The sequence below is a fragment of the Rhodanobacter sp. Root627 genome (assembly GCF_001427835.1).
Lineage (GTDB): Bacteria > Pseudomonadota > Gammaproteobacteria > Xanthomonadales > Rhodanobacteraceae > Rhodanobacter > Rhodanobacter ginsenosidimutans.
Window position 1 is genome coordinate 1 of record NZ_LMGW01000002.1, and the last position, 56,472, is coordinate 56,472.

Below are 56,472 nucleotides of genomic sequence, written 5' to 3' on the forward strand. Positions count from 1 at the left end.
GTCAGTGCGGCCGTCAGCGTCGTCTTGCCGTGATCCACGTGACCAATCGTGCCGACGTTGACGTGCGGCTTGGTGCGTTCGAATTTACCCTTTGCCATGCGCGCTAAACCCCGATGGAGTCAATGGTTAAAAAGAAAACGTGCCCTGCAAGGGTCACGACCGTGAAGGTCAAACTGAATTGGTGCTCATAACAGGAATCGAACCTGTGACCTCTTCCTTACCAAGGAAGTGCTCTACCGACTGAGCTACATGAGCGTATGTATTTCAGCCATCCTCCATGATGGCGAAGAACAAGACCGGCATCCTGCCGGACTCTTCATAAAGCGTCGATCTAGGCAGCATCTGCGTTGACCAACTTCGCATCAGCAGATGCAGAACAATGGAGCGGAAGGCGGGAATCGAACCCGCGTAATCAGTTTGGAAAACTGATGTTCTACCATTGAACTACTCCCGCCCTGCGCGGAACCTTTGCCAACTGCGCCGCTTTCGCGTCGCATGATGCCGCTTGCAACTGGTGGAGGGAGGTGGATTCGAACCACCGAAGGCGTAAGCCAGCAGATTTACAGTCTGCCCCCGTTGGCCGCTTGGGTATCCCTCCAACAAAGAACGCGTATTGTGTGGATCGGACCCGGGACTGTCAACACCTTCTGGCACCGAATTCGCATGTCGGCGTGATTTTCCGGCAGGTTTTGCGGCCGCTCAATCCAGCGTCACGCCGCGCAGATCGACCAGTTGCTCCATTCCCTTGGACAGCTCCAGCAACTGCCGGGCCTGCGCCTGCAACCGGCGCTCGCTGTCGTCGCGCGGCTCCCAGCGCGGCACCGGGGTGGGCTTGCCGTCCTGCCCGTCGAGCGCCACGAAAACCATGACGCAGCTGGTGGCCAGGCGCTGCTCGTCGCGACGCAGGTCGCGAGCCAGCACGTCGACGGCCAGATGCATGCTGCTGGTGCCGGTATGAATCAGCCGCGCGCGTACCGTGACCAGGTCACCGATCAGGATCGGCGCCACGAACTGGATGCCGCTCACCGATGCGGTGACGCAATATGCCCCGCTCCAGCCCACTGCACAGGCATAGCCAGCCTGGTCGATCCACTTCATCGCCATGCCGCCATGTACCTTGCCGCCGAAATTGACGTCCGTTGGCTGGGCGAGAAAACGGAACGTCACTTCGTGCTGTTGTCCGGACATGGGGCGGCGTCTCGTCGGTGAAGTAGGAGGGCGGGATTATGCCCTGACTGACGGAGCCATCCTTGCCGGTCCGGCTTGCGGACAACCAATTATTCGTGGCTAGATGCAAGGCCAAGGAAACCGGGAATGCAGCATGGCCCTGCGCAGCATTGCATCGCGGACAGCATTGTGGGTTCTGGTCGGATCGATGGTCGTGCTTGCGGCGATCGGGGCGTTGTTGCTCAGCCTGACCCGCGCGCAGATCCTGCAGCACACCCACCACGAGGCCGCCGCCCTGGCGGCCAACGCGGGCAGCCAGATCCAGGCCCGGATCGATCGCGTTGCCGTTTCGGCACAGATGCTCGCGACGATCGTCGCCACCCGTCAGGATGACGCCGAATCCCTGCTGCGCGACACCCTGTCCACCAATCTGGACATGGATGGCCTGGCTGCAGCGTTCACGCCGTCACCCGACACCGCCGATGGGTCCATGTATTCGCCGTTCGTGCGTCGACTGGACGACGGCAGCCTGGCCAGCCGCAACCTGTCGCAAGACAGCAACCCCTACTGGAACAGCAACTGGTTCCTCGGCGGGCTCGGCTGCGCCAGCGGCTGCTGGCAGCGACCGTTCCTGTCGCTGTCGCGGCACCGCCAGGTGATCAACTACTCCGTGGCGATCGAGCGCGAAGGGCACCCGATCGGCATCATCAACGCCGACGTCACTCTCGACTGGCTGCACCAGATACTCGGCAGCCTGGACAAGCCCGCGGGCGCCTACGCCTTCGTGCTCGACAGCGACGGCAACTACTTGGCGCACGACAATCCGGCCCTGGTGGGCAAACGCGGCTCACCAGCCTTGCTCAACGCGCTGGCCAGCGACCAGGCCGGAGCCATGCGCCTGCGGGTGGCACAGAACCCGCGGGCGCGCGGGCCGGTCTGGGTCTATTCCGCACCGATCGAAGGCACACGCTGGCGGCTTGGGCTGGTGGTGCCCGAGTACCAGACCTACGCCAGCGTGCGGCACATCTTCATGCTGAGCCTCGCGCTGGGCCTGCTGGCCCTGCTCGGCGTGTCGCTGATCACCCTGCTGACGATCCGCCGCACGATGGCGCCGCTGGGTGTACTGGCCGACCGCGCCGAGCACGTTGCCCGCGGCGAGCTGGATTTCGAATTGCCGCCGGCACGCCGGCCCGACGAAGTGGGCCGTCTGACCCAGTCGTTCGACCACATGCGCCGCGAGCTGGCGTTGCATCTGGAGGACCTCGCCCGGGTGGCGCGCGAAAAACAGCGGCTGGCCAGCGAACTGGAGATCGCCCACCAGATCCAGCTCGGCCTGTTGCCGAACGCACACTACCTCGATGCCGTCTGCGCGCAGTTCGAACTGCATGCGGCGCTGCGTCCCGCGCGGGCCGTCGGCGGCGATCTCTACAGCTACTTCATGCTCGACCCGCAGCGCTTCTTCGTGATGGTCGGTGACGTCTCCGACAAGGGCATTCCGGCCGCCCTGTTCATGGCGCAGACGATCACCCTGGCCAAGGCGCTGGCGCCGCGCGCGCAGACGCCGCAGAACCTGTTGCAACTGCTCAATCTCGAACTCTGCCGCGGCAACGACAGCTGCATGTTCGTCACCCTGCTGTGCGGCCTGCTGGACACTGGCAGCGGCGACCTGGTGCTGGCCAGCGCCGGCCACGAGCCGCCGATCCTGTGCGGCCGTGGCGCACCACAACTGCTGGAATTCCCCACCGGCGCGGTGCTGGGGCTGTACGAAGACTCGACTTACCCGGAACAACGCCTGCGCCTGCGCCCGGGTGAAACGCTGCTGATGTACACCGACGGCATCACCGAAGCCAGCGACCACGAGCTGCAGATGTACGGCATCGAGCGCACCGTGGAGAGTCTCGCGCAGGTTCCGCCGACCGCCGACACCGCCGCCTACATCGAGCGGCTGCTGGGTGACGTCGACCACTTCGTGGCGGATGCCGCGCAGGCGGACGACATCACCCTGCTGGCGCTGACCTGGCACGGCGCCGGGGCGCCGCCGACCGGGATAGACATCGACAACCGGCTGCCGGACGTCTTCGTGGCGCTCGACCGCTGCGAGCAGCTGCTGCAGGAGGCAAAAGTCCCGGCATCACTGCACGGCGACGTGCGCCTGGTGCTGGAGGAGCTGATGGTCAACACGGTGGAATACGGCTATCCCGATGGCCGACCCGGCCGGATCCGCGTGTTGCTGCAGTCCCGACCCGGCGCCACCACGATCGAGCTGATCGACGACGGCATCGCCTTCGACCCGTTGCAATCCGCCGCCCCCACCCTTACCGGCGACCTGGCCGACCGCGAGCAGATCGGCGGCCTCGGCATCCACCTCGCACGCACCATGACCGACGAAATGCGCTATACACGGGACGCGCAAGGCAATCACCTGCTGCTTCGCTTCACTTACCCGACCCAGGATGGATCTTCACCATGACGCTCAGCCTGCACAGCGAATTCTCCGCCCCCGACCGCGTGGTCGTGCAGGTCGGTGGCCGCCTCGACGCGATGACCTTCGGCGAGCTCGACGAGGCCATGCTCGCCCTGTTGCCACGACTCGCCGATGGCGGCACCGTGGTGATCGACCTGGCCCATCTGGAATACGTCAGCAGCGCCGGCCTGCGCAGCTTCGCCAAGATCCGCAAGAATATGCGCACCCGCGGCGGCCACACCCTGCTGCTGAATCCGCAGCCGCAGGTGCGCAAGGTGTTCGACATCGTCAAGGCCGTGCCGGTGAACGAGGTATTCGCCAGCACCCAGGAACTCGATGCCTATCTGGACCGCATGCAGCGGCAGATCACCGAAGGCGACGACAGCGACATCTGATCACTGCGTCGCCGTACGTACGGCAGCTCAGACGTTGAACAGGAAGTGCAGCACGTCGCCATCCTTGACGATGTATTCCTTGCCTTCCTTGCGCAGCCGCCCGGCCGCACCCGCGCCCGCCTCGCCCTTGTACTGGATGAAGTCCTCGTAGCCGATCGTCTCGGCGCGGATGAAGCCCTTCTCGAAATCGCTGTGGATCACGCCCGCCGCCTGCGGCGCCGTGGAGCCGCGCCGCACCTGCCACGCGCGCACTTCCTTCACGCCGGCGGTGAAATAGGTCTGCAGGTCGAGCAACTTGTAGCCGGCGCGGATCACCCGGTTCAGGCCCGGCTCGTCCAGGCCCATGTCCTTCAGGAACTCGTCGCGGTCGGCGTCGTCCAGCTGTGCCATCTCTTCCTCGATCGCGGCGCACACCGGCACCACCTCGGCACCTTCGGTGGCGGCGCGCTCGCGCACGGCATCCAGCAACGGATTGTTCTCGAAGCCGTCGTCGGGGACGTTGGCGATGTACATCAACGGCTTCAGGGTCAGCAGGAACAGGTCGCGCACCAGCGTCTTCTCTTCCTCGTCCAGGCCCAGGCTGCGCGCGGATTTGCCTTCGTTGAGGCCAGCGGCCAGCTTCTGCAGCACCGGCTTCTTCGCCAGCGCTTCCTTGTCGTTGGCCTTGGCCGCGCGCTCGGCGCGGTTCAACGCCTTGTCCACCGACTCCAGGTCGGCCAACGCCAGCTCGGTGTCGATGGTCTCGATGTCGGCGATCGGGTCGACCTTGCCGGCCACGTGGATCACGTCACCCTCGAAGCAGCGCACCACGTGGGCGATCGCGTCGACCTCGCGGATGTGCGCCAGGAACTTGTTGCCCAGGCCCTCGCCCTTCGACGCACCGGCCACCAGCCCGGCGATGTCGACGAACTCCACCGCGGTCGGGATCACCTTTTGCGGATTGACGATCTCTGCCAACGCATTCAGCCGCGGGTCCGGCACCGGCACCACGCCCACGTTCGGCTCGATCGTGCAGAACGGAAAATTCGCCGCCGCGATGCCCGCCTTGGTCAGCGCGTTGAACAGGGTGGATTTGCCGACATTGGGCAGACCGACGATGCCGCATTTGATGCCCATTTGGGACTCCGGGATTCGTGATGTGGGATTAGGGATTCGGAAGAGCGGGCCGCCGTGCTTTGACGAATCCCTAATCCCGAATCCCCAATCCCGGCTATTTCGTATGCAACAACTGCATCGCCTTCTCGAACTGGCCTTCCACCGCCAGCGGCAGTACGTCCAGGGCGCGGGCGATGCCGTCGAGGATCGCGTCCTCGTCCGTGGCCGATGGCCGGCCCAGCACCCACGGGGTGACCTGGTCGCGGTGGCCGGGGTGGCCGATGCCCACGCGCAGGCGATGGAACTTGCCGTGGCCGAGGTGACCCATGATGTCGCGCAAGCCGTTCTGGCCGCCGTGGCCGCCGTCGAACTTCAGCCGCACGGTGCCCGCAGGAAGGTCCAGGTCGTCGTGCGCGACCAGGCACTGTTCGGGTTCGATCTTGTAATAGCGCAGCGCCGAAACCACGGCGATGCCGCTCTTGTTCATGAAGGTGGCCGGCTTCAACAGCCAGACCGGTTCGCCACCGAGGCGCACGCGGCAACTCTCGCCGTGCAGCTTGCCGTCGAAGGCGAAACGCTCGCCCCGCCCGCTGGCGAGGGCGTCAACTAGCCAGAACCCGGCGTTGTGCCGGGTTCGGAGGTATTCGGCACCGGGGTTGCCCAGCCCGACAATGAGTCGCAAACCAGCCATGCGCAGAAGCAGCAGGACGGCCCGCACTCCATCGGAGCGCGGGCCGTCGCGGCTTACTTCTTGTCAGCCGCCGGCTTGGCCGGCTTGGCAGCCGCGGCCTTGTTCGCCTCGGCTTCGGCTTCGGCGGCCGCGTCTTCCGCCGCGTCGGCAGCGCTTTCCTTGACCGCATTCACGGTGACCACCGCAGCGTCGTGCGCTTCACCCAGCGCCAGCGCGGGCAGTTCCACGTTGGCTGGCAGCTTCAGCTGCGACAGGTGGATGATGTCGCCGGCTTCGACCGCGCCCAGGTCCAGCTCGATGAACGCGGGCAGGTCCTTCGGCAGGCAGCTGACTTCCACCTCGGTGAGGTTGTGCGAGATCACCACGCCGGACATCTTGCCGGCCGGCGATGTTTCCTGGTTGAGGAAGTGCAGCGGCACGTTGGCGCGCAGCTTGGCGTTCTCGTCGATGCGCAGGAAATCCATGTGCATCATCAACTGCTTGAACGGATGCTTCTGCCAGTCACGCACCAGCACCTTCTGCACCTTGCCGTCGACGTTCAGGTCGAGCACCGAGGAGAAGAACGACTCGTTCTTCGCGGCCAGCAGGATGGTGTTGTGCTCGATCTGGATGCTCTCGGGAGCCTGATCGCCGCCGTAGACAACGGCAGGCACATAAGCGGCACGACGCAGGCGGCGGCTCGCACCTTTCCCCTCGTCCTTGCGGCCTTGCGCCTTGATTTCAAGATTCTTGGACATTGCTTTTCACTACCTTGGTGGTTGTTTGCCGCCTCGCGGCGACTGGTTGACTTCCCCGCGACCAGGTGAAGATCGTTATTTCACGCGGCATCCGTGCCGCGAAAAACTGACATCAAGACCGCCCATCCTGGGCGGACACTTCAATTTTCAGTCCACATACAACGAACTTACCGACTCGCCGTAGGCGATGCGGCGAATGGTTTCGGCCAGCAGTTCGGCGACGGACAACTGGCGGATCTTGCCGCAGGCCTGCACTTCGGCGCGCAGCGGCAAGGTGTTGGTGACGATGAGCTGGTCGAGCTGGGAGTTCTCGATGTTGCTGACTGCCGCGCCCGACAGTACCGGGTGCACGCAATAGGCAATGACCTTGCGGGCGCCACGCTCCTTCAGGGCGGCGGCGGCCGCGCACAAGGTGCCGGCGGTGTCCACGATGTCGTCAACCATCACGCAGGTCTTGCCGTCGACGTCGCCGATGATGTTCATCACCGTGGAGACGTTGGCGCGCGGACGGCGCTTGTCGATGATCGCCAGGTCCGCGTCGTCCAGGCGCTTGGCGATGGCCCGTGCGCGCACCACGCCCCCCACGTCCGGGCTCACCACGATCAGGTCGTCCGTGGCGTGGTTGCGCCAGATATCGGCCAGCAGCACCGGCGAGGCGTACACATTGTCCACCGGGATATCGAAGAAGCCCTGGATCTGGTCGGCATGCAGATCCACCGTGAGCAGGCGATCCACGCCAGCGGCGCTGACCATCTTGGCAGCCAGCTTGGCGGTGATCGGCACTCGCGCCGAGCGCGGCCGACGATCCTGCCGTGCATAGCCGAAATACGGCATTACGGCGGTAACGCTGGTGGCCGATGCCCGCTTCAGCGCATCGGTGAGCGCCAGCAGCTCGAACAGGTTTTCCGCGCTCGGCGCGCCCGTGGGCTGGATGACGAAAACCTCCTGCCGGCGGACGTTCTCCTCGATCTCGATCTGCACTTCGCCGTCGCTGAAGGTGCCCACCAGCGCCTTGCCCAAGGGCACACCCAGGCGCTGGGCGACGTTCTCGGACAGTGCGCGGTGCGCATTGCCGGAAAAAAGCAGCATCGGGGTGGACGTATCCACAGTCATTACCTCAGAACCAATGGCCATCATGAATGGCTGGGGCGGCAGGATTCGAACCTGCGCATGCGGGAATCAAAATCCCGTGCCTTAACCAGCTTGGCGACGCCCCAGAAGTTTTAGTTTTCGTTCGTGCTTTGGTTCGATCCATGCGGCTCACGGCGCGCCGCAATGGCGCGCCAGGGCCTGGTTCAGCGATGACACGTCGACACCCGCGGCCACTTGGGCCGAAAATGCCGCCGGGCAACGACGCGCAATCGCCACCGCCCGATCGAGTGATTTCGCCTCCAGGAACACGCAACCACCGCTGCCGGAAAGTCGCGCCTCGCCGAAGCCCGCCAACCAGTCCAGCGCCGCGGCCACCCGCGGGTGTCGCGCTCGCACAACGGTCGTGAAGGCGTTCTCCGACGTTTCGCCGGAAACAAAGGATGAAATTGTCGCCCGCGGCGCATTTCGTGTCAATTCGGGCGCCTGGAAAAGCGCCGCTGTCGGTACCGATTCGTGCGGGTCGAGCACCACATGGTAGCGCCGCGGCAACGCCAGCGGCGTGAGTTTCTCGCCGACGCCTTCGGCCCACGCCGATCTGCCCCGCACGAAAACCGGCACGTCGGCGCCCAATTGGCGGCCCAGCTCGGCCAGCGCATCGATGTCGAGGTGGCGCCCCCACAGGTGGTTGAGCGCCACCAGCACGGTGGCCGCGTCGGAACTGCCGCCGCCCAGGCCGCCACCCATGGGAATGCGTTTTTCCACCGTGATGTCGACGCCCATGCCGCCATCGGTTTGCAGCAGGCGCGCGGCGCGGGTCACCAGATCGTGTTCGGCTGGCACGCCGGGTGTGTCGCTCAGCCGGCGTATCTCGCCATCGCCGCGGACGCGAAGGCGTATCTCGTCGCCCCAGTCGAGCAGCCGGAATACGGTTTGCAGCTCGTGATAGCCATCGTCGCGCCGGCCCACGATGCGCAGGAACAGGTTGAGCTTGGCCGGTGCCGGCCAGGCCGACCAGTCGCCTGCGGCCAGCGGCGGCAGATGGCGGCTCATGAACTGGCGCAGGTGCTCGGGGAACCCGTTGTCACGATCGCGCTGGCGCGCCAGCGCGAAGGTCGGATCGCTCCTGTCGACCGCCACGAAACCATGCCTGGCGTAGAACGGCGCATTCCATGGCACATCGGCCAGGGTGCCCAGATCGACCCGGCGATAGCCGGCCGCGCGCGCCCAGTCGCAGGCATGCTCCAGCAGCGCCGCGCCGATGCCGCGGCGGCCGTGCGACGGCAGCACGTCGAGCTCGGCAATGCCGATCGCGCCCTCGCCCACGTCGGTATCCAGCCACACGAAACCCACCGGCTCGCCGGAAGTATCCAGCGCAGCCCACACCAGGCCGCGGCTGACCGCCAGATGCAGCAACGGGGGCGGAATGACCATCGCCGCATACGACGGCCAGGCCGGATGGCCGCGGAACAGCTGCACGGCCTTGCGCTCGATCTCGCACAGCGCGTCGACGTCGGCGGCGCCGGCACGCACGATCCGGCAGTTCATGTCGTGGCGGCTGGGTCGGGGATGGGGCGACCCGTCATCGCCGCGAACCGCACTCAGGGGAGTTGCCACGATTCGATCACCAGTTTCACCTTGTACGGGGGTTTCGCCGCGTACAGTTTTTTCGGCAGTGGCGGCTGGCGGCTGGTATCCCACTCGCGATAATCCACGCTCCAGCCGTCCTGCAGCAGCGTGGCCGGAAGCCGGTCCTCGCCGAAGGTGAGTTCCGCCGGGCCGCTGTCGGCGCGCAGCCCCAGCACCCAGGCGCGCAGGTCGCTCAGTGGCACATCCCAACCCAGCGCCCGGTGCATCAGTGATTCGGCGTCGCGGCCGCGGATCGGCCCGCCATCCAGGCCTTCCATCAGCGCACCGTGGTTGTCACCGCTGAGGCGGAAGCTTTTGCCGGTGACCGGCGCGCGCAACACGAATTCGTAATGGTCGCCGTCCTGGCTCCAGCTGAAACTTCCGCTGCCGCCGTCACTGCCGTTGGATACGCCCAGCCGCCCCTGCAACACCCAGCGATCGACCGGCGCCAGCGCCCGCTCGCGCGCGTGCTGGGCGGCCAGCAGGCTGGCGTCGCCCTTCATCCGCACGGCGGGCACGCAGGCGGTCAGCAGCAACGGCAATACCAACAGGGAATACCGCAACCAGCGCCTCACGGCTGCAGCCTCTTCAGGGTCTCGCGCAGCAAACTGCTGCGCGGGTCGAGCTTGCGTACTTCGTCAAACAATTTCTTCGCTTCCTGTTGCTGGCCCTGTTTCCACAGCACCTCGGCCAGATGCACGCCGACGTCGGCGTCCTTGCGCGACTGCCACGCGCTGCGCAGAACCTCGGCCGCCTGGTCGAGGTGACCCAGCCGGTATTGCAGCCAGCCCCAGGAGTCGGCGATCGCCGGGTCATGCGGTTTGGCGGCACGGGCGGCGCGCAGCAGTTTTTCGGCCTGTGGCAGATCGCGGTCGGCATCGGCCAGGGTGTAGCCCAGCGCATTGCTGGCATCGATGTCATCGGGCTTGATCTCAAGCAGGTGCTCGAAATCCTTCACCGCCAGATCCACCTTGCCCGCCTCGGCATAGGCCAGCCCGCGCCCGTACAGCAAGCCGGGATCGTTCGGTACCACCTGCAAGGCGCGGTTGAACGCCGCTTCGGCCAGCGTGAAGTGCTGCTCGCGCATGTAGAGCTCGGCGTCCACCTGGTAGGCCTGACGCAGTTGATCGGGCTGGTCGAGGTAACTCATCTGCAACTGGCTGAGCAGCTCGTGGGCCTCGGCGCCGTGGCCTTGCGACTGCAGGATGACCGCGGTGCGCAGGTCGGCGTCGAACGCGTGCGGGTCGTCATCAGCCACCTGGTCGTACCAGGTCAATGCCTCGGCATCGCGGCGCTGCATCTGCGCCAGTTGCCCGAGCAGGTAGGCGTTGTGCCGGCGCACGTCGGACGGCGCCTTCTGCAACTGCTGGTACAACGCCGCGATGGCCTTGTCGTCATCGGCCCGCGCGGCCAGCGACGCGCGCAGGGCATAGGTGTCGGCATCCTGCGGGCCGTGGTCGAGCACCCGCAAGGCGGCGGCGTTGTCGCCGGCCTGGCTCAACATGCCGGCATAACCCATCCGCAGCGCGGTGCTTTCCGGGTGACGCGCAACGGCTTGGCGCAGCAGCGCCTGCGCCGCCGCATGGTCACCCTGGCGGAACGTCATCTGCGCCGCCCAGGCATAGGTTTCGGGGCTTTTGAAGCGCTCCATCGCTGCCTGGGCGATCTGCATGGCGTAGGCATGGCGACCCAGCTTGTCGCCCAGTTCACTCATCGCCAACCATGCCCTGGGGTCGGCAGGCAGACGTTGTGCCGTGGCCAGTTTTTCCAGTAGACGGCCCGCCTGAGCCTGGTCGCGGGCAGACAGCAAGACACGGCCAAGCTGACGCCAGGCGTCCTTGTCGCCGCTGTCCAGCAGGCGCTGCAACTGACGCGCCGCCTCGTCGCCGTCGCCGCGGTCCAGCGCCAGTTGCGCGCGTCCCGCAGCCAGCGCGGCAGGTTCGGCGCCCAGCGACTGCCAGCGGTCCAGTGCACGCTGCGCGGCGGCGTCATCGTGCACCGCGGTGGCCAGGCCGGCGGCGCGTTCGGCCACTTCCGGCTCGTTGCTCAGCATCATCGCCTTGCCGAAGAATCCGGCCGCACCGGCGAGGTCGGTGCGGTTCAGCGCCATCTCGCCGGCCAGCAGCTGGGCCAGCAGATCGTGGTCGGCATCGGGCGTCACCACCACCAGGTGCGTCAACGGCTGCGCGGGCGCCGGTGCGGTGGTGGCTGGCCGCGATGCCATCGAGGCGCATCCGGCCAGGCCCAGCGCGAATGCCGAGACTGCCGTAAAATGCCGCAGTTGCTTGAACTTGACCGACCTGCTCCGCACACTGTTCACCGTTTGTTTGACCGTTTCGCCGTATCGCTCCGTACACGGCAGGTTGCATCAAGCTTAGCCTACGCTGCCGTCATTCCTGCCCGGATTCCTTCCGAAAATGCCGCTGATCGCCCTCGGGCTCAATCACCTCACCGCGCCGGTCAGCCTGCGCGAGCGGGTGGCGTTCGACCCGGACGCCGCTGCGGCAGCCGTGCGCGCGTTGCGTGGCGAACCGGGCGTGGAAGAGGCACTGATCCTGTCCACCTGCAACCGTACCGAGTTGTACGTGGGCGTAACGGCCGGCGCCGAGGGTATCCCGCAGCAGTGGCTGAACCGCCACCATCATCTGACGCCGGGCAAGCTGGACGAGTTCCTGTATCGGCACGATGAACAGGATGCGGTGCGGCACATGTTCCGCGTCGCCACCGGGCTGGACTCGATGGTGCTGGGCGAGCCGCAGATCCTGGGTCAGGTGAAGGATGCCTACCAGCAGGCCCGCGCCGCGCAGGCCTTGGGCGCACCGCTGGATCGCCTGTTGCAGCACACCTTTGCCGTGGCCAAGCGGGTGCGCACCGATACCCGCATCGGCGCGCACACGGTATCCGTGGCGTTCACCGCGGTACGCCTGGCCGAGCAGGTGTTTGCGGACCTGAAGCAGGCCTGCGTGCTGCTGATCGGCGCCGGCGACACCATCGAACTGGCGGCGCGGCACCTGGCCGACAAGCAGGCACGCCGGCTGATCGTGGCCAACCGCACGCTGGAAACCGCGCAGGAACTGGCCGCCCGCCATGGCGGTTATGCGGTGGCGCTGGCCGACCTGCCGCAGCACCTGGCCGAAGCCGACATCGTGATCTCCTCCACCGCCGCGCGCACGCCGATCGTCACCCGCGCCATGGTCGAGCAGGCGATGGCCACGCGGCGGCGCAAACCGATGTTCATGGTCGACATCGCCGTGCCGCGCGACATCGAGGCCAGCGTGGCCGAGCTGTCCGACGTCTATCTCTATGGCATCGACGACCTGCAGCAGGTAATCGACGAAAACCGCCGCTCGCGCCAGGCCGCCGCCCGCGAGGCGGACGCCATCATCGACCTGCAGGTGGACCGCTACATGGCCTGGCGCCGTGCGCTCACCGTGCACAATCCGGCGCTGGACATCCGCCAGCACGCGGAGACCTACCGCGACGAAGTGCTGGAAAAAGCCCGCGCCATGATCGCCCACGGCAAGCCGACGGACGAAGCACTGGCCTTTCTCGCCAACACGCTGACCAACAAGCTGCTGCATCACCCCAGCGCTCGCCTGCGCGAGGCCGCACTCAGCGGCGACATGGATCTGCTGCACGCGGCGGGCCGCCTGTACGGCCTGGACGACGACGCGAACACCCCCCATCTGTAGGAGCGACTTCAGTCGCGATGCTCTTGGCTGTATCGGCGCCAAGAAGAGCATCGCGACTGAAGTCGCTCCTGCATTATTTGCCGCCTGTTAAAGGGTAAACGTACCGGCCATGACCCCATCGATCCGCCGCAAGCTCGAAGCACTGGCCGAGCGTCACGAGGAAATCGGCCTGCTGCTGGCCCAGCCCGACGTGCACGCCGACAACGCCCGCTTCCGCGCGCTGTCGCAGGAATACGCCCAGCTCGAACCGGTCGCCGTCTCGCTGCACGAACACGACCAGGCCGAACACGAACTGGCCGATGCGCGGGCGATGCTGGACGACGCCGAACTGCGCGAGATGGCCGCCGACGATGTGCGCCGGCTGGAGCAACGGCTGCGGGAGCTGGACGACGAGCTGCAGATCCTGCTGCTGCCGAAGGACCCGCGCGACGACGCCAGCCTGTATCTCGAAGTGCGCGCCGGCACCGGCGGCGACGAGGCGGCGATTTTTGCCGGCGACCTGCTGCGCATGTACCTGCGCTTTGCCGAAAGCCGCCGCTGGCAGGTGGAAATTCTCAGCGAGCACGCCGGCGAGCACGGCGGCTACAAGGAAGTGGTGGCGCGCATCGAGGGCAAGGGCGCGTATTCGCAACTGAAATTCGAATCGGGCACGCACCGCGTGCAGCGCGTGCCGGAAACCGAATCACAGGGACGCATCCACACCTCGGCCGCCACGGTGGCGATCATGCCGGTGCCCGACGAGATCGACGAGATCGAGATCAACCCGGCCGACCTGAAAACCGACACCTTCCGCGCCTCCGGCGCCGGTGGCCAGCACGTCAACAAGACCGACTCGGCCATCCGCATCACCCACCTGCCCACCGGCACCGTGGTGGAATGCCAGGACGAGCGCAGCCAGCACAAGAACCGCGCCCGCGCACTGAGCCTGCTGAAGGCACGGCTGCTGGACGTCGAGCGCAGCAAGCAGAGCGAGGAACGCTCCGAGGCGCGGCGCCTGCAGGTGGGTTCCGGCGACCGCAGCCAGCGCATCCGCACCTACAACTACCCGCAGGGCCGCATCACCGACCACCGCATCAATCTCACCTTGTATCGGTTACCCGAAATCGTGCAAGGGGATTTGGGCGAGCTGATCGATGCGCTGAACCGCGAGTACCAAGCCGATCAGTTGCAGGCGTTGAGCGGCGGGTAAAGCATCTCGTCACCCGATCCGAAACCCCTGCAACTCCCGCTCCGGCAAGTCCTCCCGACTGACCGCCTCGACCGCCGCCATCGGTGGCCCCTGCCGCAGCCAGCGCTGCAACGCATCGAGCGCCGACGCCGACCCGCTGGCCAGCACCTCGACGCTGCCATCCGCCCGGTTTTCCGCATGCCCGGCCATGCCAAGCGCCAGCGCCTGATCGCGCGTACTGGCGCGGAAGAACACACCCTGCACCCTGCCAGTGACGACAAAACGCGCAGTCGGCATCACGATGCCCCCATCACGGCTGGCCGATCAGCGCCGCCAGCGAGGCCTCGGTCACCGGCCCCACGATGTGTTTGGCGACCTTGCCGTCGGGGCTGATCAGGTAGGTGGTGGGCAGCCCGCGCGGCTGGTCGAAATCCTTCAGCGGCTTGTCCAGCGTCACCTGCGCGATCGGGTACACCACCGGCCGCTTCGCCAGGAAGGCCTTGATGTCGGCCGGATCGCTGTCTTCATACGCCAGCCCGATCGCGCGGACATTCGGGTGCGCCGCCACGAAGCGCGAGATGTCCGGCATCTCCTTGATGCACGGCACGCACCAGGTGGCCCAGAAATTCACGATCACCCACTTGCCGCGCTGCGCGGAAAGATCGAACGTCTTGCCCTGCAGCGTGGTCACCTGGAGCGTGGGCTGGGCGGGCATGGCCGACCACGCGGGCGCGGCAAATGCCAGCATCGCGACGGATATGGCCGTCCATACGGCAGGACGGGAAAAGCGGAAAGTCATGCGTTCGGTTCCTCAATGGCAGGCGCATCGGCGTCCTGCGGATAGATCTGGTCCAGCCGCGTGCCCAGCGCGGCATGCAGGGTATCCGCCATCACGTCCAGCAATTCAAGCAACGTCCTGGGCAACTCGATGCCCAGTGCGGCCGCTTCCTCAGCCGGGCGCAACGGCAGGCGGTAATGGGTCTTGTTGTAGACGCGCAGCAGGTCCGTGCTGTCCAGGCTGCGGCAGAGCAACCAGCCGGCCTCGCCGCGGGTGATCAGGTCGGCGCGTTGCAGGTCGTCGAAATAGGCGGCGATGGCGGCGCTGCGCAGATACGGCTCGCACAATCGTACTTGCGCCGGATCCACCCGCGAACCATCGCGCTGGGCTTCGATGAAATGGCGCAACACCACCAGCAGCCCCAGGAATTCCGCGCCCTCGGGCAACGTCGTGGCCGGCGCGTGATATTCGTACGCCGACAGCGAAGCGGCGACGGACGCCGCCAGTATCACGATCACCCACGACAGGTAGATCCACAGCAGGAAGATCGGGATCGTGGCCAGCACGCCGTAGATCTGCTGGTAGGTATGCGCATTGCGCACGAACAGCGTGAAGCCCCAGCGGGCGACCTCGAACAGCACCGCGCCCAGCAGCGCGCCGATCGCCGCATCACGGCGCGACACGCGGCAATTGGGGATCACCGAATACATCAGCCACAGCGTCACGAACGTCACCACGAACGGCAACACCACCAGAAACCGCTCGGCGATGCTGGTGCCCAGGTCGTAGGCGCCGTGCAGCAACGGCATCGCCGTGACATACGAGGTGGCGGCGATGCCACCACCCACCAGGATCGGCCCCAGCGTCAACGCGGCCCAATACAGCAGCAGGCGCGATCCCCACCCACGCGGCTGGCGCACGCGCCAGATGCGATCGAGCCGATCCTCGATGCTGATCATCATCGACACCGCACTGAACAGCATCACCAGGATGCTGATGCCGGTGAGCTTGCTGGCGTTTGCCGCGAAACCCAGCATGGTGTTGCGCACCGCCTCGCCCGCCGCCGGCACGAAATTGTTGAACACGAAGGTGATCAGCGTGTCGCGTGCAGGCTGGAACACCGGAAACACCGAGAACATCGCGAACACCGCCACCATCAACGGTACCAGCGACACCAGCGTGGTGTACGACAGCGCGCCGGCCGTCTCGAAGCATTTGTCGTCGACAAAACGCTGCCAGATGAAGCGGCTGAAATTCGACGTGCGTTCGCGATTGAAGCGCAGGGCCATCATTCTTCCATCGTTGCGCCGGAGGGCGGCATCGTCGCCACAACCATCGCGGCCGGAACCTATGCGGCATGAACTCATTGCGGCATGCGCCGGTACACTAGCGTATCGCCCATGAACGACCAAAACACATGAGTCCCTGCCACCGGAACCACCGCGCATGAGCCAGGACATCCTGGTGCTTTACTACAGCCGCAGCGGCCACACCGCGCAATTGGCGCGCCTGATCGCCCGCGGCATCGAGGAAGTGCCCGGCATGCACGCGCGCCTGCGCCAGGTGCCGCCGGTGGCGCCGGTGACCGAAGTGGCGCAGCCACCCGAACCGGACGACGGCGCACCTTACGTGACCCGCGCCGATCTGGCCGACTGCGCCGGACTGGCGCTGGGCAGCCCCACCCGCTTCGGCAACATGGCCGCGCCGCTGAAGTATTTCCTCGACTCCACCGGCGCCGAATGGGCCAGCGGCGCGTTGGTCGGCAAACCCGCGGCGGTTTTCACCTCCACCAGCACCATGCACGGTGGCCAGGAATCCACCTTGCTGACGATGGCGCTGCCGCTGCTGCATCACGGCATGCTGCTGCTCGGCCTGCCATTCACCGAAGCCGCGCTCAGTGCCACCCAGAGCGGCGGCACGCCCTACGGCGCCAGCCACATCGCCGGCACCACGGGCGACAACCCCATCAGTGACCACGAACGCGAACTGGCCCGCGCCCTGGGCCGCCGCCTTGCCGACACCGCACGCAAACTGGCGGCCGGCGCATGAGCACGATGGCGCAGTTGCCACCCGAACAACGGCTGGGCCTGATCGCCTGGACGGCGCTGACGGTGTTGCAGCCGGTCTGGCACGCCTGGCTGTTTCCCGCGCAGACCGTGCCGGTCTGGCTGGTGCTGGCGATCACCACCGTGCCGCTGCTGCTGCCACTGCTGGCGATCCGCGACGTGCGCCGCGCCTTGCTGTGGGTGGGCATCCTCAGCCTGTTCTATTTCTGCCATGGCGTCTCAGAAGCGTGGAGCGCCGCCGACCAGCGCTGGCCGGCCATCATCGAGATCGTGCTGACCGTGCTGCTGATCGGCCTGCTGGGCGCCGGCGTCAAACGCAAGGCGCACTGAACTAGTCGGACTGCAGCCGGCAGATGCGCAGGTTGCCGGACGCCTCCTTGCCGTTGCGCCGTTGCTCCAGCCCGCTTTGCACCGGCGCGCAGTCGCTCATACGGACACCGGGCAGATACCGTTGCAGCAGCGGCAGATCCTCACCGGCGTCGTCGCGCAGCAGGGCGTATACCGCGCCCGTGTGCGCCGCGATCCGCTCCTGGACCAGCGTATCGAACCGGAAGCCCAGCGCGGACCGGGTGAACCAGCTCAGTCCGATATAGCGGTTGTCCTGCGCATGCGGCAGAAACGGAATCACGTAAGCATCCGGCTGCCCCACCACCAGCACCAGGCTGCCGCGCTCGACTGCCGGCGGCCGCACATCGAACGTGACATCCGCATATGGCACATGTCCCCAGCCCGGATAGCGGCTGAACCCGGCCAGCAGCAGGAAGGCGCCGGCCATCGCCCACACCAGCCAGCGCCGCGGCGCCGCGTCTGCCGGCGCGAAAAGCTGCAACGCCGCCAGCAGCAACAAGCCCGAGAGCAACTCCAGCGGCACCGCATAACGCAGGATCGAAAACAGGCACAGCCACAACACATAGGCCGTGGCCACAAACACCAGCAACAACCGTATCGACCGATCCAGCGGCTGGCGCCGCAGCAACCACGGCAACGTCAACAGCGCCAGCGTCGACAGCCCCGCCAGCGCATAACGCGCATCGGCAAAGTTCACCTCGGTGACGATGTGCTGGTTCTTTCCCAGCCAATACAGCGGATAAAACAGCCACTGGCCCAGATCGCGCGGCAGATATTGCCGGTCGGTGCCACCCACCGCCGGTACCCACGCCGAGTGGAACACCTGGTTGAACAACGGAAAGATCGGGTTGCCGGTGAGCTCATAAAGCTGCCAACCCCACCAGCCGTACGCCGCAATGAAACCGGCCAGCGCACCGACACCGAACAGCGTTGCCAGCCGCCACGCCTTGCGCCGCATCCCCAGCGCCAGCAACAGGCCCAGCGCCAGGGCCGGCGCGTAAACCACGGCGGTGGGTTTCAAGCCTGCAGCCAGGCCGCCCAGCAAACCGGCCAGCAGCGCGCGCCGCCATGGCCGGGGTGTGTCGCCGCACAACGGCAACAGCACGTATAAGCTCGACAAGATGAACAAGGCCAGCGGCAATTCGTTGAAGCTGGAACCGGTCTGCGAGACCGTCATCGTCCCGGTCACGCCGATCAGCACCGCCCACACGTCAGCCCAGCCAAACGTGCGCCCGCGCAGCCATGCAAGCCGGATCGCGACACGAAACAGCATGAAAACCAGGCCGCCGTACCACAGCCCCTGCACACCGGCGAGCAGCCGCGGCCAATACTGCAACGGGCCCGTTCCCAGCAGGAAATACGGCATGTCCAGCAACGGATTGAAAAAGCTCTGCATGCCCGCCGGCGCCAGGTCCAGCGCCAGCCGTCCGTGCAGCCCGGCCCAGGCGTTGTAGAGGTGGTAGTTCTTCAGGTCCCAGTTCGCGTCCTGGCCGCGCAGCACCGACAGCAGCGCACCGAAAGACAGGCACGCCAGCAAGGCGCGCACGCCCAGGAATTTCCGCGCATCCAGCGCCCGCATCAGCGTGGGTCACTCGCGCTCGGGAGTCCCGGCTGGTTGAGATACGCCAGATACTTCTGCTCGCGCCGCCCCAGCGTCACCGTGTCGAGCACCAGCCCGCAAACCAGGAACACGCCGCCGAGCAGGCACAGCGACGCGCTCAGGATCGCGGTGGGGAATCGCGGCACCAGGCCGGTGGCCAGATAGGTCTCGAACAGCGGCAGCGACAAGCCCACCGCCAGCAACACGCACAAGGCGCAAGCGATGGAGAAAAACGCCAGCGGCCGACCATTCTTGGCCAGCTTCACGATGGTGAGGAAAATGCGCCAGCCATCGCGCCAGGTGTTGAGCTTGCTGTGCGAACCCTCCGGTCGCGCGCTGTAGCGGCTGGGCATTTCCGCCACCGGCATGCGCAATTCCAGCGCGTGGATCGCCAGCTCGGTCTCCGTCTCGAAACCCTGCGCATGGGCCGGAAACGATTTCACGTAACGCCGCGACATCACCCGGTAGCCCGACAGCATGTCGGTAAACGTGTTGCCGAATATCCAGCCGACCAGGCCGGTCAGCAAACGGTTGCCCCATTGATGGCCGGCACGATAAGCCTGCGCGTGATCGCTGGATCGGCTGGCCACCACCAGATCCAGGCGCTCGTCGCACAGGCGCTGGATCATCGCCGGCGCATCGTTGGCGTCATAGGTGGCGTCGCCATCCACCATCACGAAGACATCCGCGTCGACATCGGCAAACATGCGGCGCACCACGTGGCCCTTGCCCTGCAGCCGCTCCTGCCGCACCTCGGCGCCAGCCTCGCGGGCAATCCGCGCGGTGTCGTCGGTCGAGTTGTTGTCGTACACCACGATCCGCGCCTGCGGCAGGCTGGCGGCAAACGCGCGCACCACGGAGGCAATCGCCACCGCCTCGTTGAAACACGGAATCAACACCGCCACGCGCGGTACTGTCACTGGGGTCATGGGGCTGGCACGCCTCGATGGAAACGCGCCTATTCTAGTCGTCTGGCGAAAGCTTCCACGCTCCTAGGGAGAACACCCATGGGATTCCTGCAAGAAGGGCCGCAACTGGCGCATCCGTGGCGCAGCGATCAATTGCTGCACGACCTGCTCGATCGTGTGCTGCCGGCCGAACGCCGCGCGGTGCTGGATGCCGACCTCGCCGCTCTGGGCGACTACGCACAGATGGCGTGGCAACGCGCCAGCGAAAGCACCCGGCGCAAGCCGATATTGACCCAATGGGACGCGTGGGGCCGCCGCGTCGACCGGATCGAGCTGACCACGGCGTGGCTGGAAGGCCCGCAGCTGACGACGCGGCACGCGGTGCTTGCCACCGGCCATGCGCCGGGCGAATACGCGCGGCTGGAGGAGTTCGCCCGCGTCTACCTGTATCACGTGGCCAGCGAGTTCTACACCTGCCCGCTGGCAATGACCGACGGCGCCGCCACCGCGATCAAGGCCTCCGGCAACGCAGCGTTGATCGAGCGAGCGCTGCCACATTTCCTCAGCCGCGATCCGGCGCAGTTCTGGCTCAGCGGCCAATGGATGACCGAGAACATCGGCGGCTCCGATGTCAGCCACAGCGAGACGGTGGCGCGCCGCGATGGCGATGGCCAGTGGCGATTGCATGGCCGCAAGTGGTTCAGCTCGGCCGTGGTCGGCGAAGCGGCACTTGCGCTGGCCAGGCCCGGAGGCGCCGATGAAGGCAACGCCGCGCTGGCACTGTTCTACGTGGAAACGATGGACGGCCAGCGGCGCAAGCCCGAGCTGATCATCGACCGGCTGAAGGACAAACTGGGCACGCAGGAGCTGCCTACCGCGGAAATCCATCTCGACGGCCTGCCCGCCTGGCCCGTCGGCGAGCTGGCCCACGGCGTGCGCCAGGTGGCGCCGATGCTCAACGTCACCCGCACCTGGAATGCCGTCTGCGCCGTGGCCAGCATGGCCCGGGCAATCAGCCTGGCGCGCGACTACGCCACGCGGCGGCAGGCGTTTGGCCGTCCATTGATCGAGCAGCCGCTGCACGCGCAGACGCTGGCCGACATGCAGGCCGAGTTCGAGGGCGCGTTCGCACTGGCGTTCGAAGTGGCGCATCTGCTGGGCCGGGTCGAGAGCGGCGCTGCGGCGGCGCACGAAGCGGCGCTGCTGCGCCTGCTCACGCCGCTGGCGAAACTGTGGACCGGCAAGCTGGCGGTGAAAATCTGCTCCGAAGCGCTGGAAGGGTTCGGCGGCGCCGGCTACATCGAGGACACCGGCCTGCCGCAGCTGCTGCGCGACGCGCAGGTGTATCCGATCTGGGAAGGCACCACCAACGTGTTGTCGCTGGACAGCTTGCGGGCGCTGGCCGGTGAGGGATTGTCAGCCTTGCGGCTGGCGGTCGACGGCTGGCTGGCCGGCAGCGATGACGCGGCCGCAGCCGCCATCACGGGAGCACTGGATGCGACCACCGCGCATCTCGATCGGCATGGCGCCGATCGTGCGTCGCTCGAAGCAGGCGCGCGCGGGTTGGCTTTCACCCTCGCCCGTTGCGCGGCGGCGGCGTTGCTGGCGCGTCAGGCGGTGTGGTCGGCGCGCAGCGGCGAGCGGCGGCCGGGGGCCGCGTTGCGCCGGTTTGTCAGCCATGGGCTCAATCGGTTGATTGCGCCGGATGCAGAGGACACTGGGTTGTTGCTGGGGTGAAGACGGTCGCGGCCAAAAAGCGTCGCGGCTGAAGCCGCTCCTACAGGGGGGCACGGCGCAGATGTGCGGGCGGGCTAAAATGCGTCATTCCCTCTATTGGCCGACCCCATGCAGCATCTGACCATCGTCACCACCGGCGGCACCATCGACAAGATCTATTTCGACGACAAGTCGGATTACAAGATCGGCGCGCCACAGATCGGCGAAATCCTCTCCCAGCTCGGCGTGGGCTTCCAATTCGACGTGATTCCCATCCTGCGCAAGGACAGCCTGCACATGGCCGCCGAGGACCGCGCCCTGGTGCGTTCCACCATCGAGGCGCAGCCGCACCGGCACGTGCTGGTGACGCACGGCACCGACACCATGGTCGACACCGCCAGGGCGCTGGCCGACATCAAGGGCAAGGTGATCGTGCTGACCGGCGCGCTCAACCCGGCGCGCTTCCAGGGCTCGGATGCAGTGTTCAACATCGGCTGCGCGGTGGCCGCGGTACAGACCCTGCCCGACGGCGTCTACATCACCATGAACGGCCGCGTGTGGGACCCGGCCAAGGTACGCAAGAATCGCGACGCCAACCGGTTTGAGGAAGCGTCGGGAGTCTGAAAAGCCCGACATGTTGCTTCCCCCGCTTGCGGGGGAAGCTGCCCGAAGGGCTGATGGGGGCGCTCTTCCATCCCGCAAAAGCCAAGATCAAGAGCACCCCCATCCGCCTTCGGCACCTTCCCCCGCAAGCGGGGGAAGGAAGGTTTAGGGTTACAACGAGCGCCTTGGCGAAATCAGCAAATCGCCGAACATCAGCCCGGCCACGATCGACACCAGCAGGGTCAGCAGCAGCATCGCGGTGTCCAGGCCCAGCGGCGTATCGCGCTCCAGCAGGAACGACATGCTGCGAAAGCCCACGCTGCCCGGCACTAGCAGCAGGATGCCCGGCTCGCGGATCACGGCGCCGGGCTGGTGCGCATAGCGCGCGTACAGGTTGGAGAACGCGCCCAGCAGCAAGCCGCCCAGGAACACGCCGAACGGCGCCGCCGGCAACGCGCCGGAAATCTCGCCGCCCCAGCGCGTGGCCAGGTAACCCACGATCACCGCGCCGATCACCGCTGGCCAGTCGCGCAGCGCGGCGCGAAACAGGATGGCGAACGCGACCGCCCCCACCAGCAGCGCCACGTAATCGGTCCATGGCGGCAACGCCGGCAAGGCGTAATCGCGCGCGTGGATGCCGGCGGCGGCGCACAGCTGCGTGGCGGCCACGGTGCCGAACACCAGTTTCAGCAGCGTCGCCATGGCGCCGCCCATGCGCGCCATGCCGGAAACCAGGTTCTGGCTGGAAATCTCGCGCACCGCATTGGTGAGCGACATCCCCGGTACCAGGATGATCAGGCCCGCCAGCACCACCGACTTGATCGCCAGCGGCACCACGAAGGCGCTCACCACGATCGCCACGGTGGTCGCCACCATCGCGCAGATCACGTCGCTGGCCACCGCCAGCCGTGGCCGCGTGCCTGCCAGTATCGCGATCCAGCCGATGAGCACGCCGATCACCCCCGCGACCACCAGGTCGACCCACGAACTGTGCAGGAACAGCGCCGCGATGGCGGCGGCGGACAAGCCGTAGCTGGCGATGGTGCCGGCCTGCTCCCACGGCGTATCGGGACGACCCAGCACCCGCAACTGGCGAAAGCCTTCGCGCAGATCCAGCTCGCCCGCGATGGCGCGATCGGCGATATCGTCGGCGCGGCACAGGCGCGCCAGGTTCACCTCGCCCGGCGCCAGCCGCATCACCTGGGTGGTCTGCGCCACGCCTTCCTCGCCCTGCGCCATGTCGGTGAACGAGATGATGATGGCGGTGGGGCTGGACCACACATCCGCCACCAGCTCCAGCCGCTGCGCTGCGCCGGAAATGGCCATCTCCAGCCGTGGCGCGGAGGTGCCGTATTGATGCAGCCGCCGCGCCAGCTCCACCAGGAAGGCAATGCGCGTGTTGAGCGCGATGGCCGCGAACGGCTGGCTGACGACCGCATTCATGCCGCTGCGCGAACCTGCAGCGTGGTGCCCTGCACCGCCACCACCTCGACTGTGCTGCCTGCGGGCAGATCCGGCCCGCTGACCAGCCACTGACCGTCGCCCACGCGCGCCTTGCCGCGGCCGTTGATGATCGGCTCGATCAACTCGTAGCGCTGGCCGATCATCTGCTCGCCACGACGGTTCAAGCGCTCATTACCCGGCTCGCTGCGCTCCAGCCGCGGCCGCAGGAGCTTCGCGTAAAGCACGCAGGCCGCGAACGCCAGCACGCCAAACACGATCGCCTGCGCCAGCATCCCCAGCGTCGGCACCACCCACAGCACCACGCCCATCGCGGCAGCGGCGATGCCTATCCACAACAGGAAATACCCCGGCAACAACAACTCCCCCGCGATCAACAGCAAGGCGAGTATCCACCACAGGTAATGCGTTGAAATGGCCTCGAACATGATGGTTTCCGTGAGAGTTTTGCGCCCCTCTCCCATTCATGGGAGAGGGGCGGGGGGAGAGGGCACCAGCGCCGGGAAAGCCCGTTCTTCGACAACCTGCCGAATACGCTCCAACACACTCTCCGTACGATTCAATACATCGTGATTCCAGAAGCGCAGCACGATGAAACCTTGCGATGCCAACCATCGGTCACGTCGCTGGTCATAAGCAACATCATCGCCATGTTGTCCGCCATCGACTTCGATCACCACGCCGCGCTCCAGACAGATGAAATCCACGATGTAGGGGCCGAGGGGTTTCTGTCGCTTGAACTTCAACCCCATGAAGCGGTTCGCGCGCAGGTGATACCAGAGGTGCTGCTCCGCGGGTGTTTGCGCTGAGCGCATGGATTTGGCGTTAGTGAGGTTGTCCATGGTGTTCTTCGGCTCCTTGCTCTCCCCCCCGGCCCCTCTCCCATGAATGGGAGAGGGGAGTTTGGCTCCTTGCCCTCTCCCCCGGCCCCTCTCCCGCTAGCGGGAGAGGGGAGCAAATCAGCGTAGTGGCGGTTGGACGACGGTTTTCTGCTGGCCCAGCGACTCCTTCGCCAATTCCGCGATGCCGGCCAGCGAGCCGAGGATGCCGGTGGCTTCGATCGGCAACAGCAGCATTTTCTGGTTGGGGGATTTGGCCATCTCTTTCAGCGCATCCACGTAGTTGTTGGCAACGAAGTAGTTCAGCGCGTTGACATTGCCGCCCTCGATCGCGTCGGACACCATCGTGGTGGCTTTCGCTTCGGCCTCGGCTGAACGCTCACGCGCTTCGGCGATGCGGAACGCGGCCTCCTTCTCGCCCTCGGCGGCCAGAATCACCGACTGCTTTTCGCCCTCCGCCTTCAGGATCGCCGCCTGGCGGAAACCCTCGGCATCGAGGATGTTGGCGCGCTTTTCGCGCTCGGCCTTCATCTGCCGCGCCATCGCGTCGATCAGGTCGCGCGGCGGCGCGATGTCCTTGATCTCGATGCGGTTGACCTTCACGCCCCACGGGTGGGTGGCCTCGTCCACCACGCGCAGCAGCTTGGCGTTGATGGCGTCGCGCTGGCTGAGGCTTTCGTCCAGATCCATCGAACCCAGCACGGTACGGATGTTGGTCATGATCAGCGCCAGCGTGGCCTGCTCCAGGTTGGAGACCTCATACGCCGCCTTGGACGCGTCCAGCACCTGGTAGAACACCACGCCGTCCACGCCGACCACCGCGTTGTCCTTGGTGATCACGTCCTGCGAGGGCACGTCCAGCACCTGCTCCATCATGTTGATCTTGCGTCCGACCGCCTGGTAGATCGGGATCAGGAAATGCAGCCCCGGGGTCAGCGTGCGGGTGTATTTGCCGAAAGTTTCCACGGTCCATTCGTAGCCCTGCGGCACGATGCGCACCAGCTTGACGATGCCGACCACCACCAGAAAAACAATGACCAGCGCCAGCAGTTGTCCCAATCCCATGACGTAACTCCATCCCCTGAAGAAGTCCTGAGTATAGGCGAGCGCCGCGGGCCAAAGCGGTTATCTCGGCGTGGTCTGCGGCAGCACCAAGGTCACCCGCAAACCACCGCCTTCGCGGTTGGCCAGCAGCACCCGGCCGCCGTGCGCCTCGGTGATCTCGCGCGCCAGGGCCAGGCCCAGGCCGGTGCCGGCGCGCTTGGTGGAATAGAACGGCAGCAGCGCCTGCGCCAGCACGGTTTCGCTCATGCCCGGGCCGCGATCGGCCACCTCGATGCGCAGGTCGCGCCCGGCCTGCGTGATGGCGAGCGACACCTCGTCCTCGTCGCCGCCGGCTTCGTGGGCGTTCTTGATCAGGTTGATCAGCACCTGCTCGACCTGCACCGCATCGAACACGCCCGGCCGCTCCGGCGCCTCCCCCAGCAGGTGAAAGCGGCAGTGCAAGGCCAGCGCGTCGAGGAAAGGCTGCCATGCCACCGGCGCCAACCGCGGCGCGGGCAACTTGGCGAAGCTGGCGTAGCCGGCGATGAAACCGTGCAGATGGTTGGCCCGCTCGCCGATGGTGGCGAACACGCCCGGCAGCCGCGCCACGTCGCCGCGGCGGGCCAGCTCCGCGCCCGAGTGCGCCAGCGAGGAAATCGGCGCCAGTGAATTGTTCAACTCATGGCTGATCACCCGGATCACCCGCTTCCAGGTCGCCACTTCCTGCCGCGACAGCTCGCGTGTCATGCGGCGGAACAACTGCAGGCGGTGCGGTCGCCCCTGCAACCGGAACGCGCGCTGGGAAAGGTGAAAGGTTTCCTCGCCGCCATCCATTTCCACGCTGAGCAGGGCATCCTCGCCGCTCTCCACCGCCTGGCGCAGCGCGTCCGGGCCGGCGGCCAGCAATTGCGAAAAATCCATCCCCTGCAGGCTGCGGCCGTTGTTGAACAGGTGGCGCGAGGCGATGTTGGCGTAAGCCACGCGGCCGATCGCATCGGTCAGCACCAGCGCCACCGGCGTGTTCTGCACCACGGTGTCCAGCAGCAATTCGCGCTGCACCAGGTGCTGGCGCTGTTCGCGCAGGGTCTGGCCCAGCGCGTTGTGCATGCGGATCAATTCGCCCAGTTCATCGCGCCGGTCCACGGCGATGGAGAAGCTGAAATCGCCATCGCGGTAGCTGGCCACCGCACCTTCCAGTGCGCGCAGCAAGCGGCTCACCGGCGCCATTACCACCCCGGCCAGCCAGAGCGCCAGCGGCAACAGCACGAGCAGGCTGATCAGCACGCCCCCATAGACACCCGCCGACGACGCATGCGCCGAAAACGACTCCTGGGTCTGCAGCCAGTGCAGCACCTGCGGCACGGGCCAGCGGCTGACACCGGCATAGATCAAGGCCCCCGCCACACCGGCCACGACCAGCAGGATGGTCAGCCGCATCCGCAGCGAGGTCAGCCAACGCCACATGGCGAGCTCCAGCCTGTGGGAGCGACTTCAGTCGCGATGCTTCTGCATGATCCGAAAGGCATCGCGACTGAAGTCGCTCCCACAAGGATCACACCCCTCAATGGCACTTGGCATCCATCGGCGTCTGCGCGCAATCCAGCGGCGGGCGGCCATCGGTCCACGGCAGGCCCAGGCCCAGCACCACGTTGCGGTCGTTGGGTCGCGGCGGCGGCTGGCCCACCGGGCCGCGCGGGCGATGGTCGTCGAACTCGAACGGACTGGGCGGCGGCGCGTCGAGCCGCGGCGAGCCGACGCGGTAGTCGATGGCGGGCGACTCCGTAGCCGGGATCGTCCACTTTTGCGCGATGGTTGGCTGGGTCAAGGCGGCCTGGGCCACCAGCGCACCCAGCAGCAGTGCCGGCAGCGGTGCCATTACGTATCGCATGACAGTTCTCCCCCGAGACAGACGGCGCCCATCTTTCTACGACCAGCGCGGCGCGGCAAGGCCACTGCATCTCAGTTTGACGACGCCAGGCCGTAGCGCTCCATGCGCCGGTACAGTGCCTGTCGCGACAGGCCCAGTTGTTGCGCTGCACGACTGACCACGCCGTCGGCCTTGTGCAACGCGCTTTCCACCACCTCGCGGCTGGGCTCGTCCAGGCTGCGCGCCACGCTGGAAACGTGCTGCGGCAGGTTGAGCAGCTCCGGTGTGATCGATCCGCCGCCCGAGAGCAGTGCGGCGCGCTCGATGGCGTTTTTCAACTCGCGCACGTTGCCCGGCCACGGGTAGCCGAGCAGCAGCTCGCGCGCCGCATCGCCCAGTTCGGCGCGGCCACCGAGGAAAAATTCGGCCAGCGGCAGGATGTCGTCGCTGCGCTCGCTCAACGGCGGCAGGTTCACCTCGATCACGTTGAGCCGGTAATACAAATCCTCGCGGAAGGTGCCGGCACGCACCATCGCCTTCAGGTCGGCATTGGTGGCCGACAGCACGCGCACCTTCACCTGCCGCGTGCGCCCGGAGCCCAGCCGTTCATACTGGCCGGTTTCCAGCACGCGCAACAATTTCACCTGGCCGGACAACGGCAGGTTGCCGATCTCGTCCAGGAACAGGGTGCCGCCATCGGCCAGCTCGAAGCGTCCCTCGCGCGCCTTGTTGGCGCCGGTATAGGCACCGGCATCGGCGCCGAACAGCTCGGCCTCGATCAGCTCGCCGGGCAATGCACCGCAGTTCACCGCGATGAACGGGCCGCGCTTCACCGCGGAGTTCGCATGCACGATCGCGGCGATGCGCTCCTTGCCGGCGCCATTGGGGCCGGTGATCAGCACCGGTACGTCCGAACGGGCGATCTGGCAGGCCAGCTCCAGCGTGCGCGCCATCGCGTCGGAGGCGAACACCAGACCGTCCAGCTGGTAGTTCTTGCGCAGCTGATCGCTGCGCTGGCGCCGCTCGCGCCGGCTGCGCGACACCTCGCGGGTGGATTCGGACAGCTCCAGCAGGTTCTCTACCGTGGCCAGCAGCTTGTTGTCGTCCCACGGCTTGGCCAGGTAATCGGCGGCGCCGGCTTTGACCAGCTCCACCGCGGTTTCCAGGTGCGTCCACGCGGTCAGCAGGATCACCGGCAAATCCGGATGCCGCTCGCGGATGGCACGGAACAGCGCCACGCCCTCCTCGCCCGAGGTGGTGTCGGCGGTGAAGTTCATGTCCTGGATCACCACATCCACCTGGCCACGCGCCAGCAACGCCAGCCCCTCGTCAGGCGTGAGCGCGGTAAGCGGCTTGATCTCGTTCAACGACAACGCCAGCGACAACGCCTCGCCCACGGCCGGGTTGTCGTCGATGACAAGGACAGTTCTCATAGGCTTTCTGCACATGCGGTCATGGATGCCGCCGGGGTCGGGAAGGTTGCCATGACTTTCGGCGGAAGTACCTCAATGATGCCTGCAGGAGCGACTTCAGTCGCGATGCTTTTCGGTTCGCGCAAGAGCATCGCGACTGAAGTCGCTCCCACATGTCGGTTTTGGTGGCGTTTCATCACACCGACCTCGTCGCCACCACCGGCGGCACCGCCGAAGCGCGCAGCGCGGGGCCGAGTACGGCAAGCTGGCTAAGCACCACCATCATCAGCGCGCCCCACGGCAAGTAAGTCCAGGGCAGATGCGCCAACTCGTAATGGCGCATCAGCAACCGGTTGCCCAGGCTGGCGAGCAGCATGCCGATCGCGATACCGACGCCCACGATCAGCAGATTCTCGACGAGGAAATAGCGCAGGATGTCCGCCTTCCGCGCACCCAGCGCCCGCCGGATACCAATCTGCCGCGTGCGCTTCTGCACCCAGAAACCGGTGAGCCCCATGATGCCGATCACCGTGACGATGACGACCGCCAGGGTCACCCCGGCAAAGAGCCACAGCGCGGCGCGTCGGCTCTGGAAAGCCTGCGCCCGGCGCTCGCTGTAGAAGCTGACGCGGGCGGTTGCCCCCTCTTTCATCCTGGCGCCGAACTCACGCTGGATCGCTGTCGCCACCTGCTTCAACACCGCGTCGTGCTTCGATGGATCAACGCGCACTGCAAAATTCAGCGTGGATGTGCTGCCGATGCGCCGCGCAAGCAGAACGGTATTGTCGGCACGGCCGTCCGTGGCGAGTTGGAGCTGGTTGCGCAACAGATGTTGCACGATACCCACCACTCGATAGCCATGTCCGTGACTCTCTAGGTAACCGGGGTCAAGCAGCACCTTGCCAAGCGCATGTCCATCGTCGAACAGTTGGTCGGCCAACGCGCGGGTAATGATGATCGGTTGCGGTGCAACCGGTTCCCATTTGGCGCTGCCATCACCGCCGACGCCAAAGTCGTGGTATTCGTCCGGAAGGAAATCCCGTCCGGCCACCAGTTGCAGCCCCAGCGTTTTTACCAGCCCGTCGCCAACATAACCGTTGACGCCAAGCTTCACACCGTTGGCTCCCTGCAAAGCCATATCCATCAGTGCCGTTGGCACCATCGGCAAGCCGAATGCCGCCGACGCCCCCCGCACACCCGGCGTCCCACGCAACGTCAGCTCCGCGTGGCGCACCTCGGTCGCCGTCCAGGGATGGTGTTCTGACTCCATCTGATCGATCAGAATCAGTTGGTCAGCGGCTACGCCGCTGGGCGCCAACAGCGGTGCCAGTTTCTGCTGCACCAGAAACAGCACATTGCACAAAATGGCGCAGGCCAATGCGACCTGCAGCACGACAAGCGCCGGCATCAGGCTGTGCCGCCGCAACACGGATAGATGGATGCGCATGGACATGACTGGCTCCCTCAGACGCTCTTGACCTGCAAACCGGGTTCGACCGTGGATGCACGCCACGCCGGCACCACGCCTACCAACACGCCCACCAAAAGCGACAAGGCGAACAAGCCCGCAAACATCAGCGGATCAAGCCGTGCCAGATCGGTAAAGCCCTGATCCTGCAACCGCACGATCCACAAACCCAGCAAGGTCAGCGGCAGCGCGACCGCGCCACCCAGCGCACTGACTGCGGTGGCCTCCAGCACGTACTGCATGAAGACAGCACGGCGGGGTGCTCCCAGTGCACGCCGAATGCCGATCTCGCCACTACGGCGCAGGAATTTCGCGGTCAGCAAGCCGGCCACATTCGCCATGCACAACAGCAGAAATGACACGGCCAGCCATACATTCATGCGTGCGTTGTCGGGAATCACGTTCTGCTTCGTGAGCCATGCCGACACACTGAACAGTTGTGCTTTCGCCGGCTTGGCAAGCTCTGCCAGTCGCGGTTGTTGCGCGGCATAGTGATCGAGATAAGCACGGTAATCCGTCACCTGCTGCGGCGTATCCAGCTCCACCCAGTACGCCAGCCATGCACAGCGTGCTGGATCGACGTCGAACAGGTGGCGTTTGGTCTTGTCGTCGCAACCGTCGGAGCTGCCCGGTATCAGACCCGCGTCCAGCGCCGCGGTGTACGGCACGAACACGTTCTCCAGATCACTATCACTGAACGCCCATCGATCCAGCCCGAAAAAATGCGGCTGCGGTGCGAATGGAGTGTTGATTCCGATCACCCGGAATACCGCCTTGTCGAGTCGGATACTTCTGCCCACCGCGTTCCCGGTACCGAACAACTTCTGCGCCAGATCCACGTCGATCACCGCCACCGGCGCACGCGCCGCATCCTCTGCTGCGCTCCAGTTACGGCCGTACCGCAACGCCACGCCGAACATGGGTACAAGCTCACTGGTCGTGCCAAGCAGCGACTGCGCCTTCTGCACATGCTCACCCTCCGCCGTGCTTACATCCGCATCCAGCCCGGCCAACGCCGCCTGCCGCACCGCCCGGTGTTCCTGCACCAGGGCCTGCGCATCAGCCATCTTGATGCGCTTGTAGTTCTCCACCGTCACGTCATTCAACGACGCGTAATTGTCCGGCTTCGCCTGCACCGTATCCACCCACGCCAGATACAGATGCTGGCTTCGGCCCGGCAATGGATCGGCGGACAACATGTGCAGCAAGGCCAGCGTGGTCATGCTGGCCGCCAGCCCCAGCGCCACCGTCACCACCGCCAGCAGCGTGCTTTTGGGCGAACGCCGCAGCCCATGCAGGGCCAGCTCAAGGCTGTATCGAATCATCCATCCACTCCCTGGGTTTCGTGTCACCAGCTTCACACTGACCTCGTCGCCACCACCGTGGCACGGTAACAACGCACGTCCATCAATCGCCGCGGGTGATTTCCGCCGGTGCCGCATCGCCGGCTTTCTGGGCAAACGGCAACGCATCCGTCACCAGGTGCATCAGGAATCGGCCCGGTTGATCCTGCATCACCATGTGCGCCGATTCCGCGAACAGCACCAGGTGCTTCGACGGCGCCTGGATGCGGTCGAACCATTGCTCGGCCAGTTCGTGCGAGGTGGTGTAGTCGTGTTGCCCGACGAACAGGATCACCGGGCAGCGGAACGCCGTTACGTTGTCGAGATTCAGGCTGAGCAGCGGCTGCAGCAGGTGATGGAGCGTGTACAGGCTGCCCTTGCCGATCGCAGCGAGCTCAGCCTGGCTGTAATCGGGCGACAGCGCGCCGGCGTCGGCGTCGTAGGAGAAGTCCCTGCGGCCATAGGCCAGGCCGCCGTAGTAGGCCTCCCACTTGCTGCGCGTGCCGATGCGCGGGATCGTCATGGGTCCCGTGCCCGGATAGGGCATCAACGCCTCCAGCTCGCGCACGGCCGCCTGGTTGTGGTCGGCCTTAGCTTTGCGCAGGGCGAAGGCGAAACCGATCTCCTCGTTCCTGCGAACGTTCACCACCTGGCCGACGCCGATGTAGGCGTAGAACCAATCCGGATGCTGCTGCGCCAACCGCGTGCCCAGCACGGTGCCCCAGGAATGGCCGAGCAGGAAAATCTTCTGCTTGTCGTAGTGCTTGCGCAGGTATTGCACGAGTTGCGCAGCGTCGTCGGTCATGCCGTCGACGGTCATGCCCGGCGACATCTGCGCTTCGGTGTTGGCCGCATAGGTCTTGCCGGCACCGCGCTGATCCCACTGCACGACGGTGAAGTAATCCTCCCACGGCGACTGGAACGTGTAGCTGGCCGGCATCACCACCGACGCCGGGCCACCGTGGAGAAACAGCAGGATCGGATTGCGGCGGTCGCGCCCGCGAATCGACACCCACTGGTCGATGCCGCCGATACGCAGCTTGATGCGTTCGTCCACGCCGTTGGGTGAAACGATGCGACGGGTGTTGTCGATGATGCCGGTGATCTCGTCACGCGAAAACATCCGGGGCGTGGCACTCGATGATGCCGACACTGCCGGGGCATCTGCTGGCGCGGGCGTCGCCCACGCCGCACGCGCCATCGTGGCCACGGCGACGGTCGCCATGCAAAGAAGTGTCATGCGGAAAGTGTTCATTGAAACTCCATGTTGGAAATGCCGGAAACAGAACCACCGATACGAGCCTTCACCGCGACATGTCCCGAGAGGCAACCCATCACACGCTGCGCGTGGCCACCACCGGCGGCACCGCTGCCGCACGCAGCGCGGGGCCGAGCACGGCAAGCTGCCCCAGCCCCCACAGCGTCAGTGCACCGACCAAGCACGATGCCGCCGCTGACGATCAGGAAGTTCTCGATCTGGAAGTAGCGCAGGATGTCGCCGCGCGTGGCGCCGATGGCGCGGCGGATGCCGATGCTGCGGCGGCGCTGCTGCACCCAGAAGTTCGCCAGGCCGGCGATGCCAAGCGCAGTCACCAGCAGCATCGCCAGACAGACGAGTGCCAGCAGCCAGACCAGCGATGCATCCAGGCGGAAATAGTCCGCACGCATGTCGGCGTAACGGCCCTTGGCATCGATCAGCATGTCCGGATTGAGTTTCAACAACAGCTCGGAGGCCTCGCGAACCAGGCGATCGCCATCGGATGGAGCCACTCGCATCACGTAAAGCGAGGAGACGAAGGACACCGGCTTGACCGGAAACATGGCCGAGTATTCCGGCACGAAATCCTCGCGCAGGTAGCCGCGCACCAGCCGCTCGACCACGCCGACCACGGTGTAGCCGCGGGTCGCGCTACGCCAGAACTCCTTGCCGATCGGATTCTCTGCGGGCCACAATTTTTCGGCGAGATCGCGGGTGACGATCACCGCTGGCGACAGCGTCTTCCAGGTCGGGTCCATGCCGTCATATTCGGCGCTATTGAAATCGCGCCCCTGCACAACCTTCAGCCCCAACGTGTGCAGATAACCAGGCGTGCCGACGAACATGCCCACGGCCGGGCCACGCCGTTTCATATCCGGGTCCAGCCACGGACGGAAGTTGATCGACATGTTTTCCAGCGGCAACGGAAACATCGCCACCGCCGACTCCACCCCGGCCAAGCCACGCAGCGCCTGCAGGTTGCGCTCGACCAGCGGCGCGTTGCTGTCCATACCGACACCGTCGTTGTGGATATAAATCAGCTGACTTTCGGTGATGCCGATATCGATCTGCATCTGCGCCACGCGCTCGCGGATGATGAAGACCGCATTGCAGAGAATCGCGAAAGCCACCGCGATCTCCACCACAACGAGCAGGCAAACCAGTTTGTGCCGAGGCAATGCCGCAAGAACATGGCGTAGTTGCATGCGTAAGCCTCAGAGGGTCTTGAGCTGGATGGCTGGCGCGATATGACAGGCACGCCACGCCGGCAGCAAACCGGCGACCAGGCTGACCATGATCGACAGCACGAACGTGGTCGCGAACATCGACACATCCAGGTGCGCCAGATCGGCATAGTCCGCAGGCGTCTGGCGTATGCCCCACAAGCCAGCCCAAGCCAACATGAGCCCGAAGACCCCACCAGCCAGCCCGACCATGGCCGCTTCCACCAGGCACTGGAAAAACACCTGCCGACGCGACGCACCCAGCGCGCGCCGCACGCTGATCTCGGCGCCACGCTGCAGGAATTTCGCCAGCAGCAATCCCGTCGTGTTCATCAGGCACACCAGCAGAAAGCCGAATGCGATCCATGCCTTGAGACGTACGTCCGCCGGCACCACGCCGTTCTGGTCCAGCCACTGCATCACGTCGGGCAAGGCGGTGCGTGGCGCCCCCACATAGGTGAACCGCCCCGCTGCCTGCTGCGCCCGCGAGTAGTTGTCCAGAAACTGGCGGTAGGCGCTGATCTTGGCGGGACTATCCAGCTCCACCCAGAACTTCAGCCACAGGCAGGGCTGATTCTCCAGGTGGAGGTCGTCGGTGGTGGTGCCGTAGCAATCCAGGCTGTAACCGGTGATGCCGAGTTCCGCCAGATCGCGCGATGTGAGGAACGGAATGAATACATCGTCGCCCTGACCATAGCTCTCCCGATCGAGGTCGTAAAAATGGGGCGTCGGTCGCCAGTCCTCGGTGACACCAACCACGCGAAAATCCCAGGAGCCCAGTCGGATTGACTGGCCGATCCCATCGTTGCCCTGGAACATCCTCTCGTAGGCACTACGCGAGAGCACCGCGACCCTGGCCTTGCCCACATCATCAGCCGGCGTCCACGGGCCGCCATGGATGAACGACACGCCGAACATCGAAAAGAAGTCTGCGGTCGTCGCCAGCGTATGCAGCCCCATCGGTTTCGCGCCGGCCTGCGCCACCTTCATCTTCACGGTGGAACCGACCATGATGGCCTGGCGATCGGCGCGCCTGGCCTGCCACAGATTCATGGCATCGATATAGGTCAGCTGACCGGGAAGTTCATGCGGCTCCGCCGGTTTTGGATCCACCTGCGGATAGAACAGCCGGTCGCTGCGCCCGGGCAAGGGGTCGTCTGAAAGCAAACGCATGACGGTCAGCGTGGTCATGCTGGCACCGATCCCCAACCCGATCGCCAGTACCATCAGCGCGGTAAGCACCTTGTTGCGCTTCAGGCTGCGCAGTGCCAGATCCAGGTAGTAGCCAAACACCTTCGGTGACTCCTTCGGAGGAGGGAATGGGGAATCGGGAATCGGTAGAGCAACGGTGGCCCGCTTCGGCTCTTCCCATTCCCCATTCCCTATTCCATGCGTGTTGATCACACCGACCTCGTGGCCACCACCGGCGGCACCGCTGCTGCACGCAGCGCGGGGCCGAGCACGGCAAGCTGCCCCAGCCCCCACAGCGTCAGTGCACCGATCGGCAGGTAGTGAACCGGCAGGCGTGGCAATTCGTAGTGCTGCCCAAGCACGATGCCGCCGCTGACGATCAGGAAGTTCTCGATCTGGAAGTAGCGCAGGATGTCGCCGCGCGTGGCGCCGATGGCGCGGCGGATGCCGATCTGTCGACGGCGCTGCTGCACCCAGAAGCTGGCCAGGCCGACGATGCCCAGCGCGGTGACGCCGAGCAGGGTGACGATCACGCCGAGCAGCAGGTTGATCATGATGCGATCGGACTCGAAGTAGGTCGTGCGCAGGTCGCTCACGGTCTGGCTGTTTTCCTGATCCAGCACCACATCGGGGGCAATCTTCGCCACGGCGTCGCGCGCGTTGTGCAGTACGCGCGGCAGATCGTGCGGGTCGGCACGCAACAGATACGTGCCGGCCAGCGAGCCACCCGGCAGCGTGGGCGTGAACACCGTCCACTCCGTTGCCTGCGTGCCCCAATCATGCGGATGCGCGCGCGCTAGATGATCGACCACACCCATCACGCGGAAGTGCAGCTTGTCGCACCAGAAGTCCTTGCCCAGTGGGCTTTCCCCCGGCCAGGCGTGATCCGCCAGCGCGCGACTGACCAGCACCTGCGCATCCGGCGGCGCGAAATTGGTGGCGGGGCGATAGTCGTCCGCCTGCGGCAGGCGGCCCTCGACCAGCTTCAGGCCCAGCGCCTGATACGTGCCTGGGCCACCCAGCACGAAATCCACCACGCCGATCGTGTTCTTGAAACTGCCGGGGTCGTGCGAAACGCCGGCAGCACCGGCCTGGGTCCCGAACGGCACCTGGTTGATCAGGGTGACCGACTGCATGCCAGGGATGGTGCGCAACCCGGTCAGCATGCGCGCATTGAGGTCTGCGGCCTGGCTGGGGTCGAAGCCATTGACCGCCAGCACCGCCAGCGCGCTTTCATCGACACCGCTGTTTATCTGGATCAGCTTCCAGCGCTGCACCACCAGGAAACACGCGTTGCACAGCACGGCGCAAGCCAGCGCGATTTCCATGGCGATCAGCAGCGTGGCGAGCCGATGGCGACGCAAGGCGGCGAGTATGGGTCGAACCTGCATGGTCATCCTCCTCACAGCGCCTTGAGTTGCCAGGCGGGCACCACGCGGCTGGCGCGCAGCGCGGGTATCACCCCGGCCAGCAGGCTCGCCGCTATCGCCATGACGAAGGTGGCCAGGAACATGCCGGTGTCCAGATGCGCGAGATGGGCGTAATCCACCGGTTGCTGTCGCACCAGCCACAAGCCGGCCAGCGTCAGCAGCCAGCCGAAGAATCCGCCCAGCAGACCGATCACGCCGGCTTCCACCAGGCACTGCGCAAAGATCGCGCGACGGCTCGCGCCGAGCGCGCGGCGCACGCCGATCTCGCCGCTGCGGCGCAGGAACTTCGCCAGCAACAAACCCACCGCGTTGAACAGGCAGATCGCGAGGAACGCCGACGCCAGCCATGCCTGCAGGCGTACATCGCCAGGCACCATGCCGCGTGCGGTCAGCATCGTCATCACATCACGCATCCGCACATGCTCCCTGCCCGTCGCAAACCGCCCCGACGCCTTCTGCTGATCCGCGTAATCGCCCACGAAGCGCGCATAGGCCGCCGCCTTCGCCGGGCTGTCCAGCTCCGCCCACAACCACACCCACACGCAATCCGCGTTCTGCAGGTGGTGCGTATCCTCCGGCACATGCCAGCAGGTGTAGGGCAGGAAATTGCCCTCGTTGATTTCCATGCTGCTGGTGAACGGCGCAAATACATCCTCCGTCTTGCTGAAGTTCTGCGGCCACGGGTCGTAGAACAGCGGCGTGGGTCGCCATGGTTTGAGCACGCCCACGATGCGCACGTCGGTGTCGCGCACTCTCAGGCTGCGGCCGACGCTGTTGGCGCCACCGAACAGCTTGTCGTTCAGATCGTGCGAGATCACCACCACGCGTGCGTGGCGAGCGTCGTCTTCCGCGCTCCAGCCGGAGCCGTACTGGAACGGCACCTGGAACATCGGGAAGAAATCCGCGGAGGTGGAAAGCAGGCCCAGCATCAGCGGTGGTCGACCGGTTTCCGCTGCGCGCACCTTCACGGAACTGCTGGTGAGGATGGCCTGGCGATCGGCGCGGTGCGCGCTCCACAGATCCACCGCCGAACGGTAATCCATCATGGCATAAGGCTCGGCGTGATCCGCTCTGGCAGGATTCTCGGGATCGAGCTGCGGGAAATACAGCACGCTGCTCTTGCCGGGTATCGGGTCGCCGGACAACAGGTGCACCACGGTGAGCGTCGTCATGCTCGCGCCGATACCCACGGCAATGGCCACCACCATCAGCGCAGTGAGCACCTTGTTGCGCTTGAGGCTGCGCAGCGCGAGGTTGAGGTAGTAGATGAACATGGTTGCTCCTTTGGAGCCGGGATTGGGGATTCGGGATTGGGGATTCGTAAAAGCGGAAGCCTGCTTCGCTGCCGCTCTGCCAAATCCCGAATCCCCAATCCCGGCTTTTCAATCACACTGATCGCGTGGCCACTACCGGCGGCACCGCCGCCGCGCGCAATGCAGGCCCCAGCACGGCCACTTGCCCGATCAGCCACAACGCGATCGCGCCCACGGGGAAATAGACGGCCGGCAGGCGCGGCAATTCGTAATGCATCATCAAAAACAGGTTGATGCCGTAGGCCAGCACCATGCCCAGCGCGATGCCGATGGTGGCCAGCAGGAAATTTTCGGTCTGGAAGTAGACGAGGATGTTGCGCCGGGTGGCGCCCAGTGCGCGGCGCACGCCGATGGTGCGGCGTCGTTGCGCCACCCAGAAACTGGCCAGACCCACGATGCCCAGCGCGGTGACGATCAGCAGCGCGACGATCGCTCCCACCAGGATGCCGGCCATGGAGCGATCATTCTCGAAGAACTTCTCGCGCACCTCGTCATACGTGCGTTGCGTGGTCACCACGCGGCGGGGGTCGGCCTTTTTCAGTGCGGCCACGGCGGCCTTGAGCACGGCGTGGCGGTCCTGCGGTCGGGTGCGGATGAGGTAGCTCTGGTCCTTGCCGGCGCCCATGAACATGGGCAGGATCATCGAGTATTGCGCGGTGACGTCATCGTACGCATTGGCACGCGCCAGTTCCGCCACCACGCCGACCACCCGCACACCGATCGATCCGAGATAGATCATCTTGCCCAGCGCCTCGCCGCCCGGCCACAAGCGTTGCGCCATCGCCTGCGTGATCACCGTGACCGGGGCGATGACGTCCGTATCGCCATTGGCCACGGCCTTGAGCACGATGTCTGAATCAAGCACTTCCTCGGGGCGCAGGTAACGTCCCGCCAGCAGGCGCAGGCCCATCGTGGGCGCCAGATCCGCGCCGAAATACGTACCGGCATTGAGGGTCGGCTGGCGTTGCGCGGGGTCGAGAAAGATGCTGGCATTCGACGACGACGAGCCCAGCGGCACCTGGTTCACCAGCGTTACGGCCTGCACGCCGGGCACCTGCCGGATCACGGCCAGATCCTCGCGCGCACGAGCGTAGATGTCGGCCAAAGGTGCCACTTCGGCCACCTGTATCTGCACCAGGGCGTGTTCGTCGATGCCGGTGGACATCTGCATGTGCTGCAGGCGGTGGTTGATCATGAACACCGCGTTGCAGACGATCGCGCAGGTCAGCGCGATTTCCAGTATCAGCAACCATGCGGTGGTCTTGTGCCGTCGCAGTGTGGAGAGAATCGGTCGCAGTTCCATCCGTGTCGTCCTCAATTGCTCTTGAGCTGCAGGGCGGGCGGCACCTGGCAGGCGCGCCAGGCGGGCAGCATGCCGGCGACCAAGGTGGAACCCAGCGCCAGTGCAAAGGTGACCAGCAACATGCTGCCGTCCAGATGCGCCAGCGCGGCATAACTGGACGGGCGCTGCCGCACCGCCCACAACCCCAGGCCCGCCAACAGCAGGCCGCCCACGCCACCGACCACACCGACCACACCGGACTCCACCAGCAACTGGGCGAACAACGATCGTTTGGACGCCCCCAACGCGCGACGCACGCCGAGGTCGGCGGCGCGGCGCATGAACTTGGCCAGCATTAAGCCCATCGTGTTGACCAGGCACACCAGCAGGAAGCCGAACGCCAGCCCGGTCTGCAGGCGCACGTCGTCCGGCACCACTTTTTCGTGGGCCAGCCACTGCATCACGTTGCGCAGGCGCACGTTCGGCGGCCTCACGAAGCGTCCCAGCGCTTTCTGCTCCTGCGAGTAATGCATCAGGAACTGCTCGTAGGCGGCAACCTTCGCCGCGCTGTCCAGCTGCACCCAGAACTGCAACCACACGCAGCTTTCGCCGGGGTAGATCCGGCCCACGCCACCGGCGCCCTTGCCCCAGCAGTCGTTGGAACCGTGGCGCTCCAGCTTCAAACCCATGGCCGTCTGCAACGGCACGAACACCTGCTCGGTACGGCCGAACGAGCCGGTATTGAGATCGTAGAAATGCGGATTGGGCGCCCAGTCGTCGAGCACGCCCACGATGCGGAAACGGGTGTCGGCGATGCGCAGCGTGCGGCCCACGCTGTCGGCGCCACCGAAGAGGCGGCCGTTGAGTTCGCCATTGATCACCACGTCGCGTGCCCTGGTCTCGTCGTCGAAGGCATTCCAGCCGCGGCCGTAACGAAACGGCGCGCCGAACATGGGAAAGAAATCGGCGGTGGTGAAACGCGCCTCCACGTAGAACGGATCGACCACCGCGGAATCGGACTGCACCGGCACGTAACCGCCGGTCATCAACGCCTGTCGATCCGCCCGTTTCGCATGCAGCAGGTTGAGCCCGTCGGCGAGGGTGACCTGCGTCGGCGGCTCCTTGCCGGGCATCTGGCCACTGTCGTCGCGCGGGTCGATCTGCGGGTAATACAGCGATCCGCTGCGCCCCGGCAGCGGATCACCCGACAGCACGTGCAGCACCGTAAGCGTGGTCATCGACGCACCGATGCCCAGCGCGATCGCCAGCACCATCAGCACGGTGAGCGCCTTGTTGCGCCTCAGGCTGCGCAGGGCCAGGTCGAGGTAGTACGTGAACATGCCTTGTTCCTTCGGAACGGGATTCGGGATTCGGGATTCGGAAAAGCAGCGATCCGGCGAGCTCTGGCTCTTGCAAATCCCGAATCCCCAGTCCCGATTCCCGGCTTTTCAATCACACCGCGCGCGTCGCCACCACCGGCGCCACGTTCGACGCGCGTCGCGCCGGCACGAACACCGCGGCCTGGCCGATCGCCAGCATTGCCAGCACGCCCGTGAGCACGTACAGGACAGGGATGCGGGTCATCTCGTAGTGGCTCATCAGCCACTGGTTGAGCCCCACCGCCAGCAGCACGCCGATCACCACGCCGGTGCCGGCGATCAGCAGGTTCTCGATCTGGAAGTAGCGCAGGATGTCGATCTTGCGGGCGCCCAGTGCACGCCGCACGCCGATCTGCCGGTGCCGCTGACCGACCCAGAAACTGGTGAGCCCCACGATGCCGGCGGCGGTGACGCACAGCAGGATCAGGCACACCACGCCCATCAGGATCGCCATGCCAAGATCGGCACGATAGGCCTTGTCGCGGATCTCGGTGAACGAGCGCACGCTGTCGTCGTCTAGCACGCGCATCGGGTTGACCTTGTACAGCGCCGGCATCACCGCGCGCATCACCTCGTCCAGGCGGCCCGGCTTGGTGCGTACCGCGTAGCGGGCGAAGTTCGCGTTCAGGCGGGCGGGTATCAGGGTGGAGTTCCACGCCACCTCGTCGCCGCCGCCGGCATACGGCACCTGCATGCGCTCGACCACGCCGATCACGGTGACCGGCTTGTTGTTGCCGTTGAGGTAAACGGCCTTGCCCACGGCACCATCCGGGAACAATTTGTCGGCAAGCGCCTTGGTCAGGATCGCGATGTCCGGGTCACGCTGGTCGCGGAATCCCTGGTGCACCACGTCGCCGGCGTTGAACGCGCGCCCGGCGACCAGCCGCACGCCGAGCGTGGGCAGTACCTGCTCGTCGCTGAAGTAATACGTGGTGCGGGTAACGCTTTTGCCGCGGAATTGCGTATCCCCTGGCTTGGTGGCGATGGCGCCGTTCCACGACTGGTCGAGCAACGGCATCGAATTGATCGGCGCCACCGACACCACGTCGGGCATTTGGCGCAACGCCGCGAGATCCTCGAGCTGCATGGCATCGAGCTTGTCCACGCCACCGGGCACGTCTTCGCCGGGCGCGCCCACCCACTGCTGGGTGACCAGGAACAGGTTGCTCTCGTCCAGCCCGGTCGGGCGGTTCACCCGTTCGATGCGCTGGCCGATGATGAACACCGCATTGCAGACGATCGCCAGGGTCAGCGCGATCTGCATGGCGATCAGCACGACGCCGGCCTTGTGCTTGCGCAAAGCGGCGAGGATGGGATGCAGGGTCATCGGTCGATCCTCAGTTGCTTTTCAATTGCCACGCGGGCTGCACGCGCGACGCACGGAAGGTGGGGTAAAGCCCGGCCAGCAAGGTCGCCAATACGGCCACCAGCAGCGTGATCACCAGCAGCGGCAGGTCGAGCCGGGCCAGGTCGGAAATGCTCTTGGGCAACACCAGCCCCACGCTGGCCACGCCCACGCCGGTCAGCAGCAGACCCAGCACGCCGCCGGCCAGGCCGACCACGCCGGCCTCGGTGAGAAACTGCAGGTAGATCGCCTTGCGCGGCGCACCCAGCGCACGGCGCACGCCGATCTCGCCGCTGCGGCGCAGGAACTTGGCCAGCAGCAGGCCCACGGTGTTGACCAGGCACACCAGCAACAGGCCCAGCGCCACCAGCAACGACACCTTGGTATCGCGCGGCACCACCTGTTGTTGTTCCAGGTAATCCGGCAGGTTGCGCAAGCGGTTGTTGGGCGCCCAGCCGAAACGGCCGGCCTTCTGCTGGTTTTTCGCATAGGCGTCCAGGTACTGGCGATACGCGGTGACCGCCGCCGCATCGTCCAGCTCGGCCATGTAGGCGATCCACACGCATTCCGAATGCTGCAGTCCCACGAAGCCCGACTCCTTCGGCGTGGCGTTGCAGTTGGTGTTGCCGTTGTTGGGCAAGCCCACGGAGATCGCGCGCTCGAACGGCAGGAAGACGTCCTCGACGTTTTCGCTGAAGCCGCCCGTGTTCGTCACATCGTAGAAGCGCGGTTGCGGATTCCAGTGATCGAGCACGCCGACCACGCGGTAATCGCGGCCTTCGATGTTCACCGTACGGCCCACGCTGTCGACATTGCCGAACAGCTTCTCGTTGAGCTTGCTGCTGATCACCGCCACCGCGGCGCGCTGCGCATCGTCCTGCGCGCTCCAGCCGTTGCCGTAGAGGAACGGCACGTCCAGCATCGGGAAGAACTCGCTGTACACCGCATGGCCGGTGACGTTGAGCGGATGCTTGCCGGCCTGCGTGGGCACCACCGAGGGAGAGATCTGATACATCGCCGATTGCCGCTTGGCGCGGTGGTCGCGCATCAGCGTGGTGGCGTCCAGATAGCTCATGGCGCTGGGTGGCTCGCCATCGGTGTCGCGATCCTTCGGACCCCAGTTGTCGACCTGGGGCACGAACAACTGTGCCGACTTCCACGGGATCGGGTCACCCGAAACCGCGCGAAACACCGAGTACGTCGTCATCGACGCGGCCACGCCGAAGCCGATCGCCAGCACCATCAACGCGGTGAGGCCGGGGCTTCGCCTGAGGCTGCGCAGGGCCAGTTCGAGGTAGTAGGCAAACATTCCATTCACTCCGTTGTTTGTCTCCTCCCCCTGCAAAGCAGGGGGAGGTTGGGAGGGGGTGCTCTTTGAGCTATCCCGCGAAAAGCAAAAGCACCCCACCCCAGCCCTCCCCTGCATGCAGGGGAGGGAGTAGAAACTCACACGCTCCGTGTCGCCTCCACCGGCGATACGTGCGAAGCACGCAACGCCGGCGCCAGCACCGCACCCTGGCCGAGCACCAACAACGCCACCACGCCGGCCGCCACGTAAGCCAGCGACAGCCGCGCCATTTCGAACTGGCTGACCATCCACACGTTGATACCGATCGCCAGCACCGCGCCGACCATCACCCCGCCGATGCCGATCAACAGGTTTTCAGTAAGGAAATAGTTGAGGATGTCGCGGCGCGTGGCGCCCAGCGCGCGGCGCACGCCGATCTGCTTGCGCCGCTGGCCGACCCAGAAACTGGTGAGGCCCACGATGCCCGCGGCGGTGATCGCCAGCAGCACCGCGCTGATGATGGCCATCAGGATCGCCATGCCGCGGTCGCTTTCGAAGACGCGGTGACGGATCTGCGCGTAGTCGAGCACACCATCCTTCGAATCGATGATGCGCAAGCGGCTCTGCGCGAACAGCGCCTTGGGCGCCGCGCGCATCGCGGCGGCGAGCTGACCCGGCTTGGCGCGCACGATGTAGTAGATGCCGCGCGCATCATCCGGTCGCGCCGGCCAGATCAGCGACTGCCCGACATAAGCCTTGTTCCAAGAGGACACGCCCTGTCGGTGCAGATGTTCCACGATGCCGATGATCGTGGTGGGCGTCGCGCTCATCGCATGGAAGCTCTTGCCCAGCGCCGAGCCGTCGGGAAACAGCCGGTCGGCGAGTGCCTTGCTCACAATCACCTGCGGGGGAACGACCGCCTCCTGAGTACCCATCACAAGGACTTCGCCGGGATGGAAATTGCGCCCCGCAACCAACCGCAAGCCAAGCGTGTCGAGCAGGTGTTCGTCGCCTATGTACACCGCCGAATCGGTGGTCGGCTTGACCTGGTCGGGTGTCATCGTGATGAAGTTGTCCCACCCACTACCCTGCAGCGGATAGCCGGTGGATGGGGCGGCGTCGCGCACGGCGGGCAGGTTTCGCAGCGCTATCAGGTCGGCACGCACCTGGGCATCGATCTGCTGGGTCGGCCTGTCGGTGGCCCACTGGTTCTGGATCACGAACACGTCGGCCTCATCGACGCCAGTGCGCGCGGACAGGTTGGTCAGCCGCTGCTCGATGATGAACAACGCATTGCAGACGATCGCCAGGGTCAGCGCGATCTGCAACGCGATAAGCAACGTGCCGGCCTTGTGACGGCGCAACGCGACGAGGATGGGTTTGATCTGAAGGTGCATGGTCATCCCCTCAGTTGGACTTCAGCTGCCAGGCCGGCTGCACGCGCGCCGCGCGCCAGGCCGGGTAAAACGCGGCGAGCACGGTGGCGACGATCGCCACCAACAAGGTCAGCCCCACCAGCGAGAAATCGAGCTGCGCCAGCTTCGCGATCTGCGGCGGGAACAGCACGCCCACGCCAGTCACCCCGACGGCAGTAAACAGCAGGCCCAGGACTCCGCCGGCAAGGCCCACCGTGCCCGCCTCGATCAGGTACTGGGTGTAGATCTCGCGCCGCGAGGCGCCGAGGGCGCGACGCACACCGATCTCGCCGGCGCGGCGCAGGAACTTTGCCAGCAGCAGGCCGATGGTGTTGATCAGGCAGATCAGGAAGAAGCCCAGTGCCACCAACAGGGAAATGCGGCTTTCCGGTGGCACGACGTGTTCGTGGTCGAGCCACTGCGTCACGTTGTGCAAGCGCACGTTGGGTGCCCAGGCAAAGCGGCCGGCCCGCTGCTGATCGGCGGCATAGCTCTCGAGGAAACGGTGGTAGCGCGTGACCTCGACGGCGCTATCCAGCTCCACCCACGCGGTGATCCACACACAGTTGCTCTGCAGGTAGTCCTCCCAGCCGGTGAAGTTGAGGTGGCCGCGGCAGCTGTTGCGGCCGCCCGGGCGCATCTTCAGATCCAGCGCGCGGGTGAACGGTATGTAGAAGTCCGACGCTTCCTTGAAGCCGCTGGTACTGAACAAGTCGAAGAAGCGCGGCGAAGGGTTCCAGTGACGGGTCACGCCCACCACGCGATAGTCGTGACCACTGAGGTTGACCGTGCGGCCCACGCTGTCGGCACCGCCGAACAGCTTCTGGTTGAGCTGGTCACTGATCACCACCTCGGCGCCGCGTGCCTGGTCGTCTCGCGCGCTCCAGCCGCTGCCGTACTGGAACGGCACCTCGAACATGGGGAAGAAGTCGCCCCCGACGGCGTAACCGTCCGCAGGAAGGGGAAGGTCGCGGTCGCCAGCCGGCATCACCGACATCTGGATCATGTACAGCAGCGTCTGGCGCTTTGCTTCGCGCGCATGCATCAACGCCATCGCGTCCACGTAATCCAGCGCTTCCGGCGGCTCGCCCTTGTCGTTTTGTTGCGGCCCCCAGTTGTCGATCAGCGGGATGAACAGCTGTGAGGATTTATCGGGAATGGGATTGCCGGATACGGCGCGGAACACCGACCAGGTGATCATCGACGCCGCCACCCCGAAACCGATCGCCATCACCATCAACGCGGTGAGCGCCGGATTGCGCCGGAGGCTGCGGAAGCCGAGTTGGAGGTAGTAGGTGAACATGCGTGGGTTCCGGGAATGGAGAATCGGGAATGGGGAATCGGAAAGCGGCGGTCTCGCGAGCTTGCGCTCTCAACGATTCCCTATTCCCGATTCCCCATTCCCTGCTCTTCAGCCACGCACTTCGCCAGCGGCGACTTGCGCCGGGTGAAAGCGCGGGTCTTCCGACAACTCCACCACCTGGCCGTCGATGATGTGCACGTTGCGCTGGGCGCGTGCGGCCAGCTCGGGGTCATGCGTGACCATTACGATGGTGGCGCCTTCGCGGTGGATGTCTTCCAGCAATTCCAGCACGCTGCGCGCCATCTGCGTGTCCAGGTTGCCGGTGGGCTCATCCGCCAGCAGCAGGCGCGGCGAGCCGGCCAGGGCGCGGGCGATGGCCACGCGTTGCTGCTGGCCGCCGGAGAGTTCGGCCGGGTAGTGCTTTGCGCGCGAGGCCAGGCCCACGCGCTCCAGCGACTCCATGATCCGCTGCTTGCGCTCGGCCGCCTTCATGCCGCGGTAGCGCAACGGCACCTCGATGTTGTCGAACACGTTGAGGTCGGGGATCAGGTTGAACGCTTGGAAGATGAAGCCGATCTTCTCGTTGCGGATCTTCGAGCGGGCGTTGTCGTTGAGGTTGCTCACCTCGATGCCATCGAGGTGGTACTCGCCACCGCTGAAGGTTTCCAGCAAGCCGGCGATGGTGAGGAAGGTGGTCTTGCCCGAACCGGACGGCCCGGTAACGGCCACGAACTCGCCCTCCTTCACGTCGATGTTGAAATCGCGCAGCGCGTAGGTCTCCACCACTTCGGTGCGGTAGACCTTGGACAGGTGGGTCATTTTCAGCATGGTTGCGTCCCTTGGTGGTGGTGTCTTGGCTCCTCCCCCTGCGTGCAGGGGGAGGCTGGGAAGGGGTGCGGGCTTGCGGAAGAGCTACCCCACCCCAGCCCTCCCCTGCGAGCAGGGGAGGGAGAAAATCGTCAGTTGCTGATCGCGACCGTCGTCGCGCCCTTGAAGCTGTCCGTACCGGAAATCACGATGCGGTCGCCTTCCTTCAGGCCATCGAGGATTTCCACCTTGTCGATGCTGGAGGCGCCCACGCGGATCGGGGTCTTGGTGGCGATGTCGTCGTGCACCAGATAGGCGTAGCTGCCGCCGGATTCGTCCACGAACGAGCCGCGCTGCACGGTCAGCACGTTGTCGCGCTTGTCCAGCAGCACGCGCACGGACAGGCGCTGGTTCTGCCGCAACTGTTTGGGCGTATCGCCGGCGAAGCGCAGCCGCGCGGCCACTTGGCCGTTGACCACTTCGGGCGAGATCGCGCTCACCAAACCTTTCCAGGTATGACCGTTGCCGCTGATCTCGCCAGCCATGCCGATGCCCAGATCGCGCGCGAAGCTTTCCGGCACCTGCATTTCCACCTGCAGCGCGGACAGGTCGATGACGCTGAGCAGTTGCGCGTCCTTGGCCACGGTGGCGCGCTCGGCGATGAACAGCTGGCCGACCTGCCCGTCCACCGGTGATTTCACGTTGAGGTCGTCGACCTGGCGCTGCAGATCCTTCACCAGCAGCAACTGGCGCTCGTGTGCCAGCTTCTTCGACTGGATGTCGAAGTTGAGGCTGGCGTTGTCCATGCCCAGGTCGGCCTTGGCGTGCTGCAGCGTGATCTGCGCCTTGTGCAGCGCGTCCTTGGCGCGGTCCACGTCCATGCCGGGCACCGCGCCCTTGCCGAATGCCTTCTGGTTGCGATCGAGATCGCGCGCGGCGGCCTGCTCGTCGATCTTGGCGTTGTCGTACGCCTTCTGCAGTTCGCCGCGCTGCTTGCGCGCATCGATCTGGGCGCGCTGGTAATCCACCTCCATCGCGTCGGCGTTGCTCTGCTCCTGCGCCAGCTTGTTGGTCAGCTCGGGGCTCACGATGGTGGCCAGCACCTGGCCCTCCTTCACCGTATCGCCCGCGTGCACCTTCAACGTCACCGCGCCGCCGGAGGTGGCGTACAGCGTGGGGCTCACCGCCGCCACCACCTTGCCCTCGGCCGCGATATCGCGCACGAACGGCCCCCGCTCCACCGTGGCGAATGACAAGCGCGAACTGCTGACCGACGCGGACGCGGAAAACATGCGCCCGATCCCCGGCGCCAACCACACCAGCAGGGCCAGCACGGCCACGCCAACGCCCGCCAGAATCACCCGTCGTCGACGGTTGGGTTTGACCTCGACCATGCGGTCTTGCGCGGAGGTATCACGAATCATCTTGCCCTTCCCGACCGCGGACAGCGCGGTAGCACGGGAGGATTGCAAGTGATGTGCCAGCAGAGAGGGTTACTTATATTCCATTGGAATCAAAGTGTTGGTGACCACGCATCGGCCACGCCGAGTGTCCGCGGACAATGCTGCGGACAGGCGGACAGGAAGAGCGCCCCCCTTCCGCCCTGTCGGGCACCTTCCCCCGCAGGCGGGGGAAGGAAGCTGGCTGTTTCGAGGAGTCCGATCGCTCCCTTCCCCCGTTTCACGGGGGAAGGTGCCCGACAGGGCGGAAGGGGGCGCTCTTCAAGCCCCAACCACCCTCTCCAACGGCAACGCCTCAGCCCGCGCAACCTGCCCCGCCACCCGCTGCCCCACCACCGAAGCCACTGGCGCGAGCCGCACGTCAAACACCCACAAGCCAGCCAAAGCCCGCCCATCAAAACAACACAAGCGTGCACTGGCCGGCTGAAAACGCCGCGAAACACGCCAGCCAACCGGAGGCTCCACGCCCTCGCCCGCCGCCAGCAACCGGTCCCAGGCGAGATAGTCGGTATCCGGCAACAGATGCAACCGAGCCTGGGTCGCGCCGCGCACATCCACGCATTCGATCCATTCGCGCGGGCCTTCCGTGGTCACTTCGCCAACTTCCGCCAGCCAGTGCGTGCGCAACAACGGTTGCAGATCAGCCGAACCCAGCAGCCAGCCAGGCGGTGACCGGGTGTCGGCGCACTCGCCCGGCAGGTACAACACGCAGCCGAGGGCCGGCAGCCGGTGCATCAACTCCAGCGGCGTGAGCCGCCGCCAGCGCCGGGTGACGTAGGTGGGTGCGGGGTGATAGCCCAGACATTGCAAGATGGAAAATGGACGGCCAAACATGGATCACCTCGACGGTGGCCCGGCTGGCGCATGCGCACTGGCTGAGGCGTGGAAACTGGGGGTGGCGCGAGCTACTTGGTGAGGATCAACTTGTCGTTGCGCGTGAGGCGCAAGTGGTATTCGTTGCCCTGGTGCTGGATCACCAGCTCACGCGCGCCATCGAGCAGCGCGAGGCTGTTGACGCGGCGCACCGCGCTGGTTGTCATCGACAGCGGGCGTCGACGTGATTCGCCGATGGAAACGACGGGGGATGACAACAACTGGGAGGAAGGCGACATCGGGAGCTCCAGCGCGGCGACGGTTTAAAGATGATAATGATTCTCATTAACCTGTCAACCGTCCCGCAGCGGAGCTCGCGGAAATCCCGCTCAGCCCGCCATCGCCTGCTCGATCCGCTGTGCCACGGCTGCATCCAGCCGCGGCAGCACGTCCATCGCGCCCAGGTTGTGCTCCAGCTGCTCCAGCCGGCTGGCGCCCAGCATCACGGTGGACACGTGCGGGTTCAGCAGGCACCACGCCAGGGCCAGTTGCACCTGGCTCACGCCCAGGTCGTCGGCGATCGTCTTCAGCGCGCGCACCTTGCCGATGCGCTTGTCCAGGCCATCGCCCAGCAGGCTGTCGCGCAGCCATTCGTAACCTTCCTGCGCCAGCCGCGAATCCGGCGGCACGCCGTTGTTGTACTTGCCGCTGAGCAGGCCGGACGCCAGCGGCGACCAGATGGTGGTGCCCATGCCATAGGCCTCGTACAGCGGCGCGTATTCCACCTCCACCCGCTGGCGATGCAGCAGGTTGTATTCGGGCTGCTCCATCACCGGCGCGTACATGTGGTTTTCGCGGGCCACGCGATGCGCCGCGTGGATTTCCTCGGCCGACCATTCGCTGGTGCCCCAGTACAACACCTTGCCTTGGCGGATCAGCGTATCCATCGCCGCCACTGTTTCCTCCATCGGCGTTTCCGGATCGGCGCGATGGCAGAAATACAGGTCCAGGTAATCCACCCGCAACCGCTGCATTGCCTGGTGGCAGGCTTCGATCACGTGTTTGCGCGACAGCCCGCGCTGGGTCGGCAGCGGGTTCGTGGCCGAGCCGAAAAACACCTTGCTGGACACGCAGTAGCTGTCGCGCGGAAAACGCAGGTCGGCCAGCACATCGCCCATCACTTCCTCGGCCACGCCGTGGTTGTAGATCTCGGCGTTGTCGAAAAAATTCACCCCGCGCGCATGCGCCAACGCCAGCAACTCGCGCGCCTGCGTGCGGTCCACCTGCTTCCCGAACGTCACCCACGCGCCAAACGACAACGCGGAAAGCTGCAGGCCGGATTTGCCAAGGCGACGGTATTGCATGGGCGTTTCTCCATGGATCGGGTGAGGTAGCGCGCCGCAGCCAGCTGCGGCGACGAACTGCCGACATTACCTCAGCTGGCCTCAGCGCCGCGAGAAAGTGGGAAAAGCGCCGGGTGCGTTCCCCGCGCCTTCAGGCCGACGGTCGCTTGTACGTGGTCACCTGCGTCCACAGCGCCCGCGTCAGGGCAAGCACCTCCTCGCGGCTCAGCTCGGTTTCGGCGCCGATGAACACCTCCATCATCACGCCACGCTCAGCCACCACCACCTGCCGAAGGGATTGGGATGGCTCGCTGCCGAAACCCACTGCCACTTCGGCCAAGTCGCCCAATGCAGGCGACCCAGCGTTGCCGTAAGTCTGCGCGGCCTCGGCCAGGATCAGGCGTACGGATTGATCGAACTGGCGCGAGCCGCCCGCCGCGGCACGCGTGAGAAGTCCGACCTGGATGCGCCCGCCGCTGCTGTCCTCGCCGTCGACACGGAACTCGCAGGTACCCGGCCCGCGCTCGGTGACCGGCACGCCGTGCAGCGCTGAAGTCGCCGCCTCCAGCATCAGCGCGCAAACGTCGACGTTCTTCTCCGACGCCACCCGATGGTTGCAGCCGGCCAGCAGCAACAGCGGGAGAACCAACAGTACGTGGCGTGACCGATGAAAGGCCCGAAACCACGCCTTCCCGGCCCGCACGGAAACCGGGCCCGGAAAGCATCCGCCCCCATGAGTGTCTGCAGCATGCATCGGTTTATCCCCTGTCGATGATCAAGCGGCTCAAGCGTCTTGCGGACCATACGCGACAACCGGGGGCGCCGGAATGTGCATGCCCTTCCCCCAGCAACACCCGCACAACCGCTAGATATTGGTCCCGTCGGACGGCGCGTCACTGCCCAGTGGCGATGCCCCGGGCAAACCCGCCGCGGCAGGCGGGCACGACACGCCCACGCCAAACGACGTCATCGACAGCGAGCCATAGGCGTAACCATCGACCAGCACTTTCGGCGTGTCCCCGGTGGCCGCGCTGAACCCGGCGATGTACAGCAGCGGCAGGAAGTGCTCCGGCGTGGGCGCCACGCGGCCGAAGTCGCGATGCGACACCAGCTGCGCCGCATCCGCGGGGCGGTCCGTCATCACGTCGATCGCCTCCTCGCTGAACGGCCGCACCCAATCGAAACCCAGGTCGGGCGAACGGCCGTCCATGGCGCGCAGGTTGTGCACCACGTTGCCACTCCCCATCAACAGCACGCCGCGTTGGCGCAGCGCCGCCAGCCGAATGCCCAGCTCCACGTGATAACGCGCGGGCTCGGCGGCGTTGATCGACAACTGCACCACCGGCACGTCGGCATCCGGAAACGCATGCACCAGCACCGACCAGGTGCCGTGATCCAGCCCCCAGCTGTCCGCATCCGCGCCCACGTAATCGGGCTTCGCCACCTCGGCCACTTCCTCGGCCAGCTCCGGCAACCCGGGCGCAGGGTAGTCGACATCGAACAGCGCCTGCGGAAAGCCGTAAAAATCGTGGATCGTCTTCGGCCGCGCCATCGCCGTCACCGCCGTGGCGTTGACGTACCAATGCGCCGACACCATCAGGATCGCCCGCGGCTTCGGCATCGATGCGCCGAACGCACGCCATGCCTCCGTATAGCGGTTGCGCTCCAACGCATTCATCGGACTGCCGTGGCCGATGAACGCGGCGGGCATGACGGGAGTGGGCATGGCGCATCCTCGGGCGGCGAAGATTGGAGATTACGCCCCCCCCAGTCTGAGCGGGCCGATGTGGTCTTCGGGCGAAGCCGGTACGTGCCCTCTTTCTGGCGAGGGATGGCTAGCCGCCGATCGCTTGCGCCACCTCGGCCGCCAGACCGGATCTGACGAACCAGATGCACATGCCCACATTCAAGAAAACCGTGACCCAGAAAGCCGCCTGGAATGACGCCTTCGCGGTCTTGTGGTGGAACTGCTGCTGAGCCACAAGCGCCCCGGGCCAGCCGCCCAGAAGATCCATCAAGTGCAAGTTGTTCTCGGGCGTGCGACGCGCCCCTTTCTGCGCGGCCGACTTGTCCCACCAATACAGCAGATACGACAAGACACTGAGACCGAGATACGCGCCGAGCAGCAGAGGCGGCAGCAGGCCAAACGCCGCGGCGCCGCCAATCAACCCGAGGACGCAAATCCCCAGCACCGCTCGCGGAAAACGCGATGGTTTCCGGGGGACCGCAACCTTCTCACCCGCATGGCGAATCTGCTGCGCATTGGTCCGCCCGCGCTCGTCAACCACGGGAAGATACGAAACGAGATCCCCCGCAACCGGTCGACGCGAACCGCGCTGGAACTGGCGGATATGGACGAACGCACGAGTTCCGCCGCCATTCGGGACCACGAATCCAAATCCCTTTTCATCGTTCCAGTCGGTGATGCGGCCGGCGTATCGCATTAGTACCCCTACCAACAATCAGCGCTGTGGTTGGCGGTGGCGTCGCCACCCGCATCGAACAGAGATTCAACCTCGCCACCCCGCTGAACCTATAGCGCATCGCCCTGACCGCGAACGAACGGGCCCAGAAGTAAAGGCCAGCAATGCACGCAAGGGGGAAACCCGTGCCGCTGGTCCAGAAGATAAGTTGGCCAAAAACATCCATGTAGCCTCTAACGCCTGAATTAAGCGGCGGCGGTACGCCGTCCGCTTGGGCGAGGAGTTAGACGGTTGCGACGCTGCTTGCTCGGACGACAACGATTGCCACGACGAGCGCACCGCTTGAACAACCAGCCACCCCCAAACAACCAGCTCTGAAAGCTGAGGCTTGCGACGACGCCGCGCGAAAAGCTGCTGCGGCGACGGACGACAAGCCAGCGCGAAACTGGGCGAAACGCGTGCAACGAAGAACCCACACGAGCTACCGACTAACGCCTGAGTTAAGCCGAGCCGCGAAGCGGCTTCGGCTTGAACGAATTGTTAGCGCCCACCCGTTAGAACATCGACTTTTGGCGCTCTTTGTTTGAGTGCGGTTGTTCTAGAGAGTCAGGGAGCAGAATTTGCATAAAGCGCTCTGACGATCGCGCGCACTCGTCCAGCAGTTCTAGCCGATCTAGTGCGACGTACGTGGCACAGGAGCGGGCTTGGCAGTTGATGGACTTTTCCGGATTGAACTCGATGTCCGTAAATCCAGCATATTGATGTAGGCGTTGCAAGAACTCTCTGTGCGGATAAAGCGCTCTTATGTAGAGCCAATCATAGAAGGCCGTCTTTGGGATGAGCGGAAAGTCTTGCCCCTCAAAACGGAAGCCAATCAGCTTTCCCGAGCTAGATAGCCTTTCATCACGCTTCGCGTCTCTGCTCTCGACACCAAACAGGTCTGTATAAGGGCCGCCGTGCTCGAAAACTTTGCTCCCTTGAAAGGCGCATTCAAGTGAGATCACGCCTCCCTCATCCAGCTCTACCTTCAGATTGAAGGCGCTGAGTCTTTGTCCGAGCTTCTCTTCGGACTTTGACGAGACTTCAAGCAAAGGCTCAATGCCGCGCTTTGCAGCCGCCGTGTGAAGCTCAGAGACGTTCTTCTTCTTTTGGGAAGGTGCCATACCCTTGTGCCACAAGAACGAGACACTGGTTTCCTCCACCAGTCGGCCGGTCCGTTGTGAAGGCATGAAGATGGGGCGTTCTGCCACGTTAAATACCAGAGATTAGTGATAGGGGAATCCGCCCGGGTACAAGCAGCTCGTACTTACAAGCGCGCTTCTTTCGCTCAAACAAAGATGGATCAAGCCATTTGTGCGCAGGAGCTATGACCTCAAAATCCATCTCCGAGACAGCCGCTGTTAGGTCCATCATCTCTACACCAGATTTGTTGGCGACATCCGGACAGAACAGAACTCCTGGCGTGTGAATAACGCTCGGATCAATGCGGAGGAATCGAGACTCTTGAATTCTCCCATCTTTTCGCGCTACGAACTCCATCGGATGTTCAGGCAAGAAGCAAAGATGGACGTAGTTGTCTTGTCCTTTGATCGCATCCGCATCGTGGCTCCAATCATTTCCGCCCGGCGCAACGACGTTGCCTCTGATTTGTGACCACGGAAGCAGGCCGCCATGGGCTTTGATGGACTGCAGATTTCGGGTGTCTGTGAAGTGATAGAAGCTGGTAATTCCAAATCGTTGCAAGAACTCGGACGGTGTAATGATCCCAGATGCCTGAGTAGGCTGCCCGGAGACCGGAAAGTTTCCGGCCTGCAACGTCTCCAAGAGCTTTTTGAGAAGGTCATTCATGCGTCGTGGCTTCAATGAGTGGGCGCTAACGCTATGTAGATTTCAAAACGCAGTGTAATCCGGCAGTCTAATCACTGGCCTCGTTCGTCTTCCGTTCGACGACATACCCGCGAAATCAGATAGTTGGCTCCCGCAACGCAATCTAATCGCTCCATCTATCCCTGTCGCGATTCGCGCCGCAATTTCCTCGAAGCCGCCGCGATCCGTGTACCGGTTCAGCCACGCTCGATTGGGCCATGTCTCGATTGCCAGTCAACGTAACACCAACAACCCTACCCCCAACACCACCCCCGCAAACACCCCCGCGATCACGTCGTCGATCATCACCCCAAACCCACCCTTCACGCGGCGATCCAGCCAACGGATGGGCCAGGGTTTCCACACGTCGAACAGGCGGAACAGGGCGAAGGCGGCGATGGGCATCCACCAGGCCAGGCCGGTGGATGGCAGCAGGATGGCGATGCCCAGTGGCAGCAGGGCGATCCATTGGCCGATGAATTCGTCCCAGACCAGGCTGCGGTGGTCGTCCACGCCCAGTGCGCGGCCGGCGATGGTGCAGGCCCAGACGCCGATGGCGAAGCCGACGACCAGCACGGCAATGTAAAGCCACAACGGCAGCTGGCGCAGGGCCAGCCAGGGGATGAAGGCGGCGACCGAGCCGAAGGTGCCTTGGGCGATGGGCGCCAAGCCGGAGCCGAAGCCGCAGGCCAGCCAGCCGGCGGGGGTGGCCAGCAGGGCGCGGCGTTGGTCGGGGCTGAGGGTTTTCTTGGCGCTCATGCGAAATGCTCCCAGCCCTTCATGGTGACGGTCAGCGGGCGGCCATCGGCGGCGCGCACGCGCACGTCGTGGCCTTCGACGATGCGGCCGATGCGGGTCGCGGGGCAACCGGCTTCGGCCAACGCCGCCAGGGCGTTCGCCAACCGCTGCGGCGGCACGGTGAAGCAGAGTTCGTAGTTGTCGCCACCGCTCAGCGCCAGTTGCAGCGATTCATCCTCGCCATGCAGTTCACGCAGCGCGGGCGAGCGCGGCAGTTGTGTCGCCTCCAGTTCCGCGCCCACGCCGCTGGCGCTGCAGATATGGCCGAGGTCGGCCAGCAGACCGTCGGAAATATCCACGCAGGCGCTGGCCAGCCCCCGCAGGGCGATGCCAGCGGCCACGCGCGGCTCGGGGCGGGTCAAGCGTTCGATCAGGGATTGGCGGAGAGTGGCCTGGTGCGCGTCGTCTTGCGGCGGTTCGCGCAAGGCGTACAAGCCCGCCAGCGCATCGCCCAATGTGCCGGTAACCAGCACTTCATCGCCCACCTGCGCGCCGGCGCGGGTCAGCGCCTGGCCCGGCGGCACGAAGCCGTGCACGGCTACGCTGATGCAAAACGGCCCACCGGTGGTATCACCGCCAACCAGGGCCAGCCGGTGCGGCTGCGCCAGTTGTGCGAAACCCTCGGCGAAGCCATCCACGAAGGGCGCGTCGGCCTTGGGCAAGGTCAGCGCCAGCAGAGCCCAGGCGGGCGTGGCGCCCATCGCGGCGAGATCGGAAAGATTGACCGCCAGCGCCTTCCAGCCCAGGTCGGCCGGTGCGGTGCCGGGCAGGAAATGCGTGCCTTCCACCATGGTGTCGATGGCCATCACCAGCTCCTGCCCTGCCGGTACCGCCAGCACGGCGGCGTCGTCACCGATGCCCAGGCGCACGTCGTCGCGTGGCTGGGCGGTGAGTTCGCGGATGCGATCGATCAGCCGGAATTCCATCGAGGCCCTTTGTGTTTTTTGTAGGAGCG

The 56,472-nt window shown here is 65.4% G+C and carries 54 protein-coding genes and 4 tRNA genes; 8 read left to right on the plus strand and 50 right to left on the minus strand.

What is annotated here, in order from left to right; genetic code table 11:
• From ASD68_RS07380 to ASD68_RS07400, 5 genes are all read right to left on the minus strand, one after another.
• A partial coding sequence (locus tag ASD68_RS07380; RefSeq protein ID WP_031270842.1) for a GTP-binding protein occupies positions 1-98 on the minus strand: 98 nt, incomplete at its 3' end.
• Positions 99-179: 81 nt separating this feature from the next.
• Positions 180-255: transfer RNA gene (locus ASD68_RS07385), tRNA-Thr, on the minus strand.
• A 125-nt stretch (positions 256-380) separates the two neighbouring features.
• Positions 381-454, minus strand: a tRNA-Gly gene (locus ASD68_RS07390).
• Between the two features lie 58 nt (positions 455-512).
• A tRNA-Tyr gene (locus ASD68_RS07395) sits at positions 513-598 on the minus strand.
• Positions 599-699: 101 nt separating this feature from the next.
• Positions 700-1,188 (minus strand): acyl-CoA thioesterase, encoded by a 489-nt coding sequence (locus ASD68_RS07400; protein ID WP_056081105.1) that lies wholly within the window; start codon positions 1,186-1,188, stop codon positions 700-702.
• 133 nt (positions 1,189-1,321) lie between these two features.
• Between ASD68_RS07400 and ASD68_RS07405 the strand changes: the two genes are divergently transcribed.
• Both ASD68_RS07405 and ASD68_RS07410 read left to right on the plus strand, forming a co-directional pair.
• Positions 1,322-3,637, plus strand: coding sequence for a SpoIIE family protein phosphatase (locus ASD68_RS07405; RefSeq protein ID WP_056605274.1), 2,316 nt, complete (start codon positions 1,322-1,324; stop codon positions 3,635-3,637).
• Complete coding sequence (locus ASD68_RS07410) at positions 3,634-4,026, plus strand: STAS domain-containing protein (RefSeq protein WP_056081111.1); 393 nt, start codon at positions 3,634-3,636, stop codon at positions 4,024-4,026. The genes ASD68_RS07405 and ASD68_RS07410 overlap by 4 nt, the downstream gene beginning before the upstream one ends.
• Before the next feature lie 27 nt (positions 4,027-4,053).
• On the opposite strand, the gene ychF is transcribed toward ASD68_RS07410, so the two are convergent.
• From ychF to ASD68_RS07450, 8 genes are all read right to left on the minus strand, one after another.
• On the minus strand, positions 4,054-5,142 hold the full coding sequence (ychF, locus tag ASD68_RS07415) for a redox-regulated ATPase YchF (RefSeq protein WP_056605276.1): 1,089 nt from the start codon (positions 5,140-5,142) through the stop codon (positions 4,054-4,056).
• A gap of 94 nt (positions 5,143-5,236) precedes the next feature.
• Positions 5,237-5,812 (minus strand): aminoacyl-tRNA hydrolase, encoded by a 576-nt coding sequence (pth, locus tag ASD68_RS07420; protein WP_056607361.1) that lies wholly within the window; start codon positions 5,810-5,812, stop codon positions 5,237-5,239.
• Between the two features lie 53 nt (positions 5,813-5,865).
• A complete protein-coding gene (locus ASD68_RS07425; protein ID WP_056081117.1) occupies positions 5,866-6,549 on the minus strand; it encodes a 50S ribosomal protein L25/general stress protein Ctc in 684 nt (227 codons plus the stop codon).
• A gap of 147 nt (positions 6,550-6,696) precedes the next feature.
• Positions 6,697-7,662, minus strand: a complete 966-nt coding sequence (locus ASD68_RS07430; RefSeq protein WP_056081120.1) for a ribose-phosphate diphosphokinase — start codon at positions 7,660-7,662, stop codon at positions 6,697-6,699.
• Positions 7,663-7,689: 27 nt separating this feature from the next.
• Positions 7,690-7,766: transfer RNA gene (locus ASD68_RS07435), tRNA-Gln, on the minus strand.
• 43 nt (positions 7,767-7,809) lie between these two features.
• On the minus strand, positions 7,810-9,186 hold the full coding sequence (ispE, locus tag ASD68_RS07440) for a 4-(cytidine 5'-diphospho)-2-C-methyl-D-erythritol kinase (RefSeq protein ID WP_056605279.1): 1,377 nt from the start codon (positions 9,184-9,186) through the stop codon (positions 7,810-7,812).
• 53 nt (positions 9,187-9,239) lie between these two features.
• The gene (lolB, locus tag ASD68_RS07445) at positions 9,240-9,842 is read right to left on the minus strand and encodes a lipoprotein insertase outer membrane protein LolB (RefSeq protein ID WP_056605282.1); all 603 of its coding nucleotides are present in this window, start codon (positions 9,840-9,842) and stop codon (positions 9,240-9,242) included.
• Positions 9,839-11,491 (minus strand): tetratricopeptide repeat protein, encoded by a 1,653-nt coding sequence (locus ASD68_RS07450; protein ID WP_056605285.1) that lies wholly within the window; start codon positions 11,489-11,491, stop codon positions 9,839-9,841. Before ASD68_RS07450 ends, lolB begins: the two co-directional genes overlap by 4 nt.
• Positions 11,492-11,684: 193 nt before the next feature.
• Between ASD68_RS07450 and hemA the strand changes: the two genes are divergently transcribed.
• Both hemA and prfA read left to right on the plus strand, forming a co-directional pair.
• On the plus strand, positions 11,685-12,959 hold the full coding sequence (gene hemA, locus ASD68_RS07455; RefSeq protein ID WP_056081131.1) for a glutamyl-tRNA reductase: 1,275 nt from the start codon (positions 11,685-11,687) through the stop codon (positions 12,957-12,959).
• A 109-nt stretch (positions 12,960-13,068) separates the two neighbouring features.
• A complete protein-coding gene (prfA, locus tag ASD68_RS07460) occupies positions 13,069-14,148 on the plus strand; it encodes a peptide chain release factor 1 (protein WP_056605288.1) in 1,080 nt (359 codons plus the stop codon).
• 9 nt (positions 14,149-14,157) lie between these two features.
• Here the strand turns inward: prfA and ASD68_RS07465 are convergent, their stop codons facing one another.
• Genes ASD68_RS07465 through ASD68_RS07475 form a run of 3 tightly spaced genes read right to left on the minus strand, consistent with a single transcriptional unit; the run spans position 14,158 to position 16,194 of the window.
• Positions 14,158-14,424, minus strand: coding sequence for an acylphosphatase (locus ASD68_RS07465; protein ID WP_056605292.1), 267 nt, complete (start codon positions 14,422-14,424; stop codon positions 14,158-14,160).
• Positions 14,425-14,437: 13 nt separating this feature from the next.
• Positions 14,438-14,926, minus strand: a complete 489-nt coding sequence (locus ASD68_RS07470; RefSeq protein ID WP_082520175.1) for a TlpA disulfide reductase family protein — start codon at positions 14,924-14,926, stop codon at positions 14,438-14,440.
• Positions 14,923-16,194 (minus strand): YihY family inner membrane protein, encoded by a 1,272-nt coding sequence (locus ASD68_RS07475; protein ID WP_056607363.1) that lies wholly within the window; start codon positions 16,192-16,194, stop codon positions 14,923-14,925. The genes ASD68_RS07470 and ASD68_RS07475 overlap by 4 nt, the downstream gene beginning before the upstream one ends.
• A 157-nt stretch (positions 16,195-16,351) precedes the next feature.
• Here ASD68_RS07475 and wrbA point away from each other — a divergent pair, with 157 nt between their 5' ends.
• The gene (gene wrbA, locus ASD68_RS07480; protein ID WP_056081143.1) at positions 16,352-16,954 is read left to right on the plus strand and encodes an NAD(P)H:quinone oxidoreductase; all 603 of its coding nucleotides are present in this window, start codon (positions 16,352-16,354) and stop codon (positions 16,952-16,954) included.
• On the plus strand, positions 16,951-17,301 hold the full coding sequence (locus ASD68_RS07485) for a DUF2069 domain-containing protein (protein ID WP_056605294.1): 351 nt from the start codon (positions 16,951-16,953) through the stop codon (positions 17,299-17,301). The genes wrbA and ASD68_RS07485 overlap by 4 nt, the downstream gene beginning before the upstream one ends.
• A gap of 1 nt (position 17,302) precedes the next feature.
• Here ASD68_RS07485 and ASD68_RS07490 read toward each other — a convergent pair whose 3' ends face one another.
• Entirely contained in the window at positions 17,303-18,898 is a 1,596-nt protein-coding gene (locus ASD68_RS07490) for a hypothetical protein (RefSeq protein WP_056605296.1), read from the minus strand.
• Positions 18,898-19,848, minus strand: coding sequence for a glycosyltransferase family 2 protein (locus tag ASD68_RS07495; protein WP_082546000.1), 951 nt, complete (start codon positions 19,846-19,848; stop codon positions 18,898-18,900). The genes ASD68_RS07490 and ASD68_RS07495 overlap by 1 nt, the downstream gene beginning before the upstream one ends.
• A 78-nt stretch (positions 19,849-19,926) precedes the next feature.
• On the opposite strand from ASD68_RS07495, the gene ASD68_RS07500 reads away from it, so the two are divergent.
• Positions 19,927-21,564, plus strand: a complete 1,638-nt coding sequence (locus ASD68_RS07500) for an acyl-CoA dehydrogenase family protein (protein ID WP_056605303.1) — start codon at positions 19,927-19,929, stop codon at positions 21,562-21,564.
• A 108-nt stretch (positions 21,565-21,672) separates the two neighbouring features.
• Positions 21,673-22,167, plus strand: coding sequence for an asparaginase domain-containing protein (locus ASD68_RS07505; protein ID WP_056605306.1), 495 nt, complete (start codon positions 21,673-21,675; stop codon positions 22,165-22,167).
• 150 nt (positions 22,168-22,317) lie between these two features.
• Here the strand turns inward: ASD68_RS07505 and ASD68_RS07510 are convergent, their stop codons facing one another.
• The 32 genes from ASD68_RS07510 to thiL all read right to left on the minus strand — a co-directional run bounded on the left by ASD68_RS07510 (position 22,318) and on the right by thiL (position 56,443).
• Positions 22,318-23,589 carry a threonine/serine exporter family protein gene (locus ASD68_RS07510; protein WP_056605309.1) on the minus strand — a complete coding sequence of 424 codons (1,272 nt, stop codon included), beginning with the start codon at positions 23,587-23,589 and terminating at the stop codon, positions 22,318-22,320.
• Positions 23,586-24,035: an NfeD family protein gene (locus tag ASD68_RS07515; RefSeq protein ID WP_056605312.1), complete on the minus strand. Its 450-nt coding sequence runs from the start codon at positions 24,033-24,035 to the stop codon at positions 23,586-23,588. The genes ASD68_RS07510 and ASD68_RS07515 overlap by 4 nt, the downstream gene beginning before the upstream one ends.
• 36 nt (positions 24,036-24,071) lie before the next feature.
• Positions 24,072-24,449, minus strand: coding sequence for an endonuclease domain-containing protein (locus ASD68_RS16580; protein WP_082546001.1), 378 nt, complete (start codon positions 24,447-24,449; stop codon positions 24,072-24,074).
• Positions 24,450-24,566: 117 nt separating this feature from the next.
• Positions 24,567-25,511 carry an SPFH domain-containing protein gene (locus tag ASD68_RS07520; RefSeq protein WP_200945356.1) on the minus strand — a complete coding sequence of 315 codons (945 nt, stop codon included), beginning with the start codon at positions 25,509-25,511 and terminating at the stop codon, positions 24,567-24,569.
• A gap of 60 nt (positions 25,512-25,571) precedes the next feature.
• Positions 25,572-26,954, minus strand: a complete 1,383-nt coding sequence (locus tag ASD68_RS07525) for an ATP-binding protein (RefSeq protein ID WP_056081162.1) — start codon at positions 26,952-26,954, stop codon at positions 25,572-25,574.
• A gap of 97 nt (positions 26,955-27,051) precedes the next feature.
• Positions 27,052-27,378 carry a hypothetical protein gene (locus tag ASD68_RS07530; RefSeq protein ID WP_235578676.1) on the minus strand — a complete coding sequence of 109 codons (327 nt, stop codon included), beginning with the start codon at positions 27,376-27,378 and terminating at the stop codon, positions 27,052-27,054.
• A 71-nt stretch (positions 27,379-27,449) separates the two neighbouring features.
• On the minus strand, positions 27,450-28,790 hold the full coding sequence (locus tag ASD68_RS07535; RefSeq protein WP_056081169.1) for a sigma-54 dependent transcriptional regulator: 1,341 nt from the start codon (positions 28,788-28,790) through the stop codon (positions 27,450-27,452).
• Between the two features lie 175 nt (positions 28,791-28,965).
• Positions 28,966-30,222, minus strand: coding sequence for an FtsX-like permease family protein (locus tag ASD68_RS07540; protein WP_056605318.1), 1,257 nt, complete (start codon positions 30,220-30,222; stop codon positions 28,966-28,968).
• Positions 30,223-30,233: 11 nt separating this feature from the next.
• Positions 30,234-31,562 carry an ABC transporter permease gene (locus tag ASD68_RS07545; protein ID WP_056605321.1) on the minus strand — a complete coding sequence of 443 codons (1,329 nt, stop codon included), beginning with the start codon at positions 31,560-31,562 and terminating at the stop codon, positions 30,234-30,236.
• Between the two features lie 82 nt (positions 31,563-31,644).
• Positions 31,645-32,820 carry an alpha/beta hydrolase gene (locus ASD68_RS07550; protein WP_235578677.1) on the minus strand — a complete coding sequence of 392 codons (1,176 nt, stop codon included), beginning with the start codon at positions 32,818-32,820 and terminating at the stop codon, positions 31,645-31,647.
• 11 nt (positions 32,821-32,831) lie between these two features.
• Positions 32,832-34,043, minus strand: a complete 1,212-nt coding sequence (locus tag ASD68_RS07555) for an FtsX-like permease family protein (protein ID WP_082546002.1) — start codon at positions 34,041-34,043, stop codon at positions 32,832-32,834.
• Between the two features lie 9 nt (positions 34,044-34,052).
• On the minus strand, positions 34,053-35,354 hold the full coding sequence (locus tag ASD68_RS07560; protein WP_056605330.1) for an ABC transporter permease: 1,302 nt from the start codon (positions 35,352-35,354) through the stop codon (positions 34,053-34,055).
• A gap of 107 nt (positions 35,355-35,461) precedes the next feature.
• On the minus strand, positions 35,462-36,643 hold the full coding sequence (locus tag ASD68_RS07565) for an FtsX-like permease family protein (protein ID WP_056605333.1): 1,182 nt from the start codon (positions 36,641-36,643) through the stop codon (positions 35,462-35,464).
• 11 nt (positions 36,644-36,654) lie between these two features.
• Positions 36,655-37,956, minus strand: a complete 1,302-nt coding sequence (locus ASD68_RS07570; RefSeq protein ID WP_056605336.1) for an ABC transporter permease — start codon at positions 37,954-37,956, stop codon at positions 36,655-36,657.
• Positions 37,957-38,068: 112 nt separating this feature from the next.
• On the minus strand, positions 38,069-39,298 hold the full coding sequence (locus ASD68_RS07575) for an FtsX-like permease family protein (protein ID WP_056605339.1): 1,230 nt from the start codon (positions 39,296-39,298) through the stop codon (positions 38,069-38,071).
• Positions 39,299-39,309: 11 nt separating this feature from the next.
• Entirely contained in the window at positions 39,310-40,617 is a 1,308-nt protein-coding gene (locus ASD68_RS07580; RefSeq protein WP_056605342.1) for an ABC transporter permease, read from the minus strand.
• Positions 40,618-40,729: 112 nt separating this feature from the next.
• A complete protein-coding gene (locus ASD68_RS07585; protein ID WP_056605345.1) occupies positions 40,730-41,983 on the minus strand; it encodes an ABC transporter permease in 1,254 nt (417 codons plus the stop codon).
• A gap of 10 nt (positions 41,984-41,993) precedes the next feature.
• Complete coding sequence (locus ASD68_RS07590) at positions 41,994-43,310, minus strand: ABC transporter permease (RefSeq protein WP_056605348.1); 1,317 nt, start codon at positions 43,308-43,310, stop codon at positions 41,994-41,996.
• A gap of 137 nt (positions 43,311-43,447) precedes the next feature.
• On the minus strand, positions 43,448-44,686 hold the full coding sequence (locus ASD68_RS07595; protein WP_056605350.1) for an FtsX-like permease family protein: 1,239 nt from the start codon (positions 44,684-44,686) through the stop codon (positions 43,448-43,450).
• A gap of 10 nt (positions 44,687-44,696) precedes the next feature.
• Positions 44,697-46,007 (minus strand): ABC transporter permease, encoded by a 1,311-nt coding sequence (locus ASD68_RS07600; protein ID WP_056605353.1) that lies wholly within the window; start codon positions 46,005-46,007, stop codon positions 44,697-44,699.
• Between the two features lie 108 nt (positions 46,008-46,115).
• Entirely contained in the window at positions 46,116-46,835 is a 720-nt protein-coding gene (locus tag ASD68_RS07605) for an ABC transporter ATP-binding protein (RefSeq protein WP_056081199.1), read from the minus strand.
• Between the two features lie 131 nt (positions 46,836-46,966).
• Positions 46,967-48,238: an efflux RND transporter periplasmic adaptor subunit gene (locus ASD68_RS07610; RefSeq protein ID WP_056607367.1), complete on the minus strand. Its 1,272-nt coding sequence runs from the start codon at positions 48,236-48,238 to the stop codon at positions 46,967-46,969.
• Positions 48,239-48,535: 297 nt separating this feature from the next.
• The gene (locus tag ASD68_RS07615) at positions 48,536-49,108 is read right to left on the minus strand and encodes a hypothetical protein (RefSeq protein ID WP_056605356.1); all 573 of its coding nucleotides are present in this window, start codon (positions 49,106-49,108) and stop codon (positions 48,536-48,538) included.
• 71 nt (positions 49,109-49,179) lie between these two features.
• Entirely contained in the window at positions 49,180-49,386 is a 207-nt protein-coding gene (locus tag ASD68_RS07620) for a hemin uptake protein HemP (protein ID WP_082520178.1), read from the minus strand.
• A gap of 90 nt (positions 49,387-49,476) precedes the next feature.
• Positions 49,477-50,451 (minus strand): aldo/keto reductase, encoded by a 975-nt coding sequence (locus tag ASD68_RS07625; RefSeq protein ID WP_056605359.1) that lies wholly within the window; start codon positions 50,449-50,451, stop codon positions 49,477-49,479.
• A gap of 130 nt (positions 50,452-50,581) precedes the next feature.
• The gene (locus tag ASD68_RS07630) at positions 50,582-51,079 is read right to left on the minus strand and encodes a hypothetical protein (protein ID WP_056605362.1); all 498 of its coding nucleotides are present in this window, start codon (positions 51,077-51,079) and stop codon (positions 50,582-50,584) included.
• A gap of 216 nt (positions 51,080-51,295) precedes the next feature.
• Entirely contained in the window at positions 51,296-52,156 is an 861-nt protein-coding gene (gene ygiD, locus ASD68_RS07635; RefSeq protein WP_235578678.1) for a 4,5-DOPA dioxygenase extradiol, read from the minus strand.
• 109 nt (positions 52,157-52,265) lie between these two features.
• Positions 52,266-52,874, minus strand: coding sequence for a cold shock and DUF1294 domain-containing protein (locus ASD68_RS17265; protein ID WP_082546003.1), 609 nt, complete (start codon positions 52,872-52,874; stop codon positions 52,266-52,268).
• A 533-nt stretch (positions 52,875-53,407) separates the two neighbouring features.
• Entirely contained in the window at positions 53,408-54,103 is a 696-nt protein-coding gene (locus ASD68_RS07650) for a hypothetical protein (RefSeq protein ID WP_056605374.1), read from the minus strand.
• Between the two features lies 1 nt (position 54,104).
• Entirely contained in the window at positions 54,105-54,701 is a 597-nt protein-coding gene (locus ASD68_RS07655; protein WP_056605377.1) for a DarT ssDNA thymidine ADP-ribosyltransferase family protein, read from the minus strand.
• Positions 54,702-54,953: 252 nt separating this feature from the next.
• Positions 54,954-55,478: a phosphatidylglycerophosphatase A gene (locus ASD68_RS07660; RefSeq protein WP_056605380.1), complete on the minus strand. Its 525-nt coding sequence runs from the start codon at positions 55,476-55,478 to the stop codon at positions 54,954-54,956.
• A complete protein-coding gene (gene thiL / locus ASD68_RS07665; protein WP_056605382.1) occupies positions 55,475-56,443 on the minus strand; it encodes a thiamine-phosphate kinase in 969 nt (322 codons plus the stop codon). The genes ASD68_RS07660 and thiL overlap by 4 nt, the downstream gene beginning before the upstream one ends.
• Positions 56,444-56,472: the final 29 nt, after the last annotated feature.

Excerpts from the sequence above, each read along its gene's own strand:
- ASD68_RS07590 (WP_056605348.1), bottom strand. The coding sequence starts at position 43,310 with ATGTTTGCCTACTACCTCGAACTGGCCCTGCGCAGCCTCAGGCGAAGC.
- ASD68_RS07405 (WP_056605274.1), top strand. The coding sequence starts at position 1,322 with ATGGCCCTGCGCAGCATTGCATCGCGGACAGCATTGTGGGTTCTGGTC.
- ygiD (WP_235578678.1), bottom strand. The coding sequence starts at position 52,156 with ATGCCCACTCCCGTCATGCCCGCCGCGTTCATCGGCCACGGCAGTCCG.
- ASD68_RS07425 (WP_056081117.1), bottom strand. The coding sequence starts at position 6,549 with ATGTCCAAGAATCTTGAAATCAAGGCGCAAGGCCGCAAGGACGAGGGG.
- ASD68_RS07595 (WP_056605350.1), bottom strand. The coding sequence starts at position 44,686 with ATGCACCTTCAGATCAAACCCATCCTCGTCGCGTTGCGCCGTCACAAG.
- ASD68_RS07655 (WP_056605377.1), bottom strand. The coding sequence starts at position 54,701 with ATGAATGACCTTCTCAAAAAGCTCTTGGAGACGTTGCAGGCCGGAAAC.
- ASD68_RS07575 (WP_056605339.1), bottom strand. The coding sequence starts at position 39,298 with ATGGAACTGCGACCGATTCTCTCCACACTGCGACGGCACAAGACCACC.
- ASD68_RS07500 (WP_056605303.1), top strand. The coding sequence starts at position 19,927 with ATGGGATTCCTGCAAGAAGGGCCGCAACTGGCGCATCCGTGGCGCAGC.
- ASD68_RS07400 (WP_056081105.1), bottom strand. The coding sequence starts at position 1,188 with ATGTCCGGACAACAGCACGAAGTGACGTTCCGTTTTCTCGCCCAGCCA.
- ASD68_RS07430 (WP_056081120.1), bottom strand. The coding sequence starts at position 7,662 with ATGACTGTGGATACGTCCACCCCGATGCTGCTTTTTTCCGGCAATGCG.
- ASD68_RS07555 (WP_082546002.1), bottom strand. The coding sequence starts at position 34,043 with ATGCAACTACGCCATGTTCTTGCGGCATTGCCTCGGCACAAACTGGTT.
- ASD68_RS07625 (WP_056605359.1), bottom strand. The coding sequence starts at position 50,451 with ATGCAATACCGTCGCCTTGGCAAATCCGGCCTGCAGCTTTCCGCGTTG.
- ASD68_RS07605 (WP_056081199.1), bottom strand. The coding sequence starts at position 46,835 with ATGCTGAAAATGACCCACCTGTCCAAGGTCTACCGCACCGAAGTGGTG.
- ASD68_RS07450 (WP_056605285.1), bottom strand. The coding sequence starts at position 11,491 with ATGGCATCGCGGCCAGCCACCACCGCACCGGCGCCCGCGCAGCCGTTG.
- ASD68_RS07510 (WP_056605309.1), bottom strand. The coding sequence starts at position 23,589 with ATGAATGCGGTCGTCAGCCAGCCGTTCGCGGCCATCGCGCTCAACACG.
- ASD68_RS17265 (WP_082546003.1), bottom strand. The coding sequence starts at position 52,874 with ATGCGATACGCCGGCCGCATCACCGACTGGAACGATGAAAAGGGATTT.
- ASD68_RS07610 (WP_056607367.1), bottom strand. The coding sequence starts at position 48,238 with ATGATTCGTGATACCTCCGCGCAAGACCGCATGGTCGAGGTCAAACCC.
- ASD68_RS07490 (WP_056605296.1), bottom strand. The coding sequence starts at position 18,898 with ATGCGGGCGCTGGATGCGCGGAAATTCCTGGGCGTGCGCGCCTTGCTG.
- ASD68_RS07535 (WP_056081169.1), bottom strand. The coding sequence starts at position 28,790 with ATGAGAACTGTCCTTGTCATCGACGACAACCCGGCCGTGGGCGAGGCG.
- ASD68_RS07550 (WP_235578677.1), bottom strand. The coding sequence starts at position 32,820 with ATGACACTTCTTTGCATGGCGACCGTCGCCGTGGCCACGATGGCGCGT.
- wrbA (WP_056081143.1), top strand. The coding sequence starts at position 16,352 with ATGAGCCAGGACATCCTGGTGCTTTACTACAGCCGCAGCGGCCACACC.
- pth (WP_056607361.1), bottom strand. The coding sequence starts at position 5,812 with ATGGCTGGTTTGCGACTCATTGTCGGGCTGGGCAACCCCGGTGCCGAA.
- ASD68_RS16580 (WP_082546001.1), bottom strand. The coding sequence starts at position 24,449 with ATGGACAACCTCACTAACGCCAAATCCATGCGCTCAGCGCAAACACCC.
- ASD68_RS07410 (WP_056081111.1), top strand. The coding sequence starts at position 3,634 with ATGACGCTCAGCCTGCACAGCGAATTCTCCGCCCCCGACCGCGTGGTC.
- ASD68_RS07520 (WP_200945356.1), bottom strand. The coding sequence starts at position 25,511 with ATGGGATTGGGACAACTGCTGGCGCTGGTCATTGTTTTTCTGGTGGTG.
- ASD68_RS07660 (WP_056605380.1), bottom strand. The coding sequence starts at position 55,478 with ATGAGCGCCAAGAAAACCCTCAGCCCCGACCAACGCCGCGCCCTGCTG.
- ASD68_RS07620 (WP_082520178.1), bottom strand. The coding sequence starts at position 49,386 with ATGTCGCCTTCCTCCCAGTTGTTGTCATCCCCCGTCGTTTCCATCGGC.
- ispE (WP_056605279.1), bottom strand. The coding sequence starts at position 9,186 with ATGAACTGCCGGATCGTGCGTGCCGGCGCCGCCGACGTCGACGCGCTG.
- ASD68_RS07565 (WP_056605333.1), bottom strand. The coding sequence starts at position 36,643 with ATGCAGGTTCGACCCATACTCGCCGCCTTGCGTCGCCATCGGCTCGCC.
- ASD68_RS07530 (WP_235578676.1), bottom strand. The coding sequence starts at position 27,378 with ATGCGATACGTAATGGCACCGCTGCCGGCACTGCTGCTGGGTGCGCTG.
- ASD68_RS07540 (WP_056605318.1), bottom strand. The coding sequence starts at position 30,222 with ATGTCCATGCGCATCCATCTATCCGTGTTGCGGCGGCACAGCCTGATG.
- hemA (WP_056081131.1), top strand. The coding sequence starts at position 11,685 with ATGCCGCTGATCGCCCTCGGGCTCAATCACCTCACCGCGCCGGTCAGC.
- ASD68_RS07485 (WP_056605294.1), top strand. The coding sequence starts at position 16,951 with ATGAGCACGATGGCGCAGTTGCCACCCGAACAACGGCTGGGCCTGATC.
- prfA (WP_056605288.1), top strand. The coding sequence starts at position 13,069 with ATGACCCCATCGATCCGCCGCAAGCTCGAAGCACTGGCCGAGCGTCAC.
- ASD68_RS07600 (WP_056605353.1), bottom strand. The coding sequence starts at position 46,007 with ATGTTCACCTACTACCTCCAACTCGGCTTCCGCAGCCTCCGGCGCAAT.
- ASD68_RS07570 (WP_056605336.1), bottom strand. The coding sequence starts at position 37,956 with ATGTTCATCTACTACCTCAACCTCGCGCTGCGCAGCCTCAAGCGCAAC.
- ASD68_RS07545 (WP_056605321.1), bottom strand. The coding sequence starts at position 31,562 with ATGATTCGATACAGCCTTGAGCTGGCCCTGCATGGGCTGCGGCGTTCG.
- ASD68_RS07475 (WP_056607363.1), bottom strand. The coding sequence starts at position 16,194 with ATGGCCCTGCGCTTCAATCGCGAACGCACGTCGAATTTCAGCCGCTTC.
- ASD68_RS07585 (WP_056605345.1), bottom strand. The coding sequence starts at position 41,983 with ATGACCCTGCATCCCATCCTCGCCGCTTTGCGCAAGCACAAGGCCGGC.
- ASD68_RS07615 (WP_056605356.1), bottom strand. The coding sequence starts at position 49,108 with ATGTTTGGCCGTCCATTTTCCATCTTGCAATGTCTGGGCTATCACCCC.
- ASD68_RS07515 (WP_056605312.1), bottom strand. The coding sequence starts at position 24,035 with ATGTTCGAGGCCATTTCAACGCATTACCTGTGGTGGATACTCGCCTTG.
- ASD68_RS07470 (WP_082520175.1), bottom strand. The coding sequence starts at position 14,926 with ATGACTTTCCGCTTTTCCCGTCCTGCCGTATGGACGGCCATATCCGTC.
- ASD68_RS07505 (WP_056605306.1), top strand. The coding sequence starts at position 21,673 with ATGCAGCATCTGACCATCGTCACCACCGGCGGCACCATCGACAAGATC.
- thiL (WP_056605382.1), bottom strand. The coding sequence starts at position 56,443 with ATGGAATTCCGGCTGATCGATCGCATCCGCGAACTCACCGCCCAGCCA.
- ychF (WP_056605276.1), bottom strand. The coding sequence starts at position 5,142 with ATGGGCATCAAATGCGGCATCGTCGGTCTGCCCAATGTCGGCAAATCC.
- ASD68_RS07465 (WP_056605292.1), bottom strand. The coding sequence starts at position 14,424 with ATGCCGACTGCGCGTTTTGTCGTCACTGGCAGGGTGCAGGGTGTGTTC.
- ASD68_RS07580 (WP_056605342.1), bottom strand. The coding sequence starts at position 40,617 with ATGTTCACGTACTACCTCGACCTGGCCCTGCGCAGCCTGAGGCGCAAC.
- ASD68_RS07525 (WP_056081162.1), bottom strand. The coding sequence starts at position 26,954 with ATGTGGCGTTGGCTGACCTCGCTGCGGATGCGGCTGACCATCCTGCTG.
- ASD68_RS07495 (WP_082546000.1), bottom strand. The coding sequence starts at position 19,848 with ATGACCCCAGTGACAGTACCGCGCGTGGCGGTGTTGATTCCGTGTTTC.